Raw genomic sequence first — 57,671 nt, 5'->3', positions numbered from 1 at the left:
TACCCTGCGGATAATTGTAGGTCCTGATTCTTTCAGAGCGGTCTCCTGTCCCTACTTGGGATTTTCTTTCATCAGCAATACCCTTATTTCTCTCCTGTTCTGCAATCTCATATAATCTGGAACGAAGTATCTTAAGGGCTTTTTCTTTGTTCTTCAGCTGGGATTTTTCATCCTGGACAGCCACCACAAGCCCAGAAGGCATATGCGTGATTCTGACAGCAGAGTCTGTGGTATTTACAGACTGTCCGCCGTTACCTGATGAGCGGTACACATCCACACGGATGTCATTCATGTTGATTTCCACGTCAACTTCATCCACTTCAGGAAGCACCGCTACCGTTGCTGTGGATGTGTGTATTCTGCCTGAACTTTCTGTATCTGGCACTCTCTGAACTCTATGAACGCCAGACTCGTATTTCATCAGTGAATAAACGCCCTGTCCTTTCACCATGAAAACAACTTCCTTGAAACCACCGATATCTGTTTCATTAAGGCTCATGATCTCAACTTTCCATCTTTTGCTTTCTGCATATCTGGAGTACATTCTAAAGAGATTATAAGCAAACAGAGCCGCTTCATCTCCGCCTGCTCCACCTCTGATTTCAACAAAAACGTTTTTGTCGTCATTGGGATCCTTTGGCAGCAGCATAATCTGAAGTTCAGACTCAATCTCTTCCAGTTTCACTTTGATATTTCTCACATCTTCATTGATCATTTCACGCATGTCCTGATCGTCTTCCACCTGAAGCATCTCCATATTGGCATCAAGTTCCTCCTGAAGTCCCTTGAATTCACGGTACTTCATGACGATACTCTCAAGATCGGAATGCTCTTTTACCAGTTTCTGCCATCTTTCATGATCGGCAATCACATTGGGATCACTGATTCTCATGGTCAGCTCTTCATATTTACCTTCTACAAAACTTAATCTGTCTAACATTATTTTTACTCCTTTTCATTTGCACTTCTCCTAAAAATAACATCAGGAAAGCTAAGTCTCCGGAATCAGCAGGCCAGATACTACTCTGGAAAGCCCGGAAAAGTCTTTTACAGTATGAACATTTTTAAATCCATATTCTTTCATCATCTTCTCCACCTCACTGCTCTGATCATAACCGATTTCAAAAATCAGCATTCCGTTTTCTCGAAGATATCTTGGGGCCTGTTGTGTGATGGATCTATAAAAATCCAGTCCGCTATCTCCACCATACAAGGCTAAATGCGGCTCATAGTCGCGAACGGTCTTTTCCAGCTTTTTCATATCCTCACCGCTGATATAAGGAGGATTGCTTACAATAAGATCATAGGAATCTTCTATGCTGGAGAATAAGTCAGAATACACAATCAGGACTCTCTCTTCAAGTCCTAACCGGACTGCATTCTCATTTGCCACATCCAAGGCCTCTTTATTTATATCAGAAAGCGTTACATTTGTAAATTCAAAAGAAGCAGCAATGGAAAGACCAATGGCTCCCGAACCACAGCAAAGATCTAAAACCTTTCTGTATCCATGGCTTCTGATCGCTTCCAAGGCTTCTGTCACAGCAACTTCCGTATCCGGTCTTGGAATAAGAGTATGTTCATTCACCCTGAACTCCATCCCCATAAATTCCTTGCTGCCCGTGATATAGGCGACAGGCATCCCCTGTTCCCGTTTTTGCAAAAAGAGCTCATAAAGATCCTGCTCTTCCTTTGAAAGACTTTCATCCCCATGAACGAGAAGATAAGTATCATCTTTTTTAAGGACATGCTTAAGGAGCACACGCGCATCTAAGGCTGGTGTCCCGGAAGCTTCTCTCATTCTAGCCGTGCCTTTTCTCAATGCCTCACGAATGCTGTTCAATTTCCATCAGCCCTTCCGCCTCTTTCAGCGCTCTTATAGAAACCTCAAGCATTTCATCAAGAGGTTCTTTTGTTGTCAGTCTTTGCAGCATCATACCAGGATAGGCAATAGCGGTTTGAAGGGGACCTTTGGTTTTGCCAAGCCACCTTAAGATCTCGTAGGTAATTCCGGATATGAGAGGCAGCAGCAGTATTCTTGTAACAACTCTTATGACAGGATGTGTCCATCCAGTAAAACTGAACACAACAATACTCACCGCCATAACAAGAAACATAAAGTTGGTGCCGCATCGTTCGTGGTACCTTGTACAGCTTCTCACATTCTCCACCGTCAGATCCATTTCATTCTCATAACAGATGATGGCTTTATGCTCCGCGCCATGATACTGGAATACACGGTAGATATCTTTGAGTTTGCTGATGCCATATAGGTATCCTATAAAGATACTGAGCCGAAGCACTGCTTCTGTGATGTTCAGCACGATGGTAGGAAAATCATATCTTCTCAGAAGGCCCGTAATCAGTGTTGGCAGTACAAAAAACAGAAGAACGCTAAGCCCCAGACTAAAAATGAGCGTCAGTGTCTCTATGATCTTCTCTCCCTTTTCACCGAACTTATCTTTCAGAAAAACCTCGAATTTTGTAGGCTCCTCTTCCTCTCCAAATATGGACGCGGACCAGTTCAGACTCTTGATACCAATCCTCATGGAGTCCACCAGAGCCACAGCGCCACGGACGAGGGGCCATCTGAAAAAAGCGCTCTTTTGGGACAGGGGTTTCGTGTCATCATGGTGCACTACAATCTCCCCTTCAGGATTTCTTACTGCTGTGGCTATTCCTTTCAGCCCACGCATCATAACGCCCTCGATCACCGCCTGGCCGCCTACTGTTGTATTTCTCATTCCTTCACCTTATCTTTCTATAAATTCTTCTTCTTTTCCTCTGCCTTTTTTCGGTACTTAAAGTAGCAGTCTGCGCAGAGAGACTGGTACTCCACATCACCTTCCAAATCGATGGCTACTTGAGCACCTTCAAAAATAAACTCTCCATTGATTTTCCTGCCATTAAGCAGCGCTTTCTTTCCACAGGTGCAGATGGTTTTCAGCTCTTCGATGCTATGGGCCAATAGAAGGAGCCTTGCACTGCCTTCAAAACCATTCATAAGAAAATCAGTTCTCAGACCGTAGCAGATGACAGGAACTTTAAGCACAATGGCCACTTTCAAGAGCTGGTCGATCTGTTCTGCTTTTAAAAACTGCACCTCATCCACAAGAATGCAGTGAATTTTTCCTTCATTCTGAATCCACTTCTCAGTGACCTCATAAAGATCATCAGATGTTCTTACGCTGAAATCAGCTTCTCTCACCACACCAAGCCTTGAAACAAGTCTGTTTCCGCCTTTTGTATCCACTTGAGGTTTGAATATCTTTACTTTCATCCCTCTTTCTTCATAATTATATGCCACTTGCATGAGGTTCGTGGATTTCCCTGAATTCATTGCACCATAACGAAAATATAATTTACTCATTCATCTTCCCCCTGTACTCCTTCATACCCAATCCATTATATCATTTTAGGTATCCATTATCCATAATATTGTTGACTCAGAGAATTCTAAGTGTTAGAATTGAATAGTTAAAAAATGATGAAATTGAGGTGAAATAAATGAAAGAAGGCATACATCCAAAGTACAACAATGAAGCTGTTGTTAAGTGTGCATGTGGAAACACATTCGTTACTGGTTCAGTAAAGGATGAGCTTAAGGTTGAAATATGTTCTCAGTGCCATCCATTCTTCACAGGTAAGCAGAAGATTGTAGATGTTGGCGGAAGAGTAGATCGTTTCAAGAAGAAGTTCAACATCACATCCACAGAAGAATAGAATCTTCATTTATGAAAGGCCCGATTTTATCGGCCTTTTTTATTTTAAAGAAAAACAGGAAGTCAGAGCTGCTGATTTCCTGTTTTATTGCTATATTAGAGCAACCCAAGCTCTTCTGCCAGCTCGTTCAGATAAGTCCATCTCTCCATAGCTACATCTAGAGCGTCCTCTATTTGGGCTTTCTTTTCAAGTAGAGGGGAAAGCTTTTCGAAATCAGCTGCGTGAAGACTCATCAGCTCCTCCACAGAAACAAGTTCCTTTTCTAAAGATTCGATCTTACCATCGATCTCAGCAAACTCTTTCTGTTCTTTGTAACTGAACTTTGTTTTAACCTTCTCTTTGGGCTTTTCTTTCTGGACATCCTGGGAACTTTTTTCCTCTACAGGCACAAGCTCTGATTCACTCTTTCTTTTTTCTTCAAACTCTGTGTAATTTCCAAAGTAGATTGAAACTTCTCCTTCTCCATCAAAGGAAAAAATCTTCTCAGCCACCCGATCCAGGAAGTAACGGTCATGGGACACTGTGATGACCGCCCCAGGAAAAGTCTCCAGATAATCTTCCAGAACACTCAGCGTTTTGATATCCAGATCATTGGTCGGCTCATCCAGAAGGATCACATTGGGTTTTTCCATGAGCATCCGAAGAAGCATCAGTCTTCTCTTTTCACCACCTGAAAGAAGCGTAATCGGTGTCCATTGTTCTTCCCCCGTGAAAAGAAATGTTTCCATCATTTCACTGGCACTCACTGTACCCTCAGATGTTTCGATAACTTCAGCAGCTTCCTTAATATACTCGATGGCTCTCATCTTTTCATCTGGAATGGTATACTCCTGGGAAAGATATGCAATCTTTACTGTATCCCCCACATCCACAATCCCCGCGTCTGGCGAGATCTTTCCTACAAGGATTTTAAGAAATGTGGACTTGCCGATGCCGTTCTCTCCCACTATCCCGATTCTGTCATCCCTAGCCACCATATAGGAAAAGTCTTTCAGAAGCGATTTATCTCCATAAACCATTGAAACACCTTCGATGGAAATGATTTTCTTGCCAAGTCTCGATGATACCGCTTTGATCTCAAGAGCATCCTCTTTTAGGAGGACCTCCTTGGATGAAAGCTCTTCAAATCGGTCAATACGGGCTTTCTGCTTTGTGGTCCGGGCTTTTGCACCACGCCTGATCCATGCCAGTTCCTTCACTAATAGCTTCTGTCTTTTCCTTTCTGACGCTTCTAGAATGTCCTCCCGTTCTGATTTCATTTCCAGATATTTGGAATAATTGACAGGGTAACTGAAGACCATGCCTCGGTCTATTTCCAGGATCCTGTTTGCCACACGTTCCAAGAAATAACGGTCATGTGTTACCATAAGCAGAGCTCCCCTTCTATTTTTCAGATACTCTTCGAGCCATGAAACAGATGCATTGTCTATGTGGTTCGTCGGTTCATCCAGGATCAGCAGATCAGAGGGGGTAATAAGCGCCGTGGCCATGGCTACCCGTTTCTTCTGTCCGCCTGAAAGCTCATTCATTTTTTTATGAAAATCTGTTATGCCAAGTTTTGTTAGAATCATTTTTGCTTCCGCTTCAAGTGACCATGCATTCGAAGTCTCCATGTCATTGGAAAGTTTCAGCATCTTCTCCTGAAGGTCTTCATTTTGTGGATCTTGCTCCAAAGCAAGGATTCCTTCCTCATAGGCTTGAAGAACCTTCAGTACTGGCGCGTCTCCATGAAACACCTGCTGAAGCACAGAATAGTCTTCTATGATCGGCGGTTCCTGGGAAAGATAGGATAAAGAAGCCTTGGATACTCTCTGGACAAATCCGGTATCTGGTGAAATCACACCTGCAAGCACTTTCAGAAGAGTCGATTTGCCAGTCCCGTTGACCCCGATGATCCCAATCTTATCTGTATCCGTCAGCGTCAATGTGACGGATTCAAAAAGCTTTTTCATTCCATAATTTTTCGATATATTTTCTGCGGTAATGATATTCAAAATAATTTCTCCTTAGTGAACAAACGATCAGCCGTTCTCAAGATTAAGCAACTAGAAAACACCTGAAAGACTCATGATATGAATCTTCAGGTGTTTTATTATACCACTAAATTAGTTTGCCATGAAGAGCTCAATGTCTTCATCCACTTCTCCGATGGTGGCGATGCCAAATTTTTCAACCAGCACATTGGCAACGTTTGGAGAAAGGAATGCAGGCAATGTGGGTCCAAGGTGAATATTTTTAACACCAAGGTATAAGAGGGCGAGCAGTACAATGACCGCTTTCTGCTCGTACCAGGCGATGTTGTAGGCGATGGGAAGGTCATTGAGGCTTTCTAGTCCAAAGATTTCCTTGAGCTTCATTGCAATGACAACTAGAGAATAGGAGTCATTACATTGTCCTGCATCAAGCACTCTAGGAATCCCTCCGATATCTCCTAGGGGAAGTTTATTGTATCTGTATTTTGCGCATCCAGCAGTTAGAATTACTGCATCCTGTGGCAATTTTTCCGCAAACTCCGTGTAATAATTTCTTTGATTCATTCTGCCATCGCAACCTGCCATGACAACAAATTTACGGATCGCACCGCTCTTTACTGCATCCACTACCTTGTCTGCCAGTGCCACTACCTGTGCATGGGCAAACCCCCCCACAATCTTACCTGTTTCAATCTCTGTTGGTGCTTTCAATGTCTTAGCAAGCTCTATAATCTCAGAAAAATCTTTCACTCCATCTGAATCCGCTTCGATATGACCACATCCTGGGTATCCAGATGCACCTGTTGTAAAGATACGATTCCTCAAATTCTCATTTCTTGGGGGAACAATACAGTTGGTAGTGAAGAGAATTGGTCCGTTGAAGGATTCGAACTCTTCGACCTGTTTCCACCATGCATTTCCGTAGTTTCCCACAAAGTTGTCATATTTTTTGAACTCAGGGTAATAGTGGGCTGGCAGCATTTCACTGTGTGTATAAACATCCACACCAGTACCTTTTGTCTGCTCCAGGAGCTGCTTCAGATCTGTAAGATCATGTCCTGAAATCAGAATTGCAGGTCTGTTACGGACACCGATATTCACCTCTGTAACTTCTGGATTACCAAACATGGACGTATTCGCATTATCAAGAAGAGCCATAGCCTTTACACCCAGCTCACCAGTTTTTAGTGTCAGCGCAACCAGCTCATCTGCCCCTAGATTGTTGTCCATAGTTGCTGCCAAAGCCTCATAGACGAAGCTGTAAATCTCATGATTCTCTTTCCCGATATTCAGCGCATGATGGGCATAAGCCGCCATACCTTTTAGGCCATAGATAATCAGCTCTCTAAGGGATCTGACATCTTCATCTCTCGTAGAAAGAACACCTACCAAAGCTGCTTTTTTCAGCATGGAAGCACGGTTTGTCACTTCAAAGTTTATCGCATCGGATTTTACGTCCAGTTTTAATGAAGACTTCAGTTCATCCCTATAGGCAATCATCTTTCTGATTTGCGCCTCAATGGCATCCTCATCAAAGTTCGCATTAGTGATGGTCATGAAAAGCGAATTGATCACCTCATGATTGACTTTTGTCAGTGTTGAAGCTTCAATACCTCCCGACATAACGACCTGAGAAACTCCTTTAATGGTATAGATCAGAAGATCTTGAAGATTCGCCACTTCAGGGCTTTTTCCACAAACACCGATGATTTCGCAGCCTGTACCACGGGATGCTTCCTGACACTGATAACAGAACATATTTGACATTTTAGTTCCTCCTAGCTCTCGCATATTATATGTAAGACCATAGGTTCCGAATGATACTGACCTTTCGGAACAAGTATGGACTTCTTATCTCTACGTCATCGATTATAATAGAACAGCCGAACAAAAACTGTAACACCTGTTACACATTTAGAGAAAAGACAAAAAAGTATTGCAGCATAAAATGAACAGAAGTTCCAGAAAACCCATCCGAGTGTTTCACTCTGGATTATTCCATTTCCTTAGATTTCAAGCTATACTATTAGAGTCCAGAAGAATGAAAAGAGGTATCGATATGAAAGAATCCATACAGAGTCTGCTGAAAAACGCACTTTTTAACAATATAGATGAAGAAGAACTACATAGAATATTGAGCTTCGAAAGCTGTAGAGAAGAAGTCTTCGAGAAGGACAGTCTGGTGGTTCAAGAAGGGGACTATTGTGACACCATAGGTTTCGTTCTTGAAGGAACTCTCACCATTCAGCAGTATGGAAGAAGCGGTGATGCCCTTACAATCAATATCTTCCGACACGGTGAATGTTTTGGTGCACCACTTCTATTTACGAAGCAGGCAAAATATCCCTTCACATTGGTAACCACATCAAAGAGCAAGGTCTTGTTCATTCCCTTCAAAGAAATGAGACATATGCTTGAATCCAGTAGGACATTCAATTTCAATTACCTTACATTCCTGTCTACTCATATCTTTGTATTGAAAAATAAAATAAAAATACTGGCACATAATGATGTACGCTCAAGATTGATGATCTATCTTGCTAAGGAGATGGAGCTTGCCGGAAGCACCCACTACAAAATGAGACACAAAAAAACCGAAATCAGCGAAATCATAAAAGTCGCCCGCCCCTCTGTCTCCAGAGAGTTGTCCAATATGGAAAAAGATGGTCTTATTAAGATTGAAGGCACCCATGTGACCATACTCTTAGAGGATGAGTTTCTGTTGTAGGTTCTGAGCTTGAATTTTTCTTAATCAATCAAAAAAACAGCATCCGATACATAGCATGCATCGGATGCTGTTTTTTTTACTTACTGAAAACCTGATTGATTTTAAGTGCTTCGATAAACTCTTCATTTGTTCCAGACTGACTCATCATTCTGATCAAATCTTCAGTGACTCTGTCCTGTGCTGAAATGGAGTTCATTTGTCTTCTGATATTCATAGACATTTCGTATTCATCCTGAGAGAGAAGCGCCTTTTCTTTTCTTGTTCCAGACTTATAGATATCTATAGCCGGGAATACTCTTCTCTCCTGCAGCCTTCTATCCAGATGAACCTCCATATTTCCTGTACCTTTAAATTCTTCGAAAATCATATCATCCATTCTGGATCCAGTTTCTACCAATGCGGTAGCAAGAATGGTAAGACTTCCACCTTCCTCCATGTTACGGGCTGCACCAAAAAACTTCTTCGGCATGATAAGAGATGCAGGGTCCAGTCCTCCCGATAGCGTTCTTCCTGAAGGTGTCACGGTCAAATTGTATGCTCTGGCCAGTCTTGTGATGGAATCCATAAGAATCACCACATCCTGCTTCTGCTCCACCATTCTTTTGGCACGCTCCAGAACCATTCTCGCGACTTTTGTATGATGCTCCGGTTCTTCATCAAACGTGGAATAAATCACTTCCCCATCGATGCTTCTTTGCATGTCCGTCACTTCTTCAGGCCGTTCATCTATAAGCAAAACAATGATTTTTATAGATGGATGATTTTTCGCAACATTTTGCGCGATTTTTTTCAGTATCGTTGTTTTCCCGGCCTTTGGCGGTGCAACAACAAGTCCTCGCTGACCTTTCCCCATGGGCGCCATGAGATCTATGATCCTCATTGAAATATCGTTCTCTCCAGGTGCTTCCAAATGAATCCGCTCTTCAGGATAAATGGGTGTCAGTTTTTCAAAATAAGGTCTTCCAACGGATTTCTCAGGATTCTCCCCATTGATTTTCTCGATGTATGTAAGCCCCGCGAATTTTTCACCTTCTCTTGGATACCTGGCATACCCTATAACTTCATCGCCCGTTCTTAAATCAAATCTCCGGATCTGTGGCGGTGAAACATAAACATCATCTGTACTGGACAGATAATTTGTCCCTCTTAAAAAGCCGAAATTATTTGTTTCCAGTATTTCTATAACACCACGGACATCATATTCATTGCTGTATTTCACTCTGCGTCCACCCTCTGACCGGTGCACTTCCCTTGGCGCTGCATTCTTTTGGGGAATCGCTTCTTGATCATTATCATCCTCAGGATCTTCCGAAAGATCCTCTGGCGCTGGCGTCTGCACAGGATGTTCTTTCGCTAACTCTTCCGGTTCATTCTCTTGTTTCTTCTCGTTTTTTTGCGCATAATGCTCTTCCAGTAAAGCAATCAGCTCATTCTTTCTGTACTTCTGAAAACTCTTTATTTGAGCATCTTTTGCAAGCTCACGAAGCTCTGTCAGTTTCAGCTCCTGGAACCTGTCTGTTTCAGTAACAGTCATCGGCATGCCCTCCTTTTTTATTCTGTTTCTATGATTGTGCAAATTGTTATAAAATCTATGCGAAGATAGAAATGTGTCATTTATAGAAGCTGTTTGATCGGTCTGAATGTTTAATCAGGAAACTCACTAGAATAAGCACAGAACTTATAAGACCATTCATAAAGATATTGAGCGAACATAACCAAGACATCCCCTTTTCTTAAAAGATGGGAATATATCACGATACATCTCATTATACCAGATGTTTGCCAATGAAAAAACAGCACCCATACGAATGCTGTTTTGATTTCAGTTATTTTTGAAGTTACCGGGTATGGTTCAGTGCATGTTCAACAAATGAAGCAAACAGCGGGTGAGGGCGATTGGGTCTGCTCTTCAGTTCAGGATGGTATTGAACCGCGACAAACCAGTCTAACTGTGGAATCTCAACAATCTCCACCAAGTTCTTCTGAGGGTTTCTGCCACTGAATTTCATGCCTGCTTTCTCGAATTCGTCCATGAAGAAATTATTGAACTCAAACCGATGTCTATGTCTTTCAGAAATGTTTTCCTCTCCATAGGCCTCAAAAGCTTTAGAAGATCTCTCAACTTTTGCTTCATACTTACCAAGTCTCATGGTCCCACCCAGTCCATGAATATTTTTCTGCTCTTCCATGAGATCTATCACAGGGTATTTGCCATCCGGAACAAACTCGGTACTGTGAGCCCCTTCATATCCAAGGACATTTCTCGCAAACTCCACTACAGCAGCTTGCATCCCAAGACATATCCCAAAAAATGGTATGTTGTTTTCTCTTGCATAAGAAATGGCTTCAATCTTTCCTTCAACACCTCTTTCTCCAAAGCCTCCAGGAACGAGTATGCCATCGACATCTTCAAAAATCTCTTTAGCCCGGTCTCTTCTGACTTCCATGGCGCTGATCCACTTCACTCGCACCTCTGCATCGTGAACAAGCCCGCCATGGGACAGAGCTTCCACCACTGAAAGATAGGCATCATGGAGCTCCACATATTTGCCCACTAATCCAATGGTTACGCGCTTTTTAGGTTTCTTGATTTTTTCCACCATTTTTTCCCATTCTGTATTATCAGGTTCACCGCAGGAAAGGTTCAGCTTTTTACAAACAATGGCATCCAATCCTTCTTTATAGAGCAGCAGCGGAACTTCATACAATGTATCCGCATCCAGGTTCTCAATGACCGCTTCTTCTTCCACATTGCAGAAAAGACCAATCTTTCTTTTGAGTTCAGAGGATATCTTCTTCTCAGAGCGGCACACAATAAGATCCGGCTGAATACCGATGCCTCGGAGTTCCTTCACGCTGTGCTGTGTAGGTTTTGTTTTGAGTTCCCCAGCTTTTCCTAGAAACGGCACCAGAGTCACATGAATGAAGAGCACATTGCTTGCACCAGCATCATATTTCATCTGTCTGATTGCTTCCAGAAATGGAAGGGACTCGATATCTCCAACAGTCCCGCCAATCTCAGTAATCACAACATCCACATCTTCACAGGCAGCATCCTTGATCTTCTCTTTGATTTCCGATGTGATATGAGGAATCACTTGCACCGTTCCCCCAAGGTAATCGCCGCGACGTTCTTTAGAAATAACACTGTGATAAATCCGCCCCGTAGTGACATTGCTGTTTTGGGAAAGGTTCTCATCAATAAATCTCTCATAATGTCCCAGATCTAAATCAGTCTCAGCCCCATCTTCTGTCACAAATACTTCTCCATGCTGATAAGGACTCATGGTGCCAGGATCCACATTCAGATACGGATCAAACTTCTGAAGGGTAACCTTCAGCCCTCTGTTTTTCAGCAGACGCCCCAAGGATGCCGCAGTAATCCCTTTTCCCAGAGATGAAACCACACCGCCAGTGACAAAAATAAATTTGGTCTTTTTCATAAAAATACCTCCAAAGATATTGACAACAATTCCACCTTTGGTATAATAAGAATTACCCCCTTATTGATAACATAGGCTTTTTGTGTCTTTATGTACAATAAATATAAAAATAATGATAGCATAGTTTTCTTTCCCATGCTACCATTATTTTTGTATTTATTTTTTTTATCACCTAAAACATTTCCAACATCCGCACATCTTTCATATTAAGAGGGATTCGAATGATCCTGACCGATCTTTTCAATCACATGAATCGTCATTTCATTCTGTTCAAAAGGATCCCCGGCAATTTCGAGCTTATACCGAATATAAATCCGCATCTGCCTATCTTCTCTCCATATACTCACTTTATCCGTCTCCAAAACCATGGACATGGAACCAACTTCCATTTTGTACACAAACCTGTCTCTGTGGTTCTCTCTGAACACCATGGTCGCCTGAATGTTTCCAGTTCGCACCAGCGTGATCTCTTCACCACTCACTTCAATCTGAGTATGAACCCCTTCCATGCCCGTGAGCGCACTTTCATCATAGGATAACCTATCCACACCTTCGGTCATTTCGCGGTATCCCCAGTAGACAACCTCTATGGGATCCTCATTGACTCTGCTGTTCTTCACTTCAATCTTCACTCTCTTCACGATATCACCCCCAAGTCACTTCTACAGTATAAGGTTTTTTTAAGAATCAACACCCTGTTTTTAACATGACATTAATATTTATATTATAAACTAAAATAGAATTGTTACCACATAAGTTGTTAATATTCAAAATCAAAGATGATGTGGTAAAATAAACTATCCAAATCAATTACTGCCCAGAAGATCAGATACCATTGGATGAGGTGTACCATGAGAGCTTTAATTCTTTCTGTTTCCACCGGCGGAGGCCACGCCAAAGCCGCAGAAGCAATCAAAGAATCCATTATGAAAAACGAACCCCAGTCAGAGGTTCAAATCATTGATACAATTAAATACATCAGCCCGTTTCTAGATAAACTTGTTGTGGGAACTTACCTGAAGAGCATTCGGTATTATCCCTCTTTTTTCAAGTTCTTATATAAACATTCAGACGAAGAGGGCCGCTTTACAAAATCCTCCACCTTAGGGAATGATTATCTTACAAATAAGCTATACCCTACCATCGTTGATTTTGAGCCAGATATTCTGATTGCAACCCATGCATTCACGGCCCAGATTCTATCAATATTGAGGAAGAAGTTTCAATGGCATAAACCATCCCTTGTTGTGATGACAGATTACGCTTCTCACGCTTTCTGGGTTCACAGAAATGTGGATGCTTATATTGTTTCCAATGAGGATATGATTGAGGAGCTTGCATTGCGTGGACGGGATAAAAATCAGATATATCCATACGGAATCCCCATCTCCGAAAAATTCTTGAATATCAGTGACAGAGAGAGTATTCTTTCAAAATACAACCTCAGTCAGGACAAGAAGATCATCACAATCATGGGCGGAAGTTTAGGTATCGGAAACATCGAAGAAATCCTCAACGAAATCCTTCAGATGAAGAAACCCTATCAGATCATCGTTCTCACAGGAAAAAATGAGAAGCTCTATGAGAAGATGTCCGAACTGCAAACCCGATGCGACCACTGCCTCACCCCTCTTGAATACTGCGAAGAGATGAATGATATCCTCAGCATCACAGATCTTCTCATCACCAAACCCGGTGGTCTGACCATTACAGAAAGTTTTATCACAGGAACACCGCTGGCCATATACTCCGCGATACCAGGCCACGAAGTTCAGAATGCTGATTATCTTATCAGGCACGGCTTGGCTGTGGATCTTGGTACCGGAGAGCACTGCGGTCCTCTCATCGAGAACCTGCTCGATGATGATGTATTCCTCCATTCTATGAAAGAAAAATCAAAAAACAACGCAAAACCCCATGCAGCGCAGCACATTTTCGAACTATGCAAAGATCTTATTGAAGAGAAGTCGCTGCAGTATGACACAAAACGGATTGATTTATAGTATACTATTAAAGAGTAGGAAAGCACTTTCCTACTCTTTTACTTCGCCTCTCACAAGAAGCCCTCATATTGTCTCTGTCAGAATCACTTCATTTCCATTCTTTCTCAGCTCATCCAAAGCACGAACAGCTGTCTCTTTATTCTCATAAATCCCATAAACCGTCGGACCGCTGCCACTCATCAGCGTGACTTTCGCCCCAGTTTTCACTACTCTCTGCTTGATGCTCTTAATTACAGGGTAAGATTGTATGACTACATTCTCCAGAAGATTCCTAGAATAATAGTGCACACCATTCAAGTCATCTTTCGCAAGAGAATCTATAAGCTTTTCCGTTTCCACATGTCTTTTGATCTTCTCCAGATTAAATGCTCCATAAGCATCTTTTGTTGATACCCCAAAGGGAGGTTTCACCAAAACAACCACATGACCACCGAAGGATTTGAGTTTAGTAATCCGTTCACCCACCCCTTCACATAAAGCAGTGCCACCTTCAAGGCAGTAAGGCACATCAGCACCCAGTTTCAACCCTAAAGCTTTGAGCTCTTCATGCGAGAGCCCCAAGGAAAACATCGCATTCATTCCTTTAAGCACAGCAGCAGCATCTGTGCTTCCTCCAGCAAGTCCAGCCGCTACAGGAATGTTCTTATTGATATGAATATGAATTCCTGACCTCAGCCCAGTTACTTCCATAATGAGTTTTGCGGCTTTATACGCAATGTTTCTTTCATCCACAGGTACATAAGACTTATCACAGGAAAGCGAAATCCCTGACTTTCTTTCCGTAAGAATCACCTCATCATGAAGTTCCACACTTTGCATGATCATCTTCAGAAGATGATACCCATCATCCCTTTTCCCCACAATATCCAATGACAGATTAATTTTCGCATACGCTTTTAAAATCAACTAATACACCTACTTTTCCAATATAGACTCTATTATGGCAAATTCTTTGAAAATATGCAAAAAAAGAAGCGCCAGCATACGCCAGCACCTTACATACTAATTTTTGTATGACAGAGTCACAGTTTTTGTGAGCACATCAGAATAACTGAATGAAACGCATCCCTTAGACTCATTGTCTAACCGGACCACGAAAATACTTGGATAAACCTGCTCAATGGTCCCAGTACTCTCATACATTTTCCGCCTTCCCACATTGGCTTTCAGTTTTACATCGCGTCCTACATTCTTTTCAATTTCTTTGCGAATGTCGGTAATATTTTTTAAATATTCCATATAACCACCTACTTCCATATATGATTATACAGAAAATTTATTCAAATGTCAAATCCATAACTTTTTATATTAGCACCTGACATAATCATTGTCAATAGTTCATGCAAAGTTTTCTTTTAGTTCATATTACCTTTACATATTGTCTGAAGAAATAAAAAAGCCGATTGCACCTTCAGCACAACCGACCACCTATTCTAGGACTCTTTCCTGAAGATTTCCCAGTCTTTCAACTGACTGATTTTCTTCACTGCAGTAATCTTTGACATGTGATAGATAATAAAATTCGCTGCAATCCCAATAAAGATTCCAGTCCCGATACCAATGAACGTCAGAACTGGGAGATACATCATCACAGACCAGTTGTTGACAATCATCGAAGCCACTACAAGCTGCCCAATATTGTGACTAACCGCTCCTGCGCCGCTGACACCGATGATAGTAACCTTTTCTCTAAATATATTCTTCACCGCAGCCATGGCCAGAAGGCTTAAAAACCCTCCACTGATAATGTATAGAAATGAAGACAGTGTTCCACCAAACATCGTTGCAAGAACAACTCTTAATCCCACTACAAGAACTGTGGACTTGAATCCCAGAATGTACAGAGAGATGATGGTGAAAATATTTGCCAGGCCAAGCTTGGCTCCGGGGATGCCTATAGGCAGGGGAATCATCCCCTCTATCACGTGAAGCACCAGAGCTTGTGCAACAATAAGTGAAATGAAAATCATTTTGGTTGTCTTAGTCATGGTTGTCACTTTTAAACCCAGTGATGATGTCCTCATCATCCTCTTGTGGTTTTTCTCCCTTTACTTCAATTACAATTCGATTCGGCAGACAGACAATGGTCTCACCAGGTCTGGAAATATATTCTGGTGAATAACACACTTTGTCAGGACAGTCCGCTTCATACATACCGACTTTCTCATCAATAATCTCCACAATATTGACACCCAAATCAGTTTCAATGCGAATTTCATCTCTTCCTGTATGCCCTGTCAGCTGAACCCTTTCATAGAATTCTCCCTGAACTTTGATTTCCACATAGTACCCATCTGATGCAGATCTTGTATTCAGAGTAAATATCAACGCTGGAATAAATGAAGCAAGCACAAATATTCCAATGATGATCACATCCCATTTTTTCACTTTCATCGTAACGCCCCCTTGCACTGTATCCCAAAAATATATTATATCAGATATCAGTTCTCCTGTGAATGAAATCAGGTTAACTTTGATAAAAAAGTCACATTCAGTGAACAGCTCATAACACCATAAAACAAATTGCATAAAATTTAAAATTCAGGTATGATAAAGAAAGAATCCAATTATATGGAGGGATCTGTTTGAAAAAATCAATATTCTCTATCACTGTATTGGCTTTTATTACACTATTTTTGTCCTCATGCGCTTCAGAACCTCTTTCTCCTTTGCAGAACGGTTCATATTCCGTTATCTTTGATGATTTTGATTCCACTGGATGGAAGGCCTATCTTGTATTATACGTGAAAGACCAGAAAATCGAGAATGTGGAGTATGATTATATCGGATCCTCTACAAACGGCGGCAAATTGAAATCCGAAGACTCCTCCTATGCAGAAGCAATGTATTCCATCACAGGAACTAAGCCAGAACTGTATATTCGGCAGTTGGTGGACAGTCTTTTAACCCATCAGGATCCGGATCAGATAGAAGCGGTGTCTGGTGCCACTGCTTCCACAAAGGACTTCAAAAAATTTGCAAAGCTCGCCATAGAAGCAGCAAGAAAAGGCGATACATCCCCTATTACAGTTTCTCAAAATGAGTAAAGTAAGCACAAAACTGTGCTTACTTTTTTTACGGTTTACTTTCATTCGCCTCATCTGATTGTATATCTGTTTCAGCACCATCTACATCACTTAGATTCTCATAAGATGTAATAGGTTCCGGCAGCTCATAATCATACTTTCGGACATAGTCAGGATACTCTGTTTTCAGCTGTTCCTCGAAATACTCTTCAAAAACAGCCAAAGCCGCTGGCACAACAAATGCACCTCTTGTCACATCATAAATCACAACTGCCACGACGATTTCTGGATCATCAACGGGCGCGACAGCCGTATATAATCCGAATGCATCTCGTCCAACTTCCGCCTGATTGGCTTTAAACGTTGCTGTACCTGTTTTCCCTCCAGTTGCAATAGGAAAATCTTTAAATGTGCTGTAACTACCTCCACCGGGCAGCGTGGAAGCTCTGAGCCCATCAAGTAGAGCTTTCACCGTGGATTCTTTAATACCCGTTTCTTCCAGTACCACTGGTTCATTTTCCTGTATGACATTCCCTTCTGTATCAGTGATTCTCTGAACCAGGTTGGTTTTATACCGCGTTCCACCATTGACTATGGTGGCAAGAGCATTGGCAATCTGGAGCAGTGAAGTCTGGTTGTCACCTTGTCCAATGGAAGAGTTAAGAACATTTCGAGGGCTTATGATCTCTGTCGTTTGATCATAGACTATCTTAGCTGCAATCTGCTCTGCATAAAACTTGGAGGACTCCAGTCCCGTTGCTTCCTCTTCAGGAAGTATTGCAATATACTCTTCAAAAGCTTCCCGAAGATTCTGTACTACCTCTGCATAGTCCTGTCTGACATACTTGTTTGCATCGTCGATGGAAATATCAAAAGCATCTCTAACCGCTTGTTTAATCTTCTCCTTACCAAGCGCTTTCTTTTCCTCATCCGCACGATTTATCCCGATATCAATCGGTGTAAAACTACGGGAGGTGTTTCTGGCTTTTCCCGCATTCAAGAATGCGACAACATCAAACATAAAGAGCCTCTTTGTAATCTCCACTTTAGAATAGTGGTTGTATACATTACCTGATATATTCTCATTGATTTCTATTCCCGTGGTGCTATGGGACTTCTCTTGTGGATCGTGACCCATTCCAAGTTTCCAAGCCCACTCAGCAATGGCATTGAGTCCTTTTGCTTTATATAGCCTATATCCCACATCAGCAAAGAAGACATTGGATGATTTAGCCAGAGCTTTTGCCAGATTGATATTTCCGTAAGCTCCTCCACCATCATTGGTGATGGGGTTTCCTACCTGGTCATTGGTATAGGCACCATTATCACGAATGATAGTATTTGGAGTCAGAATTCCTTCCTCCAGCGCAGCAAGTCCTGTTATAACCTTAAATGTGGAGGCTGAAGGCACAAGCCCCTGGGTCGCGTAGTTAAAGAATGGTTTTGCGTAGATGTCATTAAAGTCTGTCACTGTACCATCCGTATTGAACCGAAAAAGATCCTCCGGCACCGCAGGCCTTGTTTCATTGGTTTTTTCATTCACAGTGGTTCTCAGATTCATTTTACGGATCAGCTCTTCTGCATAGGCTCTATAATCAGGAGTAAAGAACTCCTGATACATTTCACTAGTCAGCCTGCCTGGAACAGCGAAAAGATTTGGATCAAAACTTGGATTACTTGCCATTGCCAGAATATTTCCAGTATCTGCCTCCATTACAACAATGGCGCCTCTTGTGGCATTGGTGGAATTCTGTGTATATCCGGCAACTCTATGCACTGTATTCACTTGAGAGTACTCATAAATCAGATCACTCAGAACCTTCTCTGCAGTATTCTGAAGATTCGCATCCAAGGTGAGCTGAACATTGTTTCCCGGATAGGTCTCGAGCTCGAACAGTTCACTGATGGTTCTTCCATTCTTGTCCACTTCAACGGTTTTTACCCCTTTACTGCCACGAAGCCAGTCTTCATATGCGGATTCAATCCCAGAAACACCTATGTAGTCTTTGGAAATATCATAGCCTTTTTCCATATAGTAGTTCTGAGAACCTGCAGGAATAGGATTAAGATATCCGATGATGTGTGCTGCGGTAGTCTGATAAGGGTATAACCTAATGGGATTCGTCTCCACATCAATACCAGGGAGCTTGCTCAACTGCTGAAAAAAAGTGAACGCCGTCTCCTCTTTCATATTGCTCATAAGTGTAACCGCTTTAGACCCCTGATAACTTTCCATCCTGATGCTGTCTCTGATCACCAGGTAGGTTCTGATGGTTTCCCAGTCGAACTTTTTCAGAAGTTCTTCGTGTATTTCACGTCCCGACATCTTTTCATACAGCTTTTTTTCCTCAGCCGTTGGTGTGAGCGCTTCATACATCTTATAGAACTCTATCAGGTAGTAATAGGTATCCTCTGGAGAAAAGGCCAAAATCAGTTCATCCAGCTGATCTGTCTCCTTCTCATTGAGTTCTGATATTTTGTTTTTCCCCGTTTCTTTACTCAAAACTGTTCTAAATAGATAATCGTTGATTCCACGATCTTTCTTCCATCTCAGCTCAGATCCTCTGATAAAGTCAGAATCCTCAGATCCAAACTCAAACCTGAAGGGATCTGTCTTCAGACTGAACGTATCATTGATTTCTTCTCCACTGCTCTTCAGGAGTGCACGGACCTCATCAATGGTCTGATACAGCACTTTTCTGGATTCAGTAGTATCTACATAAATCAGATTATAGCTTTTCAGTGACGTGGCAAGCACCCTGCCATCCGCATCCAGAATTTCCCCTCTTGGTGCTGCATAATCTATGTTTTTGATAAACTCCACATTGGCCCTGGCAGAGTACTCTTCTCCATGTATCATTTGAAGAGTCACCATCTCATTGATCAGCAAGGAGAATATCATAACCATGATGACCAAAAGCCCAGTATATCTATTGAATTTCTTTTTCTTTTTATTATTCATATGCTCACCTTAGTTTTTATTTGAAGGATCCCATCCGGATCCCAATCCATTTCTCATTTTCTAACTCACAATAAATCACACAGAATAGTATACCTGAAAGTTCTTAAGAAGACATTAATCCCTTGTGAAAAACAAAGAATGATTTCTATTTGCTGTATTGATTTTATAGTATAATGTTCTTGAAAGTATTCCTTATAGTCAACACCTTCACCAACTTTTAAGGTTTATCCTTCTTCATTTTAAGGTGTTGAACATACAATAGAACTGATAGCTAAGATTCCGGTGACTGAACCGGTCAGCCAATGGAGGTACCAATGGAAAAACAGACAATACTTATTGTAGATGATGAAAAAGAAATCAGAGATCTCATTGAAATTTATCTCAGCAATGAAGGATACGAAACAATCAAAGCCAGCAATGGCGTGGAAGCCTTGGAAACCGTCGAGAAGCATCATGTGGATCTCATTATTCTCGATATCATGATGCCGAAGAAAGATGGTATTCAAGCATGTATGGAGCTTCGAAAGACAAAAAACATGCCGGTGATCATGCTTTCCGCAAAAAGCCAGGATATGGATAAAATTCTTGGCCTTACTTCAGGTGCAGATGATTATCTCACAAAGCCCTTTAACCCACTGGAACTCATCGCACGAGTGAAGTCCCAGCTGAGAAGATATTATACATTAAATGCAGATAAGCCTAGAAATGACAGTGTGCTGACTTTGGATGACATTACCATCAATATCAACACAAGAGAAGTCAAAAAAGGTAGTGAGTCTATCAAGCTCACCAAAACTGAGTTCGATATGCTTGAGTATATGACAAGAAATACAGGCATAGTTCTTTCTGTAGAAAAAATATATGAGAATGTATGGAAAGAGGAGTTTCTGGAATCTGAAAACACCGTGATGGTTCACATCAGAAAACTTCGCGAAAAGATTGAAGACGACCCTAGAAACCCAAGATATATTAAAACCGTTTGGGGAGTAGGATACAAAGTTGAAAAATAAGTTCATGAAGTCACGGACAAAGAAAGCCCTCCAAAAAGAAAGCCGAATAGACCGTTTCTTTTTGAGAATGGATAACTTCATACGCGCTAAAATCAGCAGCAACATCCAGCTTGAACTGATCTTTGCAGTGGCATTCTGTTTAGTTCTGGCTTTTCTTGCGTACAATATCACATTCAATATGACAAGAAAAGTAACACTCAACCAGTTTATTTCCTATGAACAGGGAATGCAGGATATCTCTGCTTCTGCCAATGATATCGCTGAACGCATGCTGAATGATCTGCGATATAAGGAAGAAGAGGAAATCACGGAAGAAATGCGGAACAATGCAAGATATCCTTCTGAAAACAATCCGGATGCCAAACAGTTCAATCTGGAGCACGCCATGCAAAATCTCATCAGGGATTTTTCAAGGACAAGCACCCTGAAGCTCATGGTTACGGATTTACAGGGAGAGATTCTGTTTAAAACCGATAATGTCACAGAAGCTCGAGTGGATATTTTTTCCGTCATAAAATCAGCCTACGACATCGACTTTTACAAAGATGGCCAAATTGATGAAGACAGCGCCGGTGAGCTTATTTTTGTGTATCCAATGAACTTCCTGAAGCGTGACATCTACCTCATCATCAAAGATACACCCATCGCTGATATTCAGACAACGCCTTACTATTCCTACAATACTTCCCTCTCCATCTTTGTGGGATTCTTTTTCTTTATTTCTGGGTTTCTGATCCTCACTAAAAATAAGATGGATTATATTCAGGAGCTCTCCAATACCGTCCGAATCATCTCCACTGGGAACTTAAAACATAAAGCTCCAGTAAAAGGAAACGACGAACTGACTCATCTGGCTAAGAGTATCAATCTCATGGCTCAGGACATTGACGAACGTATCGAAGAAGAAAGAAATCTGGAAAAGACGAAGCAAGAACTGATTACTAACGTCTCCCATGACTTGCGGACTCCTCTCACCTCGATCATCGGTTATCTCGGACTCGCAAAATCAGAAAAAATAAGTTCCGAACAGAAAAATGAATATATTGATATTGCATATTCCAAATCGGAACGCCTGAAAGAACTGATCAGTGAACTGTTTGAGTATACAAAACTACAAAGCCCTGACAATAAATCCGTCTTCTCTCCGGTGAACGTGGTGGATCTACTGGATCAGCTCATTGAGGAGATGATTCCAATCGCAGAAGAACGTGGAATCCAGATTCATAAAATCGCAAAGTCCAAAGACGTTGTGCTGCAAGCTGATGTCCCTCAGCTCGTCAGGCTCTTTGAAAACCTGATTTCCAACGCAATCAAGTACGCTTACACAAACGACCCCATTCTGATCACAGTGGAAGGTGCTGACGCCAACGGTTTTTCAACTCTAACCTTTGAGAATACCATTGATCATATCACAGATGAGGAAATAGAAAAAATGTTTGAGCGTTTTTATAGATTAGAAAAAAGCAGATCCAGCGAAACAGGTGGAAGTGGTTTGGGTCTTGCCATCTCAGAGAGTATCGTGCATCTTCATCAAGGCAGAATCTACGCAAAGAAGGTCACAGATCAGCGGATCAGCATCATAGTGCAGCTGCCAGTTATTCAAACCAGCTGAGTGAAGATACCCACTATATATTTCGCAGATTTCATACTATAATATTAAAGAACGATAATGCAATGTCAGATGGAGGAACTATATGGATATACTCAAAAAGGTCTTCAATAGAAAATTTATCTATGCTTACATTTTTCTATTGTTACTCCTTGTATTTTTATATTTTAACAACAAGTATCAGAAAGACGAAATATTTTACGGAATGATCTACATCCTGGTAGGTTTTATGATTTCCCTGTTCTATGTGCTGAAAGATTTTATTTATTCACCTGACAGACTTCAGTATAAACAGGTAATCATGGAAGATGCGCTTTTTAATCATAAAGGCGAAATCATTGAAGATTTCGAAGCATATCCTCTTTATGAAGAATTCATCGCTTTTCATCTTTCAAGAAAAGATGAGGACCCCTATAACGATACTGTCACTTCACTTCAGGCGGTTCGTTATAAGAAGAGCAAGATGATTGACTCTCTTTATATTCCACTGAAACCCGAAGACCCTCTATTGAACAAATATGTCATCCCGTTAAACGAAGCCATAGGAAGATTTCTAAGATATGCTGACAGCCTGCCCATTATCATCTACAACCAGCCCTTTACACATACATATCTGAACATCAAACTGGATAAAGAGGTTCATATCTCTTTCATCGATGCAATGAAAATGAGTAAAGATCTGTATGGAATCACAAACAAGCCCATCTCTCATCTTCAGAAATATCTTGGTTTTTATAATCTTGGTGGAGACCTTGTCAAGGATGCAAAAGTGGTAGGTGCAATTTATCTGGACTATATTTATACCGTTTCAAAACACCGGGCAAAACTCGAAAAAAAATCTGGATTGAATCCACTACAAGGTTTGACAAAGAAAGTGAAGCACATCGCAAATCCCGTCTCTGAAAAACCTTCAGAGCATACCCCTCAGCCTAAGAACAGCAGTAAACCGCTGCAAGAACGTACCGGTTCAACCCTAACAGAAGAGAGAACAAATGAACCATCAAAAAAATAGCAGGTGATTATATGAAGCGATATCTCATCATATTTCAAGGCCGTGTTCAAGGTGTCGGATTCCGCTTCTTCACGTATGAAACCGCAACGCGACTCAAGATGACAGGAAAAGTACGGAATATGACAAATGGCTATGTCGAATGCGAAATCCAAGGTGACCCTGAGTCTTTTCAGCGCTTTTTCGCTCTGATGATGAAAGGCAACGGCTTTCTCAAAATTGAAGATTACACACTGAAAGAGCTGCCCGTGGTTCCAGAAGAGCAGTCCTTTAAAATTGTTGGCTGATTTCAAAAAGAAGTATTCACCTCTAAAATTGTGGATACTTCTTTTTATATAGTCATTTATTTGATATACTGCTATCAGAATAATTTGAAAAAGAGGTGCAATATGGATCAACCACAAAAAGCCAGCAGCGGACCGATTCTGATAGATATGAATGCTGGAGAAACACGCTATTGGTGTGCTTGCGGAAAAAGCGCATCACAGCCTTTCTGTGATGGCAGCCACAAGGGCACAACAGATATTATTCCGCTATTATTCACAGTGGAGGAAAGCGGTAAAAAGGCACTCTGCAACTGCAAGCAGACGAAAACTCCTCCCTACTGCGATGGTTCACATCTTACAGCGGACCAAATAATACCGTAGCAGAAACTAAAAAAGAAACTCTCCCAGCGGGGAAGAGTTTCTTTTTTAGTTTCAATGATTATTTTTTAGATTTCAGATTTTCAAGTTCAGTAATCCGATCCACTTTTGCTTGGGATCCTCCACCGGAAAAATCAGATTCCAGCCAAATATCCAAAAGATAGGTGGCCAGTTCAGGAGCCACCACCCGGGCTCCCATGGTCATGATTTGGCAGTTGTTGCTCTTTCTTGATCTTTCTGTTGAATAGGGGTCATGGCATACAGCTGCTCGTATCCCAGGCACTTTATTGGCTGTGATGGCCATGCCAATTCCAGTACCACATAGGAGAACTCCTCTTTCAAATGCCCCCTCAGCGACTTCACTGGCTACGCTATAGGCAACATCAGGGTAAAGTACCGATTCATCTTTGAGGGATCCAAAGTCCTTCACCTCGATGCCCTTCGCCTCTAAATGCTTAATTATGATATTCTTCAGATCATACGCTGCTTCGTCACAACCGATTGCTATTCTCATTCTTCTTTCGTTCCTTTCTCTTATCTTATAGTGACAGTATGGATTTAAAATTATCTTTCAGCTTTGGATACAGTGCATCAAACTCATGATATACACTCTCGTATGCAACGACATTCTCTTCAACCGGTGCATAGATCTCATCACGCATTTTGATGATTTTATTGCAGGCATCCACGACACTGTCGTATGATCCGCATCCTACCATAGCGAGGATGGCTACACCAAGTGCCGCACTATTTTCAGACTTCATGGCTGGGAGTGATACAGGGAGATCATACACATCTGCAAGAAGCTGTCTCCAGAATTCACTCTTAGATCCTCCGCCGCACATATGCACATGATCCACTTCAACCCCGGTATTTCTGATGCCAGACATAATATCCTTCAGCGCATAGGTAACACCTTCCATCACCGCACGGGTCATGTCGGCTTTCGTGTGTATTGCTGCCAGTCCAACAAAAGAACCTCTGCAGGTCAGATTGAAATGCGGAGACTGCTCGCCGTTTAGATAAGGAAGATAAACCAGTCTGTTTGCGCCAATAGCCGAAGAAACTGCATCCTTGTTGATGGCTTCATACTCCAGGTCTTCTGGATAAAAGTTGTTTCTCCACCATTTCAATGACCCCCCAGCAGAATTTACACTGCCCATATAATGCCACGCACCTGGAATCGGCATGCAGAAAGTATATACAGACTTATGGGGATCCAGAAGCGGTTTTTCTGAATAAGCAAATACAGTGCCAGAAGTGCCAATAGTTGTCATCGCTCGACCTGGAGAAACAATTCCAGTTCCCACCCCCGCGGCCGCATTATCACTGGCACCACCAACAACCGCACAGGCTGTGGTGAGGCCTGAAGCTTCAGCGACTTCAGGCAGGATGTATCCTGTAATTTCATGGGATTCGTATACTTTTCCAAGCATCTCCTCTGTAAGATCCATTTTCTCCAGAATTTCTGTTGCCCATTTTCTGTTGGGAATATCCAGAAGCTGCATTGCAGAAGCATCAGATACCTCAGTTGCATATTCTCCTGTCAGACGGTATCTCAAGTAGTCTTTTGGAAGATGGATGTGGGCAACTTTTTTGTAAAGATCAGGCTCATTATCCTTCACCCACTGAATCTTTGCAGCTGTAAGGCCTGGTCTAGCAGGTGTAAGGGAGTATTTCATAAACAGATCGTCCCCAACGATCTCTCTCACATGTTCACATGCTTCTGATGTTCTTCCGTCGTTCCACAAGATTGCTCTTCTCAGCACTTTTCCATTCTGATCCATCATGACAGCACCCATCATCTGCCCAGAGATACCCAGGCCTTTCACAGATTCTGCAGGCACGCCACTTTTCTTCATGACATTTCTTATGGTCTCTATAGATGCCTGGTACCAATCTTCAGGATCCTGTTCAGACCACCCATTATGTGGCTGATACAAAGGATACTCCATTTCGGAGACAGCAACCTCCTTCCCATTCACATCAAAAAGTACCGTTTTCAAGCTTCCAGTCCCCAAGTCCAATCCTAAAAAATAATTCATGTTCATTACCCCTTTTTATTTATTTGATGTTTATGATTACATGATTTTCTGGAATTTCTTCCATGGAATATTCAGCTTTTCTCCATGATTGAGTAGACCATCCACGTGCATTAAAAGCGGATAATCCTCTAAGCTCACGATTCCTCTCTTAGCCAGTGCTTTTACTGCTTCTGCTGTTCTTGTTGCAATAACAACAGCCTCCAAGGTCTGCCCTTTCAGCTCTTCCATAACAGCTTCAATGGGATATCCTTTTCCAAGAAGAAGTCCCACAGTTCTGCTTCTTCCCGCTGCCACAGTAACGTTGAGATCTCCTGCAGCAAACATGATATTTTCCGGTCTTCCCCCCACAATCTTGAGAAGCTCCATCATTTCTTTGACACTTTGCTGAAATAGTGCCGCTTCGGAATTATTATGGTCTACACCATCATCTCCAAGTTTTTCAGCCATTCCGATCGCCAAGGCAGTGCCTAAAGCATATCCATTTTTCAAAGCCACTGCTGATTCAAGTCCAACCACATCCTCTGTCAGACTGATTACATAGTAATCCGTCTCAAACAAAGATCTGATCCATTTGAGTTTCTCCAAATTTCTTCCACAGAATCCCACAAAAGACTGATCATGGTCTGACAAGTCTCTGGCTGTACATGGCCCCCCAATGGCGTAAATCCCCAATTTACTGCCTGTCTGAAGTTTTCGTTCCCAGTACTCTGGATAAGTGACAAGGCTGCCATCTTCTTCATTGAGCATCCCTTTTGTCACGGATAAAACCGGGATGTCTTCATTCAGAACGGGAAGGATTTCGTCTGCAAACCAGTCTACTCCGAAGCTGGAAACTCCGCATACTACCAAATCGGTATCTTTCAATGATTCATTCAGATCCTCTATCTTATAATATCTGATTCCATCATGCAGAGTTCTTTTCAGATTTATATGATATCTGTCCTGCCGTAAGCGATCTATGATCTCTCCATCCAGTGGGCTACCCACCAGCCGGACCTCATGTCCATTCTCTATCAATGGAAATGTAAGAGCTGAAGCCATCTGTCCAGATCCAATCAAAGTTACAACACTCATGTTCTACCTCCAAAAACGTTTACTTCTTTTATTTCTCTCATCATAATCCTCGTTATGGGAAAAATCAATAGGTATCTGGGAATTTTCCCAAATCATGAAAATCTCTCTGCAGTAATTGCGAGATTTCTCCCAAATGCACTGAAATAATTCCCTCGAACTGGTAATGACGCTGAAAACCTTGACAGAAACAAGAATTATCGATATTTTGAAATTATCAGTTATCACATGGAGGAAGTATGGATACAACGAAAATCAGCCAAATATTACGTATCTCAAAAATGTACTATGAACTGAACATGGGGCAGGTGGAAATCGCTGAAAAGGAAGGTATTAGTAAATCCTCTGTCAGCAGACTATTAAAAAATGCTATGGACATTGGACTGATTGAGGTCCGCGTAAAAGAATCTGTATTGTCTTATAGCGAACTAGAAAAAGAACTGACTGAAAAATTCCCACTAAGGCGTGCTGTCATTGTTCCTGATCTGGTGGGCAACAGACAGGTTCTTCTTCAGGATGTATGTGGCGCTCTTGCTGAAGATCTACCCCGCTTCCTGAAAAACGACTCCATTTTAGGAGTACACTGGGGCCACACTCTTGCGGTTCTCGCTAAGCAACTCCCCTCGCTCCGCTTGAAAGGAGTTTCCGTCATTCAGCTCAGTGGAGGTTTTTCGAGAGCTGTTTATGAGTCCGGTGCTCTTGATATTTTGAAAAATTTTGTGGACTGTGTCAATGGAACAGGTTATCAGATTCCTGCTCCCGCCATGGTGGATCAGAGTTTTATCGCTGATGCCATTAAGCAGGATGGGCAGATCAAAGAGATTCTTGACATGGCCGATCGCTGTCACACTGCCATTTTCTCTGTTGGAAACTTAGAAAGACCTTCTGTACTGTATGAAATGGGTGTTATCAACGAGGACAGCTATCGTGAAATCCGCGAAATGGGTGGAATTGGTGACTGCTGCTCACACTTTATCGACAAATCAGGAAATGTGCTGGACGAAAAACTGGACAGCCGTGTTATTGCTACTCCTCTGTCCGTCATAAAAAAGATTCCCAACAAGATGCTTATTGCTGTAGGAAAGGAAAAAACAGAGGTCATTATTGCAGCATTGAAGGGTGGTCTTGCCGATAGTTTATACATAGATGCCCCGACTGCTGAAGAAATCCTAAAACAGTATCAGGGATAGTGCTGCAGGTTGCGTAAGCAACCTGTTTTTCATCTCTTTACCGAAATCGTAAAAAGAACTGAAAATATCAGTCTGAAAGCTCATGTTTCGAAAAAAACATAAGAATTTCATGATAAGTTTCACATCTCTTCTATAAGTATTTGAAAATTTCATGTGGTAAAATTGTTAAATCTAAGATATAATACCTAAGGAAGGCTTAATGAATATTGAAATTTCATATCTATGAAATAGCGCCAGAACCTATAGCGATATAGGTTGACGAGGACGAAGTTATCGAATTTTCGGCGGATGCTTCGCGGTAGACACTACCGATATCTGACAGAGAAATCCAAAAAGTGATTTTTGGGACAAGGCTGTCAGGGTGTATTAAGCCTGTCTAAAAATATTTAGAGAGGTGTTTTTTTATGTGTGGAATTGTCGGTTATGTAGGAAACAAGGATGCGTCGGAGGTTCTCATCAGTGGACTTTCAAGACTGGAGTACAGAGGATATGACTCCGCTGGAATCTCAGTGCTTCATAATGGAGAACTTACAGTCAAAAAAGCTGCTGGAAGACTTAAAAATCTAGAAGAGAAGCTCCAGGAAGAAAAAGTTCAGGGTCATATGGGAATTGGCCACACACGATGGGCTACCCACGGTGCTCCTCTGGACAAGAACTCCCATCCTCACAACAGCAATAATGGCAAGATTTCTGTTGTGCACAATGGTATTATTGAAAACTATATGGAAGTTAAGGAAAGGCTTCAGGGATTAGGCTACATCTTCTACTCTGACACAGACACAGAAGTGATTCCAAATTTAGTAGATTACTACTACAGCGGAAATCTGCTGGAAGCTGTGAAAAAAGCTGCTGCAGATCTTAAAGGAAGCTATGCTCTTGGAGTCATGGCCCTCAATGAGCCAAATAAAATTGTAGCAACCAGAAAAGATTCTCCACTTGTTGTGGGTGTTGGCGACAAAGAATTTTTTATCGCCTCTGATGTACCTGCAGTGCTGAATTATACAAAATCCTTTGTATATCTTAACGATGGAGAATTTGCAGAGTTATGCAGAGACAGCTTACAGTTCTTCAATCAGGACGGAGAGCAAATCGAAAGAGAAATCACTGAAATCACCTGGAGCGCAGAGTCCGCAGAAAAAGGCGGCTATGCACATTTCACCATCAAGGAGATCTACGAGCAGCCGAAAGCTCTAAAAGATACCATGACCGGAAGAATTGTTCCAGGCAAGAAGATAAAGCTAGATGACATCCATATCACGAAGGAAATGCTGGAAGACTACTCCAGAATCTATATCATTGCTTGTGGAACCGCTTATAATGCAGGACTTATTGGTAAAGTAGCCATTGAAAACCTCGCTAGAATCCCAGTGGAAGTAGATGTGGCGTCAGAATTCAGATACAGAAATCCAATCATCGATGCAAAAACACTTGTGATTGTCATCAGCCAGTCCGGTGAAACCGCTGATACTTTGGCTGTATCCAGAGAAGCACAAAAGTTTGGTGCAAGAGTCATCGCCATTACAAACGTAGTCGGAAGCTCTATTGCGCGTGAGGCAGATGATGTATTCTATACCTGGGCTGGTCCTGAGATCGGGGTTGCTTCCACCAAAGCTTATCTGACGATGCTGGTAGCGATTTATAGCATTGGCATATACTTTGCCGAGCTTCTAGGCACACAGCAAGAGTCTTATCTGGAAGATTTGAAAAAAGAGCTCTTGACCTTACCTGAAAAAGTAGCTTCTATCCTAGCGGACACAAAGCGAATCGAACACTTCGCAGATAAGATTCACACCGAAAAGGATGTATTCTTCTTAGGTAGAGGTCTTGATTATCAGATTGCTGTAGAAGCATCCCTGAAATTAAAGGAGCTTTCTTACATTCATTCTGAAGCCTATCCTGGTGGTGAACTGAAACATGGTTCCATTGCCCTCATCGAAGATGACATCACGGTCATCGCCAGCCTTACGCAAAGAGATCTTCTTGAAAAAATGCAGAGCAACATAAAAGAAGTAGTCTCCCGTGGTGCAAAGGTTATGGCCATCACCTTCGAAGACAATCACGATGTGGAGCACTTCTCAGATGAAGTGATCATCATCCCAAATACCATGGACCTCATTGCTCCAATTCTTGCAGTAGTCCCACTTCAGCTTTTAGCCTATTATGTTGCCTTGTATAAGGGGCTGGATGTGGACAAGCCAAGAAATCTTGCAAAATCGGTTACCGTAGAGTAATATATTCAACCGCAACAAAGCCATCTGCTTCTGCAGATGGCTTTTATTCATGTATCGTTATCGGATTCTGATATACTTCCATTTATTGGTTCGGAATCTTCCGTAGACAAAAACCCATCGGATCAGCTGATCAATCAGTACAGCAATCCAAGCTCCCATCAGTCCCAGTCCTAATACCTTAACGAGAAAATAAGCAACGACCACCCGGAATCCGAATACACCGATAAAAGTAGCAACCAGTGGCCAGAATGTATCTCCGGCTCCTCTTAATGCACCCGCTAGAATCAGCTGTGAGGACTGAAAAGGCTGTACAAGGGCTATAATCTTCAGTGCCATGGATGCATTGTCAATGATCACAGGATCCGTTGTATACAGACTGACAATCTGAGGTCCGAAAAAGAAGAACAGCAGCGCCATCCCCGTAGAAATGATGGAACCGATCTTTCTTGTCTCTTTCGCATAAAGCTCTGCTTTCTTCAGATTCTGCGCCCCAAGCGATCTTCCTACCATGGAAGATGCTGCTATCCCGAAAGCTTGACCTGGTTGAAACGAAAGCCCAAGAATGCTCAATGCAATTTGGTGCGATGCATAAACAACGGTTCCTAAACTTGCAACAATCCTTACAAACATCATGACGCCGATTCTTAGCGCTAAGGACTCCAAGGATGCCGGTACTCCTACCTTGATGAGATTCTGGATCACAATTTTGTTGTATTTGAATTTTTTCTGAAGATCAAGTTTCAGTGGGCTGTCCTTTCTCGTGACAAACCGAACCATCAGCACACTAGCCACCACATGAGAGAACGCAGTGGAGACACCTGCTCCAGTGACTCCTAATGCCGGGAAGAAAAGAAGACCATAGATGAGTACCGCATTTCCTATGACATTCAGGAAATTGACTCTAAGATTAATTCTCATAGGTGCTTTGGTTTCTCCAATTCCACGCAGTGCTGCAGTAATGGACATATTGAAGCTCTGAAATAGATAGCCTATCATGATGACCTTGAAATAGGTGCTCCCAGCGGATATGGTGTCCGCTTCAGCCCCCATGAACCTCATGATCTCCTCAGTAAAGACAAGACCAAAAGTCGCAAGCGGGATTGCTAAGACAAAGATATTCAGAAGGATCACATGCTTCAAAACAGAATCCACTTTATACGGCTGCTTCGCTCCTACATATCTTGCAATCATCGCCGTTCCCCCGACATTTAGTGCCTGGGCTAAAGAAAGGCCAATAAACATAGGCTGATTCGTGATTCCAACAGCAGCTACTGAAGCTGCGGACAAAGCCTTGTCCGCAATCCATCCGAGCATCATCATATCAATCATGCCGAAAAGTGAACCTAATAGAAGTTCAATTAGAATCGGCCATGCCAGTTTCAGCACATCCTGCCGTATTGGATTTTTAATCAGCTGGTCCCAACTCTTTCTTGTCCGCTCTTCAGGGTTCCACTTATCATCTATATCAATATCTTGACTCTGTTTTTCATCATTCATCTGCTAATCCTCTAATTTCATCTCATATTATGTGAACACATGAATCATTATAGCACAGGCATTCAGTAATCTTTGAGTTCAACAATACAAAACAGAGAGGATGTGCAACAGATTCCAATGTAAAAAGCCAGAAGATCAGCTTCTGGCTTAAAAAGTCTTTAATAATCGTATTCTGTATACTGTTCACTGATTTTTATCTTAAGTTTCTGGTCCTCCAACAATTTCTTGTAAGAAACCAGAAACTCATTGAGTTCATTATCCGAAAGGTCTACCCTTGCGGCAGAAGTTAAGATGACTGTCGTCCCATCGAGATATATAGACACCTGATTCCGGTCATTTCTGATTTCATAGGAAAACCCTTTGAAATCTCTTATTTTCCCTTTGTACTTCTCCATGAACCCCAACTGTTTTCGATATTTTTCATATTCCGGGTTATTGGTGAGATTATACTGACTCTCCACATCCGCCATGGATACACCGTAACGCTCCATAAGCTTATTCTGAATCTCCATAAACTTCTCCATGGAGATATTGTTCTTTTGCATATATTCCATCACAGCACGGTTTATGGAGGCTATGCTCTCTGTTCCCTGTCCCATCTTGCTGTACAGCGTAAAAATATAGTTTTCAAAATCATCGATATCCTTATCCCGCACTTTATTCTTCAGTTCATTGAAATCAATGACATCACTCAAATTTATTCCTCCTCGAGGCTCTTCAGATAATCCAGAAGATCAGATTTCTGCACCCGGTTCACACCACTATGCTCAATGTCAAAACCTGGATCTATCTTCTCGCCATACTCTCGTTCCATAATCTCAATGACCCTTGGTTTGCAGAACTCCCCTTGGCACCAACCCATGCCCGCTCTTGTTCTTCTTTTTACTCCGTCTACTGTTTTAACTCTGATTCCACGGTGGAGCGCATCCACAATTTCATCTTCTCTTACCTGTTCACATCTGCATACAATCCTGTCCTTTGACCCTAGAGGAAGCTCAATGAACTCTTTTATATCCTTTAAGGGCTGCAGTGGTTTTTTGGTCACAATAGGCTTTCTGTAGGGGTCAAAATCATTATTGTCTTCCCATTCTAATCCTGCATCCTTAAGAATTCCTATAACCATTTCTGCAATGGCTGGTGATGAGGTCAGCCCTGGAGACTGAATACCGGCCACATTGATGAATCCTTTCACTTCTGTTTCTTCAATGATAAAATCATCCGTTGAACTTCTTGCACGAATTCCAGTGAAGCTTCTGATGAACTGCTTTGAATTGATCTTTCCATACAGCGCCTTTGTCTGCTGGTAGATTTTAGCAACCCGTTCAATATGAGTTGATGTATCATCTTTTCCACCTTCATCTGATGCATCAGGGCCAATGAGCAGATTACCATAATAGGTGGATGCCACTAGAACACCTTTTCCATACTTCGTGGGCAGCTGGAATATCACTGTGTTGATAGGGTCTCCAGTGCCTCGGGTGAAAAGGATATACTCTCCTGATCTTGGCAGAATCTCGAAATTATTCACACCAACCATTTTAGATATTTCATCCGCATATACACCTGCAGCATTCACCACATATCTACCTTGGAACTCTTCTCTATCTGTGGAAACTTTGAACACATCTCCGTCTTTCTCAATGCCAGTCACTTGATGCTCAAGCTTAAGTGTCACACCATTTTTTATGGCATTCTCTGCCATGGCGATGGCCATTTCATAGGGAGAGCAGATTCCTGCACCTTTACAGTACAGTGCCCATTTCACATCATAGGTCAGTTCTGGTTCCAGCTCTCTGATCCGATCGGGTCCAATGATTTCCAGATCGTCCAGTCCATTTTTAATACCATTTGCCATGAGTTTCTCCAGGGGCTCCTTATCGTCCTCCATGGAAATTACGAGGGAACCTGTTTCTTTGAATCCAAAGTTCAGCTCCTCATCCAATCTTTTAAACTGCACTCTTCCTTTGTAGCACAGTCTTCCTTTCAACGCCTCGTGTTTTTCTGCAAAACCACCATGTACAATAGCGCTGTTTGCCTTGGTTGCTCCCATGGACACATCAATACCTTTTTCAAGTATCAGCACTTTAGCCTTTGATTTTGACAGTTCTCTTGCGATGGTGGTACCTACGATACCTGCACCAATAATTATTACATCATACATGACTTATCCCTACCTTCCTTCTCACTTACATGTAAACATTTACTTATTACATTGATTATAACAAAAATATCAATTGTCTGATATTTTTTGTACAAAAAATGTGGGCCGAAGCCCACATTTTCTTACATATCTCTTGTCGCAACAATATTAGCACCAGTACCAAGAATATTTTCAATGATTACTGTGCCTACCTTGATTGGAGAAGTCACTTCAACTTTAGCAAGTTCTTCCATGACTTTGAAATTCAGTCCCTTAGGGATATCCATGGAGGTTTTGACTGGAAGTCTCTTATGAATTCCACCATGAATTTTCACAGTAGATGTGATTACTCTTGTGGGATTTGTCAGTTCTTTCTGAGCATACGGAATCCCGCGATTGCAACCATTTCCCATGACGATGATTTCACCATCTGGTTTCTGATCCACACTCAGTCTGCATCCTTTAGGACATACAATACAAATCATTTCTCTCATCTTACATCACCTCTTCCAAAGCTATGGTAAGAAGTCCATTTGCTTTTTCAATTTCTTCTCTCTTCAGCTTGATCTTTTCCATTTCTCCAGGTGCAACCACAGGTCTTCGAAGCTTCTTGATGAGCTCACCTTCCTGATTGCGCACAGTAATGTTCACATTTTTGAACACATTGGATACTCTGAACATAATTTCCTGACCATCCAGAATGTTCTCCAGTCTGATCTTCTGAGGCACTGTATAGTTCACTCTCTGACCATTCTTAATTTCAGTAACCGCCTGTCCTTCCAGCAGCTCATTCTTGATAAATCTTGAAGCGCTGAGTCCAGCTTTTTTACCTTCTTCACTAACGAAATCCACCAGGTCATGAACGTGAACAACGTTACCACACGCAAATATACCTTTCACATTGGTCTCCATAGCTTCATTGACAATAGGTCCTGATGTTCTAGGATCTAATGCGATTCCCGCATTCTTTGTAATTTCATTTTCCGGAATGAGACCAACAGACAGAAGCAGTGTATCACATTCGATGGTCTGCTCTGTGCCAGGTATCGGATTTCTGTTTTCATCCACTTTCTGAATCACAACCGCTTCCAATCTGTGTTTACCCACAATATCTGTAATGGTATGTGCAAGAAGCAGTGGAATGTTATAGTCATCCAGACACTGCACAATGTTTCTGTTCAGTCCGTTGGAGTATGGCATTAGTTCCACACACGCTTCTACTTTAGCCCCTTCCAACGTCATACGTCTTGCCATGATCAGACCAATGTCACCGGATCCTAAGATCACGACTTTCTTTCCTACCATGTAGCCTTCCATGTTGACATATCTCTGTGCAGTACCTGCGGTAAACACACCGGAAGGTCTAGCTCCTGGAATCTGGATTGCCCCTCTTGTTCTTTCACGGCAGCCCATGGACAAGATGATTGCTCTTGTTTCAAGACTGAGATAACCTTCTTCCATGTTGATGGCTTCCACTTTTTTGATGTCACCATCATTTTCAATGGACAGTACCATGGTATCCAGTTTGGTGGATACTTTTGTTGACTGCAGCATCTCAACATATCTTTGTGCATACTCTGGTCCAGTGAGCTCTTCTTTAAAAGAATGCACACCGAATCCATTATGGATACACTGGTTGAGTATACCGCCAAGTTCCTTGTCTCTCTCCAGAATCAGAATATTTTCGATTCCATTGTTGTACGCTTCATATGCAGCGGAAAGACCCGCAGGACCTCCACCAATTACGATTAAATCATATATCATCTCATTCACCCCTACTTCTTTGTTTCGCCGATCAGAATATAGGATCCATTGGTATCCTGCATCACTTCTTCCAGAGGAACATTTTTCTCTCTAGCAATGATTTCAAGAACTCTTGGTCCGCAGAATCCACCTTGGCATCTACCCATACCAGGTCTGACTCTTCTCTTCACACCATCCAGGGAAAGTGCTCCCACAGGTCTCTTGATGGCTTCCACAATTTCACCTTCGGTGATGTTTTCACAGCGGCAGATGATTCTTCCAAATCTTGGATCCTCTTTGATCTTTGCTGCTTTTTCCTCAGGAGAAAGGCTCATGAAATGGGTCTGTCTTCTTGTTGGATTAAAGTTGTCTTTTTTCGTTAATGTCAGTCCTGCTTTTTCAAGCAGATCTCTTGCATCTTCTGCAATGGCTGGTGCAGAAGTAAGTCCTGGAGATTTGATCCCCGCAAGGTTGATGAGACCTTTCACTGACTTGGACTCTTCAATGATAAAGTCCGAACGGTCAGATTGTGCTCTTAAGCCTGCAAAGTTTCGAATACTTTCCCTATAATTAATTCCCTTGATCGATTTTGCAGCAGCATCTCTGATAAACTCCATTCTTTCTTTGGTGGTGGTGGTATCATCTCTCTCCACATTATCTTCAGCATCTGGTCCGACAATCAGGTTGCCATGAACAGAAGGTGTCACTAGAACACCCTTTCCAAGTGCGGATGGACACTGGAAAATGACATGATTGGCAAGTGGTCCCTGGCTCTTGTCCAGCACAAAATACTGGCCCTTACGAGGCTTGATCTTAAATTCTCTTTCTCCAACCATTCCTAAAATAACGTCACTGTAGATACCCGCTGCATTGACGATATACTTTGTCTGAATTGGCTCGAGTTCAGGATTTCCTGTGAAAATCGTAAACGTTCCGTTCTCTTTTTTGATATCCACCACTTCAGTGTTGAGATAAAGCTTTACACCATTTACCACAGCATTTTCTGTCAGCGCAATACAGAACTCCCAAGGTCCTACAATACCCGCACTTGGAGAATGCAGAGCCCCTACCGCTTCATCTCCGATGTTGGGCTCCATCTTCAGGAGTTCTTCCCGGTGGATGATTCTTTGATCAGGAACACCATTCTTGTTTCCTCTCTCAAAAAGCTCTTCGATGGTCTCCATCTCTTCCTGTGAGAAAGCCACCACTAAAGATCCAATCTTCTTATATGGAACATCCAGTTCCTTGGCATAGACTTCAGTGAGATGGCATCCCCGCACATTCAGTCTCGCCATAGCTGTACCATTCTCAGGATCATAGCCAGCATGTACAATCGCACTGTTTGCTTTGGTAGCCCCTTCAGAAACATCATTTTCTTTTTCAATCAAACACACATTGAGGTTATACCTGGATAACTCTCTTGCAACCGATGCGCCAACAATACCCGCACCAATAATTGCTACATCAAACATATTTTTCCCTCCTAACACAAAAAAAGAGCAACACAACAGAACCTGTCAAAACAGGCACTTTTTGCTTACTCTTACACTCTTAGCACAATATGAACTTAAGTTAATTTTAACACGTTACCGAATCGTTGTAAACCTTGACATTTACAATGTCCAGATGGTCGTGTCTGTGGAAGATATGGCGGTGGCTCCAGCAGAAAGCGCTGAAATCACATCTTCCTTGTCGGAGATGAGTCCCCCTGCAATGAGAGGAACACTGGAAATATTGGAAAGCATGGTGATAATTTTGTACATCCCCCCGGGAAGAACTTCATAAGTATCCGCATGTCCTGCTTCGATGTACTTTATGACATTCTTCAGTGAAAGGGAATCGATGAGGAAGAATCTCTGGACGGTAATTAGGCCCAGATCTTTTGCCGCACTGATGATGTTGGCCTTGGTACTGATGATTCCATCTGCCAAAGTATTGTACTTGATAAACTTCGCTGCAATCTCTTTGCTGCCAAGCCCCTCGATGAGGTCCACATGTACAATGGCGATTTTGTTCTTCGCTTTGATTTTCTTTACAATCATAGAAATATCAGTGATATTTCCAAAGAGCACAAAGACAACTTTATTCTCTGTCTCTAAAGCCATTTCCAAACCGTTAAAATCCTTCACAGCGGTAACCACAGGGAAATCTTCCAAGGCGGTATAGAATTCTTCTTTCATACCCTACCTCCTTTTTTATGGTCACATTTCATTATACATATTCTATCCCAGTTGTAAACCAATACAATGTTAAAAACTTCATGTTTTTTTACCAATACCATAAGAAATCACGCAAAAAATCTCAAAAGGTTATAAAATCTGCGGGTGAACACAGATGTTTTTTCATCATATGGTATACAGTAACACTTCTTTCCCCATCTCCAGCAGAACCATCTTTAGTTCATGCACAATCTCAACTTTCTTCTGATAATTGAATACAAACCCTTCTGACTGATGTGCGGGATTCACAGCCGTTCCCAGCCATATCACCACCTCACTGGCTTCATTCAGAATCAGTTTTGACAGTTCAGACGCTCCGTGGTCCTCAAAAAGCTCTTGCAAGATTTCTGTGCTTTTTTTCCCATCTCTGTATCCTTTCAGCAAATCAACCACTCTGCTCATGGTCAGAATCCCTTCTGTTATGAGATCCGCTCCCTCCATCACAGCAGTTGGCGGAAGGTCCTTCCTCAGGTCATCAAGCTTCACTCTCAGCTCATTTCCAGTTTTATCCGCAATGATTTTTGCTGTTGTGCCACCAGAAATGACCTTGATCCCTCTTGCTTCCATAAAAGCTTCTGCAAGAAATTTATCATCCGTGGGATTCTTTGGCGGACCCGTAAAAAGATGAAGAGTTTTCTTTTCTTTATAGGTGAGCGCTGCTACGCTGGCATCGTCTCCAGGCATGCAGTCATACAGTATATTTGTGTAGCTCATGATCTCATGACTCAGGGATGTAGTACCTGAGGTCCGCATCGTATCTTCTATAAAAGCAGACACATCCTTCCATTGCCATCCGAAATTCAGAAGTTTCCCCACTCCTGCATGGATGACGCCATCGGATACCAGTATCAGCTGATCGCCCAGCTTCATCTTCAGCGAAGACTCAAATACAATTTTTCCATGTATCTCTCTTCTGATCTTTGGCACTTCACATAAAGCACCATTGTCCAGATAGAAATAAGATGGATTATCAAATTCAAAAATATTCACTGTGCCATCCTTTGACGCTTTCACAATACTGAAGGTTGAATAGGAAAGTTTGCGTACAGAACATAGGGGCAATGTCTTCATGATGGTTTCAATGGTATCCTCCAGGGTGGCATTTTCCTTCAGCATGGTTACTGCAATCTTTGATGTGAGTGTTGCAAGTATATTGGCTTTCACACCGCTTCCAAGACCATCGGAGAGCACAAGGATTTTACCATCCTTTGTATCAGCAATCTCAATCTGGTCGCCACATAGCTCTTCTCCATGTTTGTTCACTGATAATGCGACGGTATCAATAAAATACTCCATCTCATCTGTCCTCCATCACAAGTTCTTTGAGACGGTTGAGTGCAATCTTTGTCTCCGCTGTGGTTTCTCCGAGAAGACTGGCAATCTCATGTGCTACTCTCATCTGTTTCTCAATGACTTTTCCTGTAATCTCCACAGTCTGCTCTTTCATCAGATTCAGTTCTTTTCTTCGTCTCTCTTCTTCTGTGATATCTGACATGATGATGAGCAGCTGATTGTCTTTCGGAAGATGAATCACACTTTGCATCACCACAAGATTATGCTCCCGATAGCTGATCCGTTTATTAAGTGCATGCTTTCCGGTATCCATAACCCTTCTGATTCCTTCATCCGGAAGCAGCACAGAAATGGGCATATACCGTAAATGTTCTGATTTTTCCTCGAATGTCTTTTCAGCAGAAGGATTCATCTGACAGATGCACAAATCCTCATCCAGTATAAAAATGATATTCGGAGAGTTGTAAAAGATGATATCATTCATGTGCTCTGCTCTTGTACGCATAAACGGCATACACATTTCCACATCAGACATACCTTCAAGAACTGCTGCCGCTTTCTCTCTGCAGCTGTCATAACCGCAGGCGCTGCAGTCCAGCTCATCTTTTTTCTTTGTTTTTCCCATCCTGGCTAATGTTCTAGTGATCTCATCTTCAGTGAACTTTTTTTTCTGGAACAGATTCTCTTTATAGGTATAGTGAAGATCGCAGCCCTCAAAAGTCAACACTTGAGGTTCCTCATTCCATCCTTCCTTTGCGTGTTTTTTTACAAGCTGTTTTCTTTTATACGTACTCCAGGATTTCTTTGGCACACATGGACCCGAAATACAGGATTCATGACAGGCATTGAGTTCAAGAAACGATGGGTCAAGAGCACCTTTTTCAATCTCCTCAAGCACCTCTCTCACCTGCAGGATTCCTTCCACGTGAAGAACATCATATCCATGGGATGAAAGGGTTTCGTGGAACCCTTCTCCAATAGCCCCCTTTACAGGATAGCTTCTTGCATTTGTTGAGCCATAATAATCCGGAGAAGAGTACGGAAGACTTTCCACCTGCAGATGATCCTCTTGAAATAAGGACAGCATCTCATCCATGGTCAGAACGGCATCCACATATCCTTCCTGCCCAAACATGAATGGTTCGCATTTCTTGCTGAGACAAGGGCTGATAAACACAGTGAATGAGTCAGGTTCCTTGTTCTTCAGTGCTTTTGCTGTGGCCATCATGGGTGAGACTGATGGCAGAAGATACTTCGCAACCCCTTTATAATATCGTCTGATGAGAAGATTCACCGTAGGACAGCAGCTGGAAATGGCATACTTGGGTTTCATCTCCGCAACAAATTCTCTATATTTTTCAGTTACCTCCTGGGCTCCCAGTGATACTTCAGCAATTTCCTGAAATCCAAATCTTCTTAATCCCTCCACAACCCCTCCTGGATTCTCAAAGAACCCAGTAAAGGATGGAGCAATGAGCGCCACCATTCTTTTTCCTGATTTTCGCGCATCCATCACCACATCCAAATCGCTTTGAATGTCTCTGGCATTTTGGGGACACGCAAGAAAACATTGCCCGCAGGCAATGCATCTCTCCTCATCAATAATGGCCTGGTGGTCCTGAAACCTGATGGCTTTCACAGGGCAGGCCCGAACGCACTTATAACAGTTTTTGCAATTGGCTTCTGTAAAATTAATCAGCTGCATCTCATTTCTCCCTAAGTTTTTCTGATAAAAGTTCAACTACAGTATCCTCTGAAACTTGAAGAACTGCACCATCAACTTCCATACTGACACCTTCTGTACAGTGCCCCATACAGAAGCATCCTTTCAGTTCGATATCCTGTTCAAGGCCCTGATCTTTCACAAAGGCTTCCACATTTTTAACCACTTCATAAGAACCCCGTACATGACAGGAACTGCCCACACATATCTCTATCTTCATCTTTACTCCCCCTTAGCACCAGGTTTCATTATACATAGCTCAAATTATATCATTTGGTTAATTTTTTAACAACTTTATCCAGACTGAAATCTCTTGACAAACCCTCTTATGAAAATTATTATTATATTAGATTCATTATTAATTAGCACCGCACATGCTTGTTGATTCTGATCATTACATGAAAAGAGGAGCGTCCGCTCCTCTTTTTTTGCTCTTATTCTATTGCATTTTCTCTTCAGATCGTATCCTGACTTCACGATGAGGATACGGAATCTCAATCCCCTGTTCTCCAAAGACCTCTATCACAGCCTCATTCAATCCGTAAGATACTTCAAAGTAATCTTCTCTTTTGACCCAGACTTTGAGATCAAAATCCACAGAAGACTCGTTATGTTTTGATACCCCAAGCATCACGCCACGGTCTTCCAGTATTTTTTCGTTGGATACAACGATGTTCATCAGGATTTCCTTAACCTTCTGAACATCAGTGCCATAGGCCACAGAGTAGATTTTATCCACCCGTCTGTAAGGTTCTATACTGTAATTGATGATGTGTGAGGTGGCCAGATGATTATTGGGCACCATCACTCTTTTATTGTCCGCAGTATTAAGGGCGGTATATAAAATCTGAATAGAAAGGACTGTCCCTGATACACTAGAAGACTCTATGAAATCTCCTACGCTGAAGGGTCTGGTCACAAGGAGCAGAATCCCTGCCGCAAAATTTGAGAGACTATCCTTTAACGCAAGTCCTACAGCGAGCCCAGCTGCCGAAAGCATGGCGATGAATGTCGTAGTGGGTACTCCAAGGATCCTTGCACTGGTGATCAGCACCACAAACTTCAAAAGAAAGCTTGCCATGGTCAGCAGGAACCCATGGATAGAGACATCAATCTTACTTTTCTTCAGATTCTTTTCCAGCAGACGCACCAAATACTTAGCCAAGCTCCATCCCACAAGGAGCACAATAAGAAAGGCCATAAGTTTAAGTCCATATTCTATGAGCAGTTCTTCCATTCTTTCAAACAATATTCATTCCTCCGTTTCATTCACCGAGCTCTTCATAAAGCTCATTGGTGAGCTCTTCAATCTCATCAATGATGCTGCCTATATACACAATGGTATTTTTCAGGGGTTCCTCCGTTGTGATATCCACTCCTGCCATCTTTGCAAGCTCCACAGGATCTTTGGTTCCTCCAGCTTTCAGCACCTTTTTCCAGTCCTCCACTGCAGAAGCCCCTTCTTTCAGTATTCTGCCAGATACCTCAGTGGCTATGGTGAGACCCGCACTGTATGTATAAGGATAGAGCCCTTTATAATAATGCTGCTGCCTCATCCAGGTATTCTCCGCACCTTCCAGAATTCTTACATCTTCTCCCCAGAACCCTTCCAATGTGGCTTTTTTCAGTTCATTGAGTTTTTTTGCGCTGAGGCTGCCACCTGCATCAATGATTTTATACACTTCTCTTTGATAATGTGCCTCCAGCATATGGGTAACAAAGTTGTGATAATAAGTTCGGGAGATCATGGAGGACAGAACCCATCTTCTGAACCGCTTATCCTGACTGGTTGTCAGCAGATGGTTTGCCATGATCATTTCATTCATGGTGGAAGGCGCTTCGATGAAATACAGAGAAGGCCGCGCATCAAAAATATTCTGATGGCTCTGTGACAGGTAAAAATGTCCTGCATGGCCAAGTTCATGCGCCAAAACAAAAACTTCCCGCATTCTTTCTGTCCAGCTGATGAGTATATAGGGATGCCTGCCATAGGGGCTGGAACAGAATGCGCCCGTGGATTTTCCCTTGTTCTGAACAAAATCGATCCATCTTTCTCCAAAAGCTCTTTCGATCATCTCCAGATAATCCTCTCCAAGAATTTTCAACCCTTCCATCACATACTTTTTGGACTCTTCCACTGTGATTGGCGGTTCGAAGGTTGGATCCACAGAAAGCTTGAGATCATTAAAGGTCATCTCCTCCAAACCATGGATTCTCTTTAAAAGTTTTGCATATTTTCTCATATGAGGAGCAAGTTCTCTATAAATCACATCAATCTGTCTGTCATACATTTCCCGGGTAACCTTCTGATCAAAAAGCAGGTAATCAATCACTGATTCAAATCCTTTCAGTTTTGATAACGCTTTTTCTTTCTGTACCTGGGTCTGGTAAACACCTGCAACTGTATTCTCATACTCCTTCAGCTTTTTTGTAAATGCAGAAAACGCAGCTCTTCTGATCTTCTTGTCATTGTCATAATCATAATGGTTCTCATAAAGCACAAAACTCAATGGATGGCTCTTCCCCTCTACGTCAAAGCTGCCAAAATCCATATCCTGCAGTTTGGCTTTATTGTAGATACTCATGGGGGAGTTCATCACCGGTGAGAGCACCGCAAGAGCTCTTTCCAGTTCTATGGAAAGAGCATGAGGTTTCTCCCGAAGTAGATCCTCCAAAAAATGCTGATTCTCCATGCTTGTCTTCGCTGCATCCATCAGCACGGACTCTTCATTCATAAGAATTTCTCCTTGAATGAATGACAGTCTTGCCATCACATCGGAGATAAGATTCCCTGCCTCCACACTCTTTCCCTGATTCTCATGATCTGTCATATCCACACTGACCGCCAGGAATCGGAAGCTTGAAATCAAACCTGCAAGCTCCACCACTTCCCGATATCCGTCTAGACACAGATTGATGGATATCGGTGTCGTAAGCTTCCCCCTGAAATTTCTCTCCAGTTCCACGGATTTCTCATAAAGAGTATTTTCCGCTTCTTTCACACGGTGATCATTTTCATATATTCCTCTTAAATCCCATGTTTTAGCCACATCTACTTCACTTCGTAAAACTACTTTTTTATCCATACGATCCTCCTGGTTTTGTTTTTATCAGTATACCTGAAATACCCTTTTATTTCGAAAAGAGGAATACAGAATATGAAAAAAACAAGCTAGTTTCTCACAGGAATAGAAAACCAAAATGGTCAAGTGCACTACTCCTTTTAGATCTCTTTCTGATAGATCCGATAGGTTTTATAAGGTTCACCCGTGAATCCAAAGGCATCGTTCTGCATCGGCCGATTATATTCCCACACCGTACTGCCCTCCACTTTAGTGAAGCCTCTTGCAATGCCTTTTTTCAGCCCTTCATAGTAGATGGCTGCTGTAACCCCTTTTTTCCGGTACTCGGGCGTCACAAAAAGCACAAATATCCTGAGTGCATTGATCTTTTTTCTGAAATAAAGGAACTTCAGAATCCCAAAAGGGAAATATCGTCCTTTCATCCTGGACAGCACCTGATTGTAATCGGGCAAAGCAATATCAAATCCAATAGGGTTCCTCTCTTTGTCTCTGGCGATGTATATAAAATCTGGATCCGCAAAAGGCAGCAGCTGCTTTTTGATCATCCGGATCTCTTCTTCTGTAGGAGGCATAAAATCATCCCATTCTTTAGGCATGGCTTCTTCGATGATGCTCTTGATATCCTGCATTTCTTTCTCTATATCATTGAGGTTCAACGGCTCCACCGTGTATCCATACCGCTTCATGGCGTAAGGCACCAGCTTTTCCAGCCTCTCCTTATCCTGCATGGTAAACTTTCCCTCGTAGGCGTAACAGTCGAAGTACTTGATAAACCCGGCCTTCAGAAACTGGTCATTGTAGTACTTCTTGTTGTAGGTATTCATCACATAGGTGGGATCTTTGAAATTATCTATGATAAAGCCTCTGTAGTCATCCCCTCCAGGTACAGACAAGGGACCTTTCACCTTTTCAACTCCATGGCTTTTCAGATATTCTTCTGCAAACTGGAGCAGTGCGGATGAGACTTCCTCATCTTCCATACATTCATAGAGCGCGATATACCCTTCTCTGATTCCTTTATACTGATTCAGCTCTTCGTTGATGCCAACAAGGAGCCTTCCTTGTGGCGCATCATCTTTATAGGCCACCACAGCCTCATGAGGACCTGCTTTGAAAAGGCTGTTGTTCTTTCCTCGCAGAAGGTTCTTCATCTCATGAATCAGTGGTGGTACCCATGAAGAATCTTCTCTATAAAGCTGAAAAGGCAGCATCACAAAATCACGAATCTCTCTTCTTGTTTGTATCTTCCTGACATGAACCATCTTTATCCCTCCAGTCCCGACAAGCAACCATAGCACCTTAACTGTAATAATCCTCATACAAGAGGTCTGTGTAACGGGCACAGGATAAAGACATCTCTTTATCCATCACCGGACTATGGAGAAGCCCCTGTCTGATACAAGCATTGATGTGATCTACTTCATAGACCATCTCAAAGGGTTCCGGAAACTTAATTTTCTCTGATTCTCCATTCCTAAATATAAGCTCTGCTTCCCTGGCCTTCCAGAAATCTTTAATATAGACCTTTCCCTCTGTACCATAAAGAACACATCGGCTCTCCCCCTTGGCCAAGGTGGAAATCTTGCAGGAAGCCAGCACCTCATCTTTAAATTTCATCAGAAAGGTGCACTGAAGATCCACTTCATCTCCTAGGACCGCCTGACCTTTCAGCTCCATCAGATCACTTTTTTCCAGATACATCGCATGGGAAAAGATATAGTTGCCACTTCCTAAGAGAGCACCTCCTCCCTTATCCCGATGGTAAAACCATTGAAAAGAAACATCCGGAACAAAAATATCGTATTCCATAAGATTCAGCTTCCCGATTCTTCCTTCTTCCAGCCACTCTTTGACTTTTGCGGTTACTGGGAGAAACAGCGATTTCTGCGCCTCCATGATAAACCGTCCTCTTTTCTCAGCCTCCTCAAACAGCTCTTTCGTATCCTTATGGGTAAGAGTCATGGGCTTTTCCACCACCACATGTTTTCCATGTTCAAGTGCGAGAAGCGCATGTTCTTTATGCATGAAATTGATGGTCGGCACATACACCACATCCACATCCGGATCTTTTACCAGCTCCTCATAGGATCCATACCATGTGGTGATATGAAGCTCAGCAGCTTTCTTTCTTGCACTTTCCTCTGTCCGGGAACAGATGGCATAGATCTCACCTTCTGAAGATGTCCGCACAGCTGAAACAAAACGATCCACAATTCTACCCGTGCCCATTATGCCATACCTTAATTTTTCCAAACAATCCACCTCCTGCATTTTCTGGTGTTCACTCTAAACCGTCATATATCTCTATTATACACCCAAACTCAAAATAGCCTATACTATGATACAATAGAAGAAAAACCTGGAGGTATGTTTATGAATCATGTCATTGAACTTCTGAAAAGCCACACAAGCATTAGAAACTTCAAGGAGTATCCTGTAAGTGATGATACTGTGACTGAACTCATAGAAGCTGGTCAAAGCGCAGCTTCTTCAAACTTTGTGCAAGCCTATACTGTGATTCAGGTGAAAGATCCTGAAAAACGTAGAATCATGGCTGAGATTGCCGGTAATCAGAATCATGTGGAAACATCACCGGTTTTCCTTGTGTTTGTGGCAGATCTGGAACGTGCCCGTCTGTGCTCCACGCTCCATGGGGAGAAAATGGAGGAAGGCCAGACAGAAGCATTTATCATTGCCACCGTGGATACAGCGCTCATGGCACAGAACCTGATGATCGCTGCAGAGTCCATGGGTCTTGGAGGTGTATACATCGGCGCACTTCGGAACAATCCCCGCATCGTCTCTGAATTACTAGAACTTCCTGAACACACCTATCCTCTTTTTGGCATGTGCCTAGGATATCCCGCATCCGTAAACGAAAAGAAACCCAGGCTCCCTCTCAAGCTGGTTCTGAAAACAGATACTTATCAGAATGGTGGTGAAGTTCAGCTGTTGGAAAAGTATGATCAGACCATTTCCGAGTACTACAGCAAGAGAAGCAGCCTGAACCGGTCCGATAATTATACGCAGCAGTTGGCCCGAATGTTCTCAAAACCCTTACGCCCCCATATGAAAGCCTATCTTTCAGAACAGAAGCTGAACATGAAATAAGACCCTCTTCACTTTCATCATTTTGTCACCCGACTTCCAAACGAAAAGAGTATGATGAACCTATCAAATACGAATGGAGTGAACCCCCATGAAACGCTCCCTGTTTACACCTTTTCTCATGACTCTGTTTCTGATGTTTTTTTTCGGTTGTGCCAATCTGGAATCGCCTGATGAAGTAGAAGAACCCCCCCAAACTCCAGTAGAGACTGACAACGGCGGAAAAGGTGGGATTCTAGAGGAGATCGTTGTAGAAAGCCGCGATCTTCAGATGAACGGATTTGACAAGGAGTATTACACTGAAGCAGATCTGAACGGGGACGGCATCAAAGATACAATTTCTTTAAGAACCGCCATCAACCCCTATTATGACGAAGTGATCTCCTATGAGCTCTATGTCAACGAAGAAGCACTGTCCTACGAAGGCGAAATGATCAGTCCTTTTTTTCATGTGACAGATCTTCTCGCCACAGACAATCTTCTGGAGATTGCAGTCAGTGAGGAAGGGCCCAGCAGTGATTACGCCACAGTGTTCTACCGATACATGAATGGAAAGCTCACAGTGCTGTCAAAACTGGAAGGATTTCTTGGGGAAATCCCAAATTCAGATATGAGCGGAAAGCTCATTGTTCATGGAGACGGAAGAGTCTCTACCCTCTCCCGGGGTCAGGTGATGCAGACATTCTTCTATGAGGATGAGTATCTTCTTGTTTCTCCTACAGAACTGAAACATGTGGAAAAAGATCTCTATCCTATGGAAACTAAAGTCACTCTTCTGAAAAAGCTGAAAACCGTGGTCAGCAGGTCTGATTCCACAGAAGCTTATGAGTTTCAGCCTGGTGAGAAAGCTGTTTTACTGGAAACAGACAACCGCAACTGGGTATCGATCCGAAATGAGGACGGAGAAATATCATGGTTCCGTATCAAAGACTTCGGTATGATCCTTGACCAGGAGGAGAGCGGATTCTCCACAGACTTTTTTGAGGGACTGAACATGGCAGACTAAAAAGAAGCTCTTTCCATATCCACGGAAAGAGCTTCTTTTTTATGTTTTTTATGTTCTTTATACTTATTCCACTTCCAGAAGAACACTCTTTAGAACCATCTCCATCTGCTTTCTGGACACTTCCTGAAGATCAAAACTTTGCTCTTTCAGACACCAATGAAAAATAATCCCTCGTGAGGTCATAAAGAGCATGTCCACCAATTCATCCGTGTTTTTCACATAGTACTCATTAAGCTTGGGCTGACGGCTTTTCAGTATGGTTTTCAGAACCTCCTGCATGGGCCGTTTCCCCTTCACGAAGTAATGGTTCCCTGTATTGTAGAATCTCCTGATAAACTCAAAATCGTAAGTCAAGACAAAATCAACATAATACTCCATGTATTCCAGAATCAGCTCATAAAGATTCTGTTTGTTTCTCTCCTCTTGAAGAAAATGCTCAAAATTCAGATCCGCACGTCGGAATGTTTCATAAATGATCCCTTCCTTATTTTCGAAATGGGTATAGAAAGAACCGATGGAAACCCCCGCTTCTTTACAGATTTCCGAAATGGAAGTATGTTCAAGCCCTTTTGTGATGAATTTTTTCATGGCTACTTCATAGATTTTATCTTTTGTCTCCAATGCTTTTTCCTGTCTTGTGGTTCCTCTGGTTTCTTTCACAATATCCCCTCCATATCTGAAAACATTATACCCCAAACTTTCAGACTACTCCAAGAAATTATTATTTTTTGTCAATTATTGATAATATTTTAACCTTGTGATAATGTTTAAATGAACGAATTCACCGAACGTGTTCGTCCAAATATTATCAATACGAAAGGGGAACATTATGAAAAAGATCGGAAAGAAAGTTACGGCGGTTCTGCTGCTGATGCTCTCAATTTCTTTTGCAGCTTGCGGCACAAAGGAGCCTGCAGCTCCTGAAACGCCAGAAACACCATCTTCCAGCGAGGAGGGCCTGTTCACACCTGGCACATATGAAGGAACGGCCAAAGGGTATCATGGGGATATTACCCTTACTGTAACCGTAGATGAGAACAACATTCTTGAAATCAAATCAGAACACACAGAAACAGAGGGTCTTGGAGATAAAGCTGTAAACACACTCACAGAAGCAGCTCTTGAAAAAGCTTCCTTGTCCATGGACCTGGTCAGCGGAGCAACCTATTCTTCTCAAGGATTTCTGGCTGCGCTTGAAGCTGCTCTAGTGAAGGCTGGTGCAGATGTTGAGAAACTAAAAGTCAAAGAGTCCGTAGAGGTAGAGAAAAAAGATCAGAAGTTTGATACAGAAGTAGCAATCATCGGTGGTGGAGGTGCAGGTTTAGCAGCTGCAGTTTCAGCTCATCAGAATGGTGCGAAGGTTCTGCTTGTAGAAAAAATGCCAAACGTCGGTGGAAACACCATCATCTCTGGCTCAGCTTTCAACGCAGTAGACCCAAAGAGACAGTCTGCACAGGGCATCGAGGATTCTGTGGAAAAACACTTCCAGCAGACCTATGAAGGCGGAGATAAAAAGGGCGATCCAGAGCTGGTTCGAGTTCTTGTTGAAAATGCTTATCCAACCATAGAGTGGCTGGAATCCCTTGGCATGAAGTTCACAGACAAAGTATTCACCGTCCTTGGCGCTCTATGGCCAAGATCACACAAGCCCGTGGAGCCACTGGGTACAGGTTATGTCAATACCTTCATGAACTACATCAATGAACATAAAGATGACATTACAGTGCTTACTGAAGTGGAAGCAAAAGAGCTTCTTGTAGATACTGAAGGAGCTGTTACCGGATTCCTTGCTGAAGGAAAGAACGGAAAGATCACTGTAAATGCCAAGAACGGTGTTATCATCGCCACTGGCGGATTTGGTTCAAACGTTGAAATGAGAGACCAGTATAACACCATCTGGCCAAAACTCACCAACATCAAGACCACCAACCACAGAGGCGCTACTGGTGATGGAATCATCATGGCGGAGAAAGTCAATGCATCCATTGTCCAAATGGAAAACATTCAGCTACTTCCCATGGGAGACCCTGTAACAGGAAGTCTTTCTGGAAATATCGAGCAGGGTGTAGAAAACAGAATCTTCGTCAATGCGGAAGGAAACCGCTTCGTAGACGAAGGAGCTAGAAGAGATGTAATGACCAAGGCACTGATGGAGCAGACCGACTCCATGATGTGGGTCATCGTGGATCAGCATTCTTATCCCACTGGCGATACGGTAAACAACTTCAATGAAACCATAGATTCCCTCGTAAAAGAAGGAAGAGCGTATAAAGCGGATACCCTGGAAGATCTTGCAAAACAGATCGGGGTTGAACCTGCGAATCTTGTGAAAGCAGTAGAAGCTTTCAATGCATCTGTTGATGGTGCAAAAGATGAGTTCGGTAGAACACTGTTCATGGATAAACTTGATACCGCTCCATTCTATGCCGGTAAGCGCGTTCCTACCGTACATCACACCATGGGTGGAATTAAGATCACCCCTGAAACAAGAGTAGTGGACCAGAACGGAGAAATCATCAAAGGACTCTTCGCCGCTGGTGAAGTCACCGGTGGAATCCATGGCGCCAACCGTTTAGGTGGAAATGCTCTGGCTGATGTCCACACCTTTGGACGTATCGCTGGCGCTACTGCTGCCAAAGAAGGAAACTAACAAATAGATCGCTTTTTGAAGAGATGGATGAATATTCATCTCTTCTTTTCATTTCCGTCGCAATAAAAAAGAGCTTCCTAGGAAACTCTTCAACTCTTTATTTGCTCATTTTTCTAGATTTGTCCACACAAACATCCACCGCTGAAATCACTGCATGCCGCAGCCCTTTTTCTTCCAGAACCGCCACTGCTTCAATGGTGGTGCCACCGGGTGATGTCACCATATCCTTGAGGATTCCCGGATGAATCCCTGACTCCAGCACCATTTTCGCAGCACCAAGTACGGCCTGAGCAGAAATATCATAGGCTTCTTTTCTAGGCAGTCCATTTTTCACCGCAGCATCTGCCATGGCTTCAATGAACATATATACATAGGCAGGAGAAGAACCTGCAATGCCAGTGATGACGTCCATATGTTTCTCGTCAATGACAGTCACCTTCCCCATCACCGATAAAAGCTCTGTTACTTCTCTTCTTTCTTTAGAGGTCAAGGTGTCTGAAAAACTGACGGCTATGACACCTTCAGATACCGCCACAGGCGTGTTGGGCATTATCTTTACAATCTTCCGCTCCTGCCCCAGATACTCCTTCATCTTGTCGATGGTGACGCCAGCCGCCAGTCCAATGATCAGTGCATCATCCTTTAGAGCGCTTTTTGATTCCTTCATCACAGTTTCATATGCATAAGGTTTCACTGCAAAGAAAAGAATGTCTGATTCCTTTGCTACTTCCTGATTTTTCTCTGTGACCCGCACACCAAAGGTTTCTTTGATGTTCTCTCTGGTCGTTTCCCTTTGTGTGGACACAATGATTTCTTGGGGCAATGCAAACTCACTTTCGATGAATCCTCTCACCATGGCTTTTCCCATATTTCCGCAGCCGATAAATCCGATGGTTTTTTTCATATACATGCCTCCCGAACTTTAGATGATTACATTCTGTTTCGCTCTTTCACTTCACGGTCCACATCTCGTTTGTGTGCCTTTTCAAGAAGTGCATCACGCTTGTCGTAATTCTTCTTTCCTTTCGCCACAGCAACAGCCAGCTTCACACGGCCATTCTTAAGATAAAGGGACAACGGAATCAGAGTATACCCATCTCTTTGGCTTAACTGCTGAAGCTTCAGTATCTCTTCTTTATGCAGAAGGAGTTTTCGGTCTCTCAGTGGATCCCGATTGAAGATGTTTCCCATTTCATAAGGCGAAATATGCATCCCTACAATAAACATCTCGCCATTTTTTATTTCAGCATAGCTCTCTTTCAGATTTACTTTACCCATTCTGATGGATTTCACTTCTGTACCGATGAGCTCAATACCAGCCTCATAGACTTCTTCAATAAAATAATCATGTCTGGCTTTTCTGTTCTCAGCAAGGGTCCTGTTTTTTCGTTCTTTTTTATCCATGTCTTCATCACCTCGTATTCAACCCCTATTTTATCACAGGTTCCATTCACTTGCCTATCTTTGTTGTCCTCAGGCCTACTGTTCAGGAAATTTTAAGCTAATTTTGGGGTACATTCTTTATGATTCAATGGTATTATTATGTTTTAGAGGAAGAGTCCTTATTATTTCATAAAAGGAGTATTTATGCGCATTTATAAAATCATAACCGATTCCACTTGTGATCTTCCATCCACCGTGATAAAAGAGCTTGACGTTCATGTTATCCCAATGGAATATATTCTGGATGGAGTCAGTCATTTTCAGGATCTTGAGGATGAAGGTGAGAAAACTGCATCTTTTTATGGGAGTCTACGGGAAGGAAAAGTATCCAGCACTTCCATGATCAATACAGCAAGGTTCATGGGTGTTTTTGAACCCTATCTGAAGGCAGGCCAGGATATCCTTCATGTGTCTTTTTCTTCCGCTCTCAGCGGTAGTTATAATGCCAGCAGAATGGCGGCTGAAGAACTGAAGGAACTCTATCCTGAACGGCAAATTCTGGTTTTGGATTCAATTGCCGCTTCCATAGGACAAGGGCTCCTTGTCTACCATGCGGTGCTGAAAAAAAGACAAGGGTTGAGTCTTGAGGAGCTTTATGAATGGCTGGAGAAGAATAAGAAGAAAATCTGTCATTGGTTCACAGTAGAGGATCTGATGCATTTGAAAAGAGGTGGCCGAATCAGCGCACTCTCTGCCAACATCGGTACTGCACTGAACATAAAACCCATCCTCAGTGTGAATATGGAAGGAAAACTAGTGAACCTTGGAAAAGTCATGGGCAGAAAGAAATCTCTTTCTGAACTGATCGTAAAAATGAAATCCTGTGCTGGGACTGCTGATAACCAGGTGGTCATCATCGGACATGGTGATTCATTAAAAGACGCAGAATTCCTTTCAACGAAGCTGAAAAATGAACTTCATGTGAAAGAAGTCATTATGACACAGATCGGACCTATCATCGGCAGCCATACCGGCCCAGGCATGATTGGTCTGACCTTCGTGGGAGAAAGAGAATCTCAACAGCCCTCATAGAATGATGAAGAAAGGACAGAATGCAAGAAACCGCATTCTGTCCTATTTTATTGGATCTATTCTGAACCTACTGGCTGATTTTCTCCTGAATATAGGTCTCAATCTCTTCCAAGGATGTTGCATTCATGATCTTCGGAAAAGTATCCCTTGCAAACAGAAGTCCTTCAGCAGTTTCCATAAATGCAAACCGCTCCGTGTCGAGAATTGCATACTCAGCCACGTCTTTCATCTTCAGCACCTTACCATTCTCTTCCCACACTTCCTCATTCTGATATTTCAAAGGCAGGAATATCCCTCTTTCACCAGGTTTCATCGCTCTGGTGATATTAAAATCAGCTCCCATCACTTGTCCCGTATCCACGGGTCCAGGCAGCATCACGCGGACAGTTTCCCCTGGTGTCAGCTCTCCATCATACACCTTCTCCACTTTCAATATGGCCATGGCGCGGTAATGCACTATACCGTCAAAATTCATGCTGATATTTTTCACGTCCTCCACAGTTCCCATAAAAGCATCTGTATCAAATAGTGTAAACACATCTTTTTCTGTGAAAAGCATGGTTATGGCTCCTGCGCCATTATTTTCAAGTTTCACTTCAGAAACTTCCTTTACTTCTACTCCGTTACTGGAGTACAGCACGTCGCCCTTATCCTTTCCTATGAAATAACTGGCACTGAAAACCAGCATAAGAAGCGCTGCTGCCGCACCTGTCATCCAAATAGATCTTCTGTTATTCATTTTTATTCCTCCCTTTTTCTCATGGGCAAGCCTCTCCTGATGTAAAATATTCTGATACATCCTATTTTTTTCCAGTTCAGTAGGTTTGATATTTTCCAGAGCTTTTTTAAATCTATCTTCCATCAATAAAGTCACCTCCTAGTTTGTTCTTCAGCGCTTCTCTGCCACGCTCAAGATGCGTCCGAACCGTTGAATGTGATATGCCAAGTATTTCTGAAATCTCTTTACTTTTGTATCCTTCAAAATAATGTAAGTACAAAGCAATTCTGTATTTTTCAGGAATCTCCCATAACGCATCCACCACTTCCCTCGTCTCTTCCTCTTCCATGAATACAGGCATGTTCCCGTCTTCCACTGGTGCTCTTTTAGACCACCAGTGTTTCAGATGATTTTTGCAAAGATTCCCAGCTGTAACGATAAGCCATGCTTTCACATGTTCTTTGGACTGAAAGGAGTGAGATTGTTCCATGAATTTTATGAATGTATTCTGCACCATATCTTCTGTATCCGCGGTATTTTTCAGATAGGTGAAGCAGATACGGTACACCATATCCACATAGGTTTCATAGATTTCCTCAAAATTTTCTCTGCTTCGAAGCGTAGTCTGCAGCAATCTCTTCCCCTCCTTTCACTTGTAATACAATCCTATAGGCAGAAATGTCTCAAAAAGTGACAAATACTTTTCTTAAGGAAAAAAATCTAAATACTGTTTCTGATTTTTTATTGAAGCTGACCCCAGATCCTGATGGCGCAAAAAAAGAGCCCTTGTAAAAGGACTCCAGAACAATCTATACATAATATAAGTTTTCAGAAGGGTAAACAGGTTCACAAGTCACATCTATGCCGAGCTTCTTAAGGATCTGCTCATCATCCTTATTGAGCATCACCGTGGAATGGGCTTGTACCCCCTCCAGTTCTCCAAGCTTCTCCACAGCAAGCTGTGCAGTAGGATTGGTCACTGCCCCGATTGTCAGCGCAATGAGCACTTCATTTGCATTCAGTGTGGTAATTTTACTGTGAAGCATATCCTTTTTAAGGCTTCTTATGGTTTCGATGATAACAGGAGACAGAAGATAGATCTCGTCCCCGATGTGTCCCAGATACTTGATTGCATTGAGAATCGCTGCAGAGCAGGAATCCATGAGGTTTGAGCTTCTTCCGGTTATCACTGTGCCGTCATGAAGTTCAAATGCCATCACAGCAGGAACTTCTTTATTCTCACATCTAGATTTAAGCTTCTCAGCATAGTCTCTGGCTGGTCTTACCGGGACCCGGTCCTCTTTCTTTAATGCCAGCTCTTCCATGATCAGTTTCATACGGTTTAAGATCTCTTCATCCACAAGGCCTTTCTTATAGTCACATTCAGTAATGAAGTTTCTTCGTATGATTTCTTGTCTGGAAGCTTCTTTAATCACTTCATCGTCAATGATGCCAAACCCCACCCGGTTGACCCCCATATCCGTAGGGCTCTGATACACAGATTCTTTTCCTGTGATTTTTTCGATGCTTCTTTTGACCACCGGAAACATTTCCAGATCCCGGTTGTAATTCACAGCCACCTGCTGGTATCTCTCAAAGTGGAAATAATCCATCATATTGACATCTTTCAAATCCACCGTGGCAGCTTCATAGGCAATGTTCAGAGGATGCTTCAGTGGCACGTTCCAAACCGGAAAAGTCTCAAACTTCGAGTATCCCGCATGGTTGCCAAGCTTATACTCATGATACAGCTGATTGAGGCATGTGGCGAGCTTACCGCTGTTAGGGCCAGGTGCCGTGACCACAACGATGGGTTTAGTGGTAGGAATGTACGGATTTTTTCCATAGCCTTCCTCACTGACAATCATATCCACATCAGAAGGATATCCTGGAATGGCACGATGGGTGTAGACTTTGATGTTTCTTCTCTCCAGTTTCGCTATGAAGACCTTGGTTGAAGGCTGGTCATTGTACCTTGTGATGACCACGCTATTCACCGTAAGCCCGTATCCCCGGAGCTCATCAATCTGTCTGAACACATCCATATCATACGTAATGCCATAATCACCACGGATCTTGTTTCTTTCAATATCTCCCGCATAAACGGTGATAATAATTTCTGCTGAATCTTTCAGTTTCTGAAGAAGCTTGATTTTGGCATCTTCATCAAACCCTGGAAGCACTCTTTTGGCATGCTTGTCTCCAATGAGTTTCCCTCCAAACTCCAAATACAGTTTGTCGTAGTCATTCACACGCTCCAAGATAAATTTGGACTGTTCCTCAATATATTTTTGTGGATCAAAACCCTGTTTCCTCATGCCATCCTCCAGCTCTTTATTGGTCTTCTCTTTGTTTCATATTTCTCAACATAAACTATAACACGTCATGGAAAAAATGTTAAGTTTCATATTTTACGGCAAAAGCATCGGCTACGCTCATGAAAAGGTTTTTAGCATATTATTCATAGTTATTGGGCATATTTTCCATTTCTTTGTGATACCTTCAAAGTGAAAGAGATCGGAGGGAGTGCTGCCGTCATGAAAAAACACCTCATAAAAGCCATTGCCGCTTTATTGGCGGTACTTCTTTGCTGCCTGGCAGTTCCAGGACTTCGGATGATTTTTATACTGCCGTTTTTTGATCTGTACTCCGAAAAAAACAGCGTTGAAAATAAACTTGGATTTGAACTGACAATGCCTCTTCATGGCACTTCCATGCTGCCAGTGCTCCTGACATACAACGACTCTGAGAGAGCTTCTAAGGCTCTTCACATGCCTGTTTCTTTCACGGTGGACTATACCTTCAGGAGGCCTTCCTTTTTTCTGGGCAGAAGCTATGTCATGGACCCTGATGAGTCTCTCTACAGCTCCTTTACAGGCGCCTACTGGGTTTCAGGAGCTGGACATCCATTAGCCCTAGAGGAGCTTGCTCTTCTTGTGGAGTTTGATGTAAAAAAACTCATGCTTCCATCCTTTGGACTATCCTCAAGTGAGGCGGTGTTTGAGAAGAAACATGTCCTGAAATCCGGTTTCCCTGTGATGATCAGATCCGATGCATTCACGAAATATACCGGTTCATTTATCATGTCAACTCCACTTCATCCAAGAGACTTTCAGCTTTCCTATCTTCTTTATGGCATTCCTCCAAAAAGCTTCGAATTCTATCCAGTTCAGCCCATGTATGGTGTCCTCCTCCATCATTATTATCCAGACGAGGATCTGAACCTCATCCTTTATGCTTTGGCTTCAAGTGAAGATACCGTACAGAGTCTTGAAGAAACCTTGCTTAGGAGAGTACAGATTGAAAGAAACGCTCATTGACCTTTATTTGACACTCCCACAGCTAAAGC

53 protein-coding genes (1 of these 53 running past the window's edge) are annotated in these 57,671 nt (G+C 42.4%); 16 read left to right on the top strand and 37 right to left on the bottom strand.

All coding sequences use genetic code 11. The annotated features are described in order from the left end of the window. The 4 genes in view from prfA to DEF30_RS10355 are tightly spaced (at most 48 nt apart) and all read right to left on the bottom strand, a layout consistent with a single transcriptional unit that may run on beyond the window. Window positions 1–943, bottom strand: partial view of a peptide chain release factor 1 gene (prfA, locus tag DEF30_RS10370; RefSeq protein ID WP_294099058.1) — the 5' portion only. It extends 140 nt beyond the left edge of the window; 943 of the gene's 1,083 nt are visible here — the first part of the coding sequence; its start codon is at window positions 941–943; the stop codon falls past the left edge of the window. A gap of 48 nt (window positions 944–991) precedes the next feature. Next, window positions 992–1,843: a peptide chain release factor N(5)-glutamine methyltransferase gene (gene prmC, locus DEF30_RS10365; protein WP_294099031.1), complete on the bottom strand. Its 852-nt coding sequence runs from the start codon at window positions 1,841–1,843 to the stop codon at window positions 992–994. Further along, the gene (locus DEF30_RS10360) at window positions 1,827–2,744 is read right to left on the bottom strand and encodes a DUF1385 domain-containing protein (RefSeq protein ID WP_294099030.1); all 918 of its coding nucleotides are present in this window, start codon (window positions 2,742–2,744) and stop codon (window positions 1,827–1,829) included. Before DEF30_RS10360 ends, prmC begins: the two co-directional genes overlap by 17 nt. Before the next feature lie 17 nt (window positions 2,745–2,761). Further along, on the bottom strand, window positions 2,762–3,370 hold the full coding sequence (locus DEF30_RS10355) for a thymidine kinase (RefSeq protein ID WP_294099027.1): 609 nt from the start codon (window positions 3,368–3,370) through the stop codon (window positions 2,762–2,764). 137 nt (window positions 3,371–3,507) lie between these two features. Here DEF30_RS10355 and rpmE point away from each other — a divergent pair, with 137 nt between their 5' ends. Next, the gene (rpmE, locus tag DEF30_RS10350) at window positions 3,508–3,723 is read left to right on the top strand and encodes a 50S ribosomal protein L31 (protein ID WP_031573325.1); all 216 of its coding nucleotides are present in this window, start codon (window positions 3,508–3,510) and stop codon (window positions 3,721–3,723) included. A gap of 95 nt (window positions 3,724–3,818) precedes the next feature. Here rpmE and DEF30_RS10345 read toward each other — a convergent pair whose 3' ends face one another. Both DEF30_RS10345 and hcp read right to left on the bottom strand, forming a co-directional pair. Then, window positions 3,819–5,717, bottom strand: coding sequence for an ABC-F family ATP-binding cassette domain-containing protein (locus tag DEF30_RS10345; protein ID WP_294099021.1), 1,899 nt, complete (start codon window positions 5,715–5,717; stop codon window positions 3,819–3,821). Window positions 5,718–5,828: 111 nt separating this feature from the next. After that, the gene (hcp, locus tag DEF30_RS10340) at window positions 5,829–7,463 is read right to left on the bottom strand and encodes a hydroxylamine reductase (RefSeq protein ID WP_294099018.1); all 1,635 of its coding nucleotides are present in this window, start codon (window positions 7,461–7,463) and stop codon (window positions 5,829–5,831) included. 292 nt (window positions 7,464–7,755) lie between these two features. On the opposite strand from hcp, the gene DEF30_RS10335 reads away from it, so the two are divergent. Next, window positions 7,756–8,424: a Crp/Fnr family transcriptional regulator gene (locus DEF30_RS10335; protein ID WP_294099015.1), complete on the top strand. Its 669-nt coding sequence runs from the start codon at window positions 7,756–7,758 to the stop codon at window positions 8,422–8,424. A gap of 76 nt (window positions 8,425–8,500) precedes the next feature. Here the strand turns inward: DEF30_RS10335 and rho are convergent, their stop codons facing one another. The 3 genes from rho to DEF30_RS10320 all read right to left on the bottom strand — a co-directional run bounded on the left by rho (window position 8,501) and on the right by DEF30_RS10320 (window position 12,508). Next, a complete protein-coding gene (gene rho, locus DEF30_RS10330; RefSeq protein WP_294099012.1) occupies window positions 8,501–9,958 on the bottom strand; it encodes a transcription termination factor Rho in 1,458 nt (485 codons plus the stop codon). A gap of 304 nt (window positions 9,959–10,262) precedes the next feature. Further along, a complete protein-coding gene (locus DEF30_RS10325; protein WP_294099009.1) occupies window positions 10,263–11,867 on the bottom strand; it encodes a CTP synthase in 1,605 nt (534 codons plus the stop codon). A 206-nt stretch (window positions 11,868–12,073) separates the two neighbouring features. Further along, window positions 12,074–12,508 carry a DUF1934 domain-containing protein gene (locus DEF30_RS10320; RefSeq protein ID WP_294099007.1) on the bottom strand — a complete coding sequence of 145 codons (435 nt, stop codon included), beginning with the start codon at window positions 12,506–12,508 and terminating at the stop codon, window positions 12,074–12,076. 210 nt (window positions 12,509–12,718) lie between these two features. Between DEF30_RS10320 and DEF30_RS10315 the strand changes: the two genes are divergently transcribed. Then, complete coding sequence (locus tag DEF30_RS10315; protein ID WP_294099004.1) at window positions 12,719–13,870, top strand: glycosyltransferase; 1,152 nt, start codon at window positions 12,719–12,721, stop codon at window positions 13,868–13,870. 63 nt (window positions 13,871–13,933) lie between these two features. Here DEF30_RS10315 and ispE read toward each other — a convergent pair whose 3' ends face one another. The 4 genes from ispE to DEF30_RS10295 all read right to left on the bottom strand — a co-directional run bounded on the left by ispE (window position 13,934) and on the right by DEF30_RS10295 (window position 16,264). After that, the gene (gene ispE / locus DEF30_RS10310) at window positions 13,934–14,776 is read right to left on the bottom strand and encodes a 4-(cytidine 5'-diphospho)-2-C-methyl-D-erythritol kinase (protein WP_294099001.1); all 843 of its coding nucleotides are present in this window, start codon (window positions 14,774–14,776) and stop codon (window positions 13,934–13,936) included. A 96-nt stretch (window positions 14,777–14,872) separates the two neighbouring features. Next, window positions 14,873–15,109 carry a Veg family protein gene (locus DEF30_RS10305; RefSeq protein WP_031573341.1) on the bottom strand — a complete coding sequence of 79 codons (237 nt, stop codon included), beginning with the start codon at window positions 15,107–15,109 and terminating at the stop codon, window positions 14,873–14,875. A gap of 194 nt (window positions 15,110–15,303) precedes the next feature. Further along, entirely contained in the window at window positions 15,304–15,858 is a 555-nt protein-coding gene (locus tag DEF30_RS10300) for a Gx transporter family protein (RefSeq protein WP_294098999.1), read from the bottom strand. Then, window positions 15,851–16,264, bottom strand: a complete 414-nt coding sequence (locus DEF30_RS10295) for a NusG domain II-containing protein (RefSeq protein ID WP_074910558.1) — start codon at window positions 16,262–16,264, stop codon at window positions 15,851–15,853. The genes DEF30_RS10300 and DEF30_RS10295 overlap by 8 nt, the downstream gene beginning before the upstream one ends. A gap of 191 nt (window positions 16,265–16,455) precedes the next feature. Here DEF30_RS10295 and DEF30_RS10290 point away from each other — a divergent pair, with 191 nt between their 5' ends. Then, complete coding sequence (locus DEF30_RS10290) at window positions 16,456–16,917, top strand: FMN-binding protein (RefSeq protein WP_294098993.1); 462 nt, start codon at window positions 16,456–16,458, stop codon at window positions 16,915–16,917. 28 nt (window positions 16,918–16,945) lie between these two features. On the opposite strand, the gene DEF30_RS10285 is transcribed toward DEF30_RS10290, so the two are convergent. Further along, a complete protein-coding gene (locus DEF30_RS10285) occupies window positions 16,946–19,858 on the bottom strand; it encodes a penicillin-binding transpeptidase domain-containing protein (RefSeq protein WP_294098990.1) in 2,913 nt (970 codons plus the stop codon). Between the two features lie 314 nt (window positions 19,859–20,172). Between DEF30_RS10285 and DEF30_RS10280 the strand changes: the two genes are divergently transcribed. The 5 genes from DEF30_RS10280 (at window position 20,173) to DEF30_RS10260 (ending at window position 24,133) form a co-directional block, all read left to right on the top strand. Next, window positions 20,173–20,868, top strand: coding sequence for a response regulator transcription factor (locus DEF30_RS10280; protein ID WP_074910567.1), 696 nt, complete (start codon window positions 20,173–20,175; stop codon window positions 20,866–20,868). 4 nt (window positions 20,869–20,872) lie between these two features. After that, the gene (locus DEF30_RS10275; protein ID WP_294098984.1) at window positions 20,873–22,480 is read left to right on the top strand and encodes a HAMP domain-containing sensor histidine kinase; all 1,608 of its coding nucleotides are present in this window, start codon (window positions 20,873–20,875) and stop codon (window positions 22,478–22,480) included. 82 nt (window positions 22,481–22,562) lie between these two features. Continuing rightward, entirely contained in the window at window positions 22,563–23,489 is a 927-nt protein-coding gene (locus tag DEF30_RS10270; protein WP_294098982.1) for a hypothetical protein, read from the top strand. A gap of 11 nt (window positions 23,490–23,500) precedes the next feature. Continuing rightward, window positions 23,501–23,773, top strand: a complete 273-nt coding sequence (locus DEF30_RS10265; protein ID WP_294098980.1) for an acylphosphatase — start codon at window positions 23,501–23,503, stop codon at window positions 23,771–23,773. Window positions 23,774–23,875: 102 nt separating this feature from the next. Then, on the top strand, window positions 23,876–24,133 hold the full coding sequence (locus tag DEF30_RS10260; protein WP_294098978.1) for a CDGSH iron-sulfur domain-containing protein: 258 nt from the start codon (window positions 23,876–23,878) through the stop codon (window positions 24,131–24,133). Window positions 24,134–24,191: 58 nt separating this feature from the next. On the opposite strand, the gene rpiB is transcribed toward DEF30_RS10260, so the two are convergent. Genes rpiB through DEF30_RS10245 form a run of 3 tightly spaced genes read right to left on the bottom strand, consistent with a single transcriptional unit; the run spans window position 24,192 to window position 27,249 of the window. Beyond that, window positions 24,192–24,644, bottom strand: a complete 453-nt coding sequence (gene rpiB, locus DEF30_RS10255) for a ribose 5-phosphate isomerase B (RefSeq protein WP_294098977.1) — start codon at window positions 24,642–24,644, stop codon at window positions 24,192–24,194. Window positions 24,645–24,669: 25 nt separating this feature from the next. Continuing rightward, window positions 24,670–26,175, bottom strand: a complete 1,506-nt coding sequence (xylB, locus tag DEF30_RS10250; RefSeq protein ID WP_294098975.1) for a xylulokinase — start codon at window positions 26,173–26,175, stop codon at window positions 24,670–24,672. A gap of 36 nt (window positions 26,176–26,211) precedes the next feature. Then, window positions 26,212–27,249 (bottom strand): glycerol-3-phosphate dehydrogenase, encoded by a 1,038-nt coding sequence (locus DEF30_RS10245; RefSeq protein ID WP_294098973.1) that lies wholly within the window; start codon window positions 27,247–27,249, stop codon window positions 26,212–26,214. A 236-nt stretch (window positions 27,250–27,485) separates the two neighbouring features. On the opposite strand from DEF30_RS10245, the gene DEF30_RS10240 reads away from it, so the two are divergent. Beyond that, the gene (locus DEF30_RS10240; RefSeq protein WP_294098971.1) at window positions 27,486–28,436 is read left to right on the top strand and encodes a sugar-binding domain-containing protein; all 951 of its coding nucleotides are present in this window, start codon (window positions 27,486–27,488) and stop codon (window positions 28,434–28,436) included. Between the two features lie 404 nt (window positions 28,437–28,840). After that, window positions 28,841–30,667: a glutamine--fructose-6-phosphate transaminase (isomerizing) gene (gene glmS, locus DEF30_RS10235; RefSeq protein WP_294098969.1), complete on the top strand. Its 1,827-nt coding sequence runs from the start codon at window positions 28,841–28,843 to the stop codon at window positions 30,665–30,667. Window positions 30,668–30,724: 57 nt separating this feature from the next. On the opposite strand, the gene DEF30_RS10230 is transcribed toward glmS, so the two are convergent. The 14 genes from DEF30_RS10230 to DEF30_RS10165 all read right to left on the bottom strand — a co-directional run bounded on the left by DEF30_RS10230 (window position 30,725) and on the right by DEF30_RS10165 (window position 46,618). Further along, complete coding sequence (locus tag DEF30_RS10230) at window positions 30,725–32,164, bottom strand: MATE family efflux transporter (RefSeq protein WP_294098966.1); 1,440 nt, start codon at window positions 32,162–32,164, stop codon at window positions 30,725–30,727. 158 nt (window positions 32,165–32,322) lie between these two features. Next, the gene (locus DEF30_RS10225) at window positions 32,323–32,859 is read right to left on the bottom strand and encodes a DUF3867 family protein (RefSeq protein ID WP_294098964.1); all 537 of its coding nucleotides are present in this window, start codon (window positions 32,857–32,859) and stop codon (window positions 32,323–32,325) included. Between the two features lie 2 nt (window positions 32,860–32,861). Continuing rightward, window positions 32,862–34,325, bottom strand: coding sequence for an NAD(P)/FAD-dependent oxidoreductase (locus DEF30_RS10220; protein WP_294098961.1), 1,464 nt, complete (start codon window positions 34,323–34,325; stop codon window positions 32,862–32,864). A gap of 122 nt (window positions 34,326–34,447) precedes the next feature. Continuing rightward, window positions 34,448–34,798, bottom strand: coding sequence for a DUF1667 domain-containing protein (locus DEF30_RS10215; RefSeq protein ID WP_074910601.1), 351 nt, complete (start codon window positions 34,796–34,798; stop codon window positions 34,448–34,450). A gap of 1 nt (window position 34,799) precedes the next feature. Continuing rightward, complete coding sequence (locus tag DEF30_RS10210) at window positions 34,800–36,068, bottom strand: NAD(P)/FAD-dependent oxidoreductase (protein WP_074910603.1); 1,269 nt, start codon at window positions 36,066–36,068, stop codon at window positions 34,800–34,802. Between the two features lie 11 nt (window positions 36,069–36,079). Continuing rightward, window positions 36,080–37,519: an NAD(P)/FAD-dependent oxidoreductase gene (locus tag DEF30_RS10205; protein ID WP_294098958.1), complete on the bottom strand. Its 1,440-nt coding sequence runs from the start codon at window positions 37,517–37,519 to the stop codon at window positions 36,080–36,082. Between the two features lie 141 nt (window positions 37,520–37,660). Then, entirely contained in the window at window positions 37,661–38,227 is a 567-nt protein-coding gene (locus DEF30_RS10200; RefSeq protein WP_294098956.1) for a glycerol-3-phosphate responsive antiterminator, read from the bottom strand. A 165-nt stretch (window positions 38,228–38,392) separates the two neighbouring features. Then, window positions 38,393–39,562, bottom strand: a complete 1,170-nt coding sequence (locus DEF30_RS10195; protein WP_294098953.1) for a SpoIIE family protein phosphatase — start codon at window positions 39,560–39,562, stop codon at window positions 38,393–38,395. Window position 39,563: 1 nt separating this feature from the next. After that, window positions 39,564–41,264, bottom strand: a complete 1,701-nt coding sequence (locus DEF30_RS10190; RefSeq protein WP_294098951.1) for a [Fe-Fe] hydrogenase large subunit C-terminal domain-containing protein — start codon at window positions 41,262–41,264, stop codon at window positions 39,564–39,566. Window position 41,265: 1 nt separating this feature from the next. Further along, window positions 41,266–41,502, bottom strand: coding sequence for an NAD(P)H-dependent oxidoreductase subunit E (locus DEF30_RS10185; RefSeq protein WP_294098949.1), 237 nt, complete (start codon window positions 41,500–41,502; stop codon window positions 41,266–41,268). Between the two features lie 219 nt (window positions 41,503–41,721). Beyond that, window positions 41,722–42,519, bottom strand: a complete 798-nt coding sequence (locus tag DEF30_RS10180; protein ID WP_294098947.1) for a mechanosensitive ion channel domain-containing protein — start codon at window positions 42,517–42,519, stop codon at window positions 41,722–41,724. A gap of 28 nt (window positions 42,520–42,547) precedes the next feature. Further along, window positions 42,548–44,368 carry an oligoendopeptidase F gene (gene pepF / locus DEF30_RS10175; RefSeq protein WP_294098946.1) on the bottom strand — a complete coding sequence of 607 codons (1,821 nt, stop codon included), beginning with the start codon at window positions 44,366–44,368 and terminating at the stop codon, window positions 42,548–42,550. Window positions 44,369–44,505: 137 nt separating this feature from the next. Next, entirely contained in the window at window positions 44,506–45,627 is a 1,122-nt protein-coding gene (locus tag DEF30_RS10170; protein ID WP_294098944.1) for a hypothetical protein, read from the bottom strand. Between the two features lie 37 nt (window positions 45,628–45,664). Beyond that, window positions 45,665–46,618: a Gfo/Idh/MocA family oxidoreductase gene (locus DEF30_RS10165; RefSeq protein ID WP_294098942.1), complete on the bottom strand. Its 954-nt coding sequence runs from the start codon at window positions 46,616–46,618 to the stop codon at window positions 45,665–45,667. Window positions 46,619–46,738: 120 nt separating this feature from the next. Between DEF30_RS10165 and nfsA the strand changes: the two genes are divergently transcribed. Together nfsA and DEF30_RS10155 are read left to right on the top strand one after the other, a co-directional pair. Then, entirely contained in the window at window positions 46,739–47,476 is a 738-nt protein-coding gene (nfsA, locus tag DEF30_RS10160; RefSeq protein WP_294098938.1) for an oxygen-insensitive NADPH nitroreductase, read from the top strand. An 88-nt stretch (window positions 47,477–47,564) separates the two neighbouring features. Next, window positions 47,565–48,479, top strand: coding sequence for a hypothetical protein (locus DEF30_RS10155; RefSeq protein WP_294098934.1), 915 nt, complete (start codon window positions 47,565–47,567; stop codon window positions 48,477–48,479). 63 nt (window positions 48,480–48,542) lie between these two features. On the opposite strand, the gene DEF30_RS10150 is transcribed toward DEF30_RS10155, so the two are convergent. Then, complete coding sequence (locus DEF30_RS10150; protein ID WP_294098932.1) at window positions 48,543–49,139, bottom strand: TetR/AcrR family transcriptional regulator; 597 nt, start codon at window positions 49,137–49,139, stop codon at window positions 48,543–48,545. Between the two features lie 169 nt (window positions 49,140–49,308). On the opposite strand from DEF30_RS10150, the gene DEF30_RS10145 reads away from it, so the two are divergent. Then, window positions 49,309–51,129: a flavocytochrome c gene (locus DEF30_RS10145; RefSeq protein WP_294098930.1), complete on the top strand. Its 1,821-nt coding sequence runs from the start codon at window positions 49,309–49,311 to the stop codon at window positions 51,127–51,129. 97 nt (window positions 51,130–51,226) lie between these two features. Here DEF30_RS10145 and proC read toward each other — a convergent pair whose 3' ends face one another. Together proC and smpB are read right to left on the bottom strand one after the other, a co-directional pair. Beyond that, window positions 51,227–52,033 carry a pyrroline-5-carboxylate reductase gene (gene proC / locus DEF30_RS10140; RefSeq protein ID WP_294098929.1) on the bottom strand — a complete coding sequence of 269 codons (807 nt, stop codon included), beginning with the start codon at window positions 52,031–52,033 and terminating at the stop codon, window positions 51,227–51,229. A 26-nt stretch (window positions 52,034–52,059) separates the two neighbouring features. Further along, complete coding sequence (gene smpB / locus DEF30_RS10135) at window positions 52,060–52,533, bottom strand: SsrA-binding protein SmpB (RefSeq protein WP_294098928.1); 474 nt, start codon at window positions 52,531–52,533, stop codon at window positions 52,060–52,062. 183 nt (window positions 52,534–52,716) lie between these two features. Here smpB and DEF30_RS10130 point away from each other — a divergent pair, with 183 nt between their 5' ends. Continuing rightward, window positions 52,717–53,604 carry a DegV family protein gene (locus tag DEF30_RS10130; RefSeq protein WP_294098926.1) on the top strand — a complete coding sequence of 296 codons (888 nt, stop codon included), beginning with the start codon at window positions 52,717–52,719 and terminating at the stop codon, window positions 53,602–53,604. Window positions 53,605–53,671: 67 nt separating this feature from the next. Here the strand turns inward: DEF30_RS10130 and DEF30_RS10125 are convergent, their stop codons facing one another. The 3 genes from DEF30_RS10125 to DEF30_RS10115 all read right to left on the bottom strand — a co-directional run bounded on the left by DEF30_RS10125 (window position 53,672) and on the right by DEF30_RS10115 (window position 56,640). Beyond that, the gene (locus DEF30_RS10125; RefSeq protein WP_294098924.1) at window positions 53,672–54,466 is read right to left on the bottom strand and encodes a hypothetical protein; all 795 of its coding nucleotides are present in this window, start codon (window positions 54,464–54,466) and stop codon (window positions 53,672–53,674) included. Continuing rightward, window positions 54,456–54,956, bottom strand: a complete 501-nt coding sequence (locus DEF30_RS10120; protein ID WP_294098921.1) for an RNA polymerase sigma factor — start codon at window positions 54,954–54,956, stop codon at window positions 54,456–54,458. The genes DEF30_RS10125 and DEF30_RS10120 overlap by 11 nt, the downstream gene beginning before the upstream one ends. A 175-nt stretch (window positions 54,957–55,131) precedes the next feature. Beyond that, the gene (locus DEF30_RS10115; protein WP_294098919.1) at window positions 55,132–56,640 is read right to left on the bottom strand and encodes a DUF1846 domain-containing protein; all 1,509 of its coding nucleotides are present in this window, start codon (window positions 56,638–56,640) and stop codon (window positions 55,132–55,134) included. A 219-nt stretch (window positions 56,641–56,859) separates the two neighbouring features. On the opposite strand from DEF30_RS10115, the gene DEF30_RS10110 reads away from it, so the two are divergent. Next, complete coding sequence (locus DEF30_RS10110; RefSeq protein WP_294098917.1) at window positions 56,860–57,642, top strand: hypothetical protein; 783 nt, start codon at window positions 56,860–56,862, stop codon at window positions 57,640–57,642. The last annotated feature ends 29 nt before the right edge of the window (window positions 57,643–57,671 follow it).

Source organism: Proteiniclasticum sp., from assembly GCF_003514505.1.
Taxonomy (GTDB): Bacteria; Bacillota; Clostridia; order Clostridiales; family Clostridiaceae; genus Proteiniclasticum.
The sequence above is the reverse complement of the archived record's forward strand: the minus strand, read 5'-3'. Positions and strand labels throughout refer to the sequence as shown.

Bases quoted from the DNA above. Each gene is read 5' to 3' on its own strand.
- DEF30_RS10300 (WP_294098999.1), bottom strand. From the start codon at position 15,858: ATGACTAAGACAACCAAAATGATTTTCATTTCACTTATTGTTGCACAA.
- DEF30_RS10125 (WP_294098924.1), bottom strand. From the start codon at position 54,466: ATGGAAGATAGATTTAAAAAAGCTCTGGAAAATATCAAACCTACTGAA.
- DEF30_RS10230 (WP_294098966.1), bottom strand. From the start codon at position 32,164: ATGAATGATGAAAAACAGAGTCAAGATATTGATATAGATGATAAGTGG.
- DEF30_RS10275 (WP_294098984.1), top strand. From the start codon at position 20,873: ATGAAGTCACGGACAAAGAAAGCCCTCCAAAAAGAAAGCCGAATAGAC.
- DEF30_RS10185 (WP_294098949.1), bottom strand. From the start codon at position 41,502: ATGAAGATAGAGATATGTGTGGGCAGTTCCTGTCATGTACGGGGTTCT.
- DEF30_RS10215 (WP_074910601.1), bottom strand. From the start codon at position 34,798: ATGAGAGAAATGATTTGTATTGTATGTCCTAAAGGATGCAGACTGAGT.
- DEF30_RS10205 (WP_294098958.1), bottom strand. From the start codon at position 37,519: ATGTTTGATGTAGCAATTATTGGTGCGGGTATTGTTGGCGCATCGGTT.
- DEF30_RS10285 (WP_294098990.1), bottom strand. From the start codon at position 19,858: ATGAATAATAAAAAGAAAAAGAAATTCAATAGATATACTGGGCTTTTG.
- smpB (WP_294098928.1), bottom strand. From the start codon at position 52,533: ATGGATAAAAAAGAACGAAAAAACAGGACCCTTGCTGAGAACAGAAAA.
- xylB (WP_294098975.1), bottom strand. From the start codon at position 26,175: ATGAATTATTTTTTAGGATTGGACTTGGGGACTGGAAGCTTGAAAACG.
- DEF30_RS10220 (WP_294098961.1), bottom strand. From the start codon at position 34,325: ATGTATGATGTAATAATTATTGGTGCAGGTATCGTAGGTACCACCATC.
- DEF30_RS10295 (WP_074910558.1), bottom strand. From the start codon at position 16,264: ATGAAAGTGAAAAAATGGGATGTGATCATCATTGGAATATTTGTGCTT.
- DEF30_RS10280 (WP_074910567.1), top strand. From the start codon at position 20,173: ATGGAAAAACAGACAATACTTATTGTAGATGATGAAAAAGAAATCAGA.
- DEF30_RS10180 (WP_294098947.1), bottom strand. From the start codon at position 42,519: ATGGAAGAACTGCTCATAGAATATGGACTTAAACTTATGGCCTTTCTT.
- DEF30_RS10240 (WP_294098971.1), top strand. From the start codon at position 27,486: ATGGATACAACGAAAATCAGCCAAATATTACGTATCTCAAAAATGTAC.
- DEF30_RS10200 (WP_294098956.1), bottom strand. From the start codon at position 38,227: ATGAAAGAAGAATTCTATACCGCCTTGGAAGATTTCCCTGTGGTTACC.
- DEF30_RS10130 (WP_294098926.1), top strand. From the start codon at position 52,717: ATGCGCATTTATAAAATCATAACCGATTCCACTTGTGATCTTCCATCC.
- rho (WP_294099012.1), bottom strand. From the start codon at position 9,958: ATGACTGTTACTGAAACAGACAGGTTCCAGGAGCTGAAACTGACAGAG.
- DEF30_RS10110 (WP_294098917.1), top strand. From the start codon at position 56,860: ATGAAAAAACACCTCATAAAAGCCATTGCCGCTTTATTGGCGGTACTT.
- rpmE (WP_031573325.1), top strand. From the start codon at position 3,508: ATGAAAGAAGGCATACATCCAAAGTACAACAATGAAGCTGTTGTTAAG.
- DEF30_RS10145 (WP_294098930.1), top strand. From the start codon at position 49,309: ATGAAAAAGATCGGAAAGAAAGTTACGGCGGTTCTGCTGCTGATGCTC.
- DEF30_RS10265 (WP_294098980.1), top strand. From the start codon at position 23,501: ATGAAGCGATATCTCATCATATTTCAAGGCCGTGTTCAAGGTGTCGGA.
- DEF30_RS10355 (WP_294099027.1), bottom strand. From the start codon at position 3,370: ATGAGTAAATTATATTTTCGTTATGGTGCAATGAATTCAGGGAAATCC.
- nfsA (WP_294098938.1), top strand. From the start codon at position 46,739: ATGAATCATGTCATTGAACTTCTGAAAAGCCACACAAGCATTAGAAAC.
- DEF30_RS10210 (WP_074910603.1), bottom strand. From the start codon at position 36,068: ATGATATATGATTTAATCGTAATTGGTGGAGGTCCTGCGGGTCTTTCC.
- DEF30_RS10335 (WP_294099015.1), top strand. From the start codon at position 7,756: ATGAAAGAATCCATACAGAGTCTGCTGAAAAACGCACTTTTTAACAAT.
- DEF30_RS10190 (WP_294098951.1), bottom strand. From the start codon at position 41,264: ATGCAGCTGATTAATTTTACAGAAGCCAATTGCAAAAACTGTTATAAG.
- glmS (WP_294098969.1), top strand. From the start codon at position 28,841: ATGTGTGGAATTGTCGGTTATGTAGGAAACAAGGATGCGTCGGAGGTT.
- DEF30_RS10270 (WP_294098982.1), top strand. From the start codon at position 22,563: ATGGATATACTCAAAAAGGTCTTCAATAGAAAATTTATCTATGCTTAC.
- DEF30_RS10260 (WP_294098978.1), top strand. From the start codon at position 23,876: ATGGATCAACCACAAAAAGCCAGCAGCGGACCGATTCTGATAGATATG.
- DEF30_RS10305 (WP_031573341.1), bottom strand. From the start codon at position 15,109: ATGGAATATTTAAAAAATATTACCGACATTCGCAAAGAAATTGAAAAG.
- DEF30_RS10245 (WP_294098973.1), bottom strand. From the start codon at position 27,249: ATGAGTGTTGTAACTTTGATTGGATCTGGACAGATGGCTTCAGCTCTT.
- DEF30_RS10155 (WP_294098934.1), top strand. From the start codon at position 47,565: ATGAAACGCTCCCTGTTTACACCTTTTCTCATGACTCTGTTTCTGATG.
- hcp (WP_294099018.1), bottom strand. From the start codon at position 7,463: ATGTCAAATATGTTCTGTTATCAGTGTCAGGAAGCATCCCGTGGTACA.
- DEF30_RS10115 (WP_294098919.1), bottom strand. From the start codon at position 56,640: ATGAGGAAACAGGGTTTTGATCCACAAAAATATATTGAGGAACAGTCC.
- proC (WP_294098929.1), bottom strand. From the start codon at position 52,033: ATGAAAAAAACCATCGGATTTATCGGCTGCGGAAATATGGGAAAAGCC.
- pepF (WP_294098946.1), bottom strand. From the start codon at position 44,368: ATGGATAAAAAAGTAGTTTTACGAAGTGAAGTAGATGTGGCTAAAACA.
- DEF30_RS10315 (WP_294099004.1), top strand. From the start codon at position 12,719: ATGAGAGCTTTAATTCTTTCTGTTTCCACCGGCGGAGGCCACGCCAAA.
- DEF30_RS10325 (WP_294099009.1), bottom strand. From the start codon at position 11,867: ATGAAAAAGACCAAATTTATTTTTGTCACTGGCGGTGTGGTTTCATCT.
- DEF30_RS10170 (WP_294098944.1), bottom strand. From the start codon at position 45,627: ATGGTTCATGTCAGGAAGATACAAACAAGAAGAGAGATTCGTGATTTT.
- DEF30_RS10195 (WP_294098953.1), bottom strand. From the start codon at position 39,562: ATGGAGTATTTTATTGATACCGTCGCATTATCAGTGAACAAACATGGA.
- rpiB (WP_294098977.1), bottom strand. From the start codon at position 24,644: ATGAGAATAGCAATCGGTTGTGACGAAGCAGCGTATGATCTGAAGAAT.
- DEF30_RS10360 (WP_294099030.1), bottom strand. From the start codon at position 2,744: ATGAGAAATACAACAGTAGGCGGCCAGGCGGTGATCGAGGGCGTTATG.